Raw genomic sequence first — 44,519 nt, forward strand, 5'->3', positions numbered from 1 at the left:
AAGAACCATTTACACAAAATTATTGACGCTCCCCTCTAGTGCCCTTCGTATAATAATTATCATATTAGAATAAATACGTTTATTTATTTTAATAATCATCACTATTCACGTCAAAACAGAAAAAAATAAAAAGGAGGGGAAAAATGACGACCACAGGGAAGAAGCTGAAAGTTGTTTTTGTGCTGATATTATTGAGTTTATCGAACATTCTGCCTGTAACTGCAACAGCAGAAGCTACAGATAATCCAACGATGTTAGAAATCATTTCAGCTGAAATCACTTCAGATCAATCTGGGAAAAAAGCACTGAACGTCAAACTAAATGCGAATAACAACAGTACAGAAAAGGTAGAGAAAGAAATTGGTCTAGTTGAGAATTACTTAAGAGATGTGGAAAGAAAGGAAGGAGATGGCTATGCTTATCAGGTAAAAAGCGGGAAAACCACGCTGGAAATCTCTCCAAACACTAAACAAACGATCAATCTAAGTCTTCCAATCGATCCAACACTTTATCACAGCCAGACAAATAAGCTGATCGTCGATAATAAAGAGTATGACATTACTGATGCGACAGAACACAAGAAAGAGACAGAAGTGTCAACACCAAATACAGACGAAACAAAAGAAGGAATATCAGAAGAAAATGAAAATTCTGTCAGTCCCTTTACATTGCCTACATTGTCTTTGCCAGCTATGACTGTTTCAGCTAACCAGACGATTCCTACAGAGTATACGACGGATGATCAAGGCACTTATCCTAAAGCCAATTGGCAACCTACAGGAAATACAAATGTTCTTGATCACCAAGGTAATAAAAATGGATCAAATCAATGGGATGGGATAAATTCTTGGGATGGAGATCCTAATGATCGGACTCATTCGTATATCGAATACGGGGGAACAGGCAATCAAGCAGACTATGCGATACGTAAGTTTGCAAAGGAGACAACTACACCTGGATTGTTTGATGTTTATTTGAATGCCCGTGGAAATGTACAAAAAGATATCACGCCTCTTGATCTCGTATTGGTCGTAGACTGGTCAGGAAGTATGAACGACAATGATCGGATCGGTGAAGTAAAAATCGGTGTCGATCGTTTTGTCGATACTTTAGCAGATAGCGGTATCACAGACAAAATCAATATGGGATATGTCGGCTACTCCAGCGAAGGCCATCTGTACAGTAACGGTACTGTGCAGATGGGTTCATTTGATTCAGTAAAAATCAAGTAAAATCCATCACACCTTCATGGACAAATGGCGGTACTTTTACACAAAAAGGACTAAGAGATGCAGGAGACATGCTATCCGTTCCAAATGGACATAAAAAAGTGATCGTCTTGCTGACGGATGGTGTACCGACATTTTCTTATAAAGTACAGCGAGTACACGCACAATCAAGCAACGATTATTACGGTACCCAGTTTTCCAATACTCAAGATCAGCCGGGAAATACTTCTCGAATTGCAAGAAGCTATTATGCACCTGACCAAAACAACCAATCCAGAAGAATAGACAGCACATTTATCGCAACTATAGGAGAAGCGATGGCGCTCAAAGAACGAGGAATCGAGATACATGGTCTTGGTATCCAACTTCAAAGCGATCCAGCAGCTGGTCTATCCAAAGCAGAAGTAGAGTCTCGTATGCGGCAAATGGTTTCAGCAGATGAAAAAGGTGACCTTTATTATGAATCAGCCGATCATGCAACAGATATCTCTGAATATCTGGCTAAAAAAGCTGTACAGATCTCTGCAACTGTAAGTAATGGACAAATAAATGATCCAATCGCAGAACCATTTATTTATCAACCTGGTACACTTTCAGTCAAAAGCGTGGGAACAAACCCTACAACAGTTACTCCAACTATTTCTATAGATGGAAATACGATCAAGAGCAATCAGATTTATTTAGGAAAAGACCAAGAAATCCAAATCCATTACCAAGTGAGGATCCAGACAGAAAACGAGGACTTCCACCCGAATTTCTGGTATCAAATGAACGGTAGGACGACTTTCCAACCAAGTATTGACACTGACGAATTAGCTGAATTCGGTATACCATCTGCTAAAGCTCCCGGAATCAATCTTCACATCAAAAAATTATGGGAAGAATTTGACAATAATCCAGCTAATCGTCCAGATCAAGTCACTTTTGAAATCCAACGGAACCATACAACAGATGCTGCAGCTTGGAAAAACGGATATATCCGCATCACTAAACCAGCTAAAGATACTGCAAATTCGTGGGAACGTGCAGACGTCGACAAATTATCTGCAAATAGCGGAGAAAGTTATCAAGAGATATTATCACTGCCTCAATATAATAATCAAGGTCAAGCATTCAGTTACCAAACAATCAAAGAACTACCTGTACCAGGATATGATTCTCAACAAATAGATGCACTGACATGGAAGAATACTAAACAATTCACACCGTTAGACTTAAAAATAACGAAAAATTCCTCTACAGGAGAAAAGAAACTCATTGGCGCTGTTTTCAAATTAACAGGAGATTCTATTGATACTTTACTAACTGATAATGGTGATGGGACCTATTCTCTTCCGGAAAATGTCAAATTGCAAAAAGAAATGACTTATACACTGACAGAAACAAAAGCTCCAGAAGGGCATGAATTAAGCAAAAAGACTACTTGGGAAATCAAGATTGCTTCTGATGGTACGGTAACCATTGATGGAAAAACAGTCACTACTTCCGATGATACGATCCAGTTGACCATTGAAAATCCTTTTGTTGAAATTCCTATAGCAGTACGTAAGTATACGATGCAAAGGACGGGCAAAGAGATGAATCTTAAAGGTGCAGCTTTTTCCCTACAGAAAAAAGAAGCAAACGGTGCTTATCAGCCAATGGACAGCCAAACAACGAATGAAAAAGGCCTTGCCATTTTTGATTCACTCACACCTGGAGAATACCGAGTCGTTGAAACAGCTGGTCCTGTCGGATATGATACTTCGCCGGGAAATTATGAATTCCAAATCGACAAATATGGAAAGATTATTTACACGGGGAAAAACACCGAGACAACGAATGGCATGTGGACGCTCACTCATCAAAATCGATTAAAAGCGTTTGACCTGACAGTACACAAAAAGGAAGACAACGGACAGGCATTAAAAGGAGCCAAATTCAGACTGCAAGGACCAGAAATGGACTTAGAATTGCCAAAAGATGGACAAGAAACGGACACCTTTCTATTCGAAAATTTAAAACCTGGAACTTATAAGCTGACCGAAACCTTTACACCAGAAGGATACCAAGGACTAAAAGATCCAGTTACTATCATCATAAAAGAAGATGGATCGATTCAAGTGGATGGACAAGAGTATGAGTCTGTTCTTTCACCAGGAGCCAAAAACAACCAGATTTCTTTAGACATCACGAATCAGGCAAAAGTACCATTACCTGATACGGGAGGAATTGGCCGCTTAGGAATCTATCTAGTAGGGATGATTGGTTGTACATTTTCTATTTGGTATCTTTTTTTCAAAAAAGAAAGAGGGGGCAGCTAATATGAAAAAACTTGGTTGGCTTAGTATGTGTCTCTTCTTATTACTGTTTAAACCTGCTTTTACTCAGGCAGTAACAGCAACAGAACCAGATATGGTCCAGATCACTTTGCACAAATTACTGTTTCCAAATGGCCAACTACCGGAAAACCAGCCAAGTGACGGACAAGAAAAAGAGTTATTGCAAACGTATCGGGGATTGAATGGAGTCACATTTCAAGTTTACGATGTCACAGAATCTTTTTACCATTTACGAGAAAAGGGGAAAACAGTAGAGGAAGCACAAACAGAGATTGCAAAAAACGGTAAGTCTTCTGGCACGTTTATCGCAGAAGCAACAACCGCAACTCTGAACAACGAAGATGGTATTGCTTCTTTTTCTCTACCTGCCAAAGATCATAAAAAAAGAGAGAAAGCGTATCTTTTTATTGAATCCAAAGCACCAGAAGTCGTCAAAGAAAAAGCAGAGAACATGGTAGTTGTTCTACCTGTATATGGACAAAACGATCAAGAACTTTCATCTATCCATTTGTATCCTAAAAATGAAGAAAATAACTACCCTGATCCTCCTTTTGAAAAGGTATTAGAAGAAACGAGGAATAATTTTACGATTGGTGACAAAGTCACTTATTCCTTGCACACGACGATCCCTATGAATATCTTAGACTATCAAAAATTCGTATTATCAGATAGTGCGGATGGAGCATTAACGTTTTTACCTAATAGTCTAACGATGTCATCGAATGGACAAAAGCTATCCGAAGGATTTGTCATACACACGAAACCACACGGATTTGAAATTGCATTTTCGATTCCTTCGCTAGAAAAATATGCTGGAAAAAACCTGACCATTTCTTATCAGATGCAGCTAAACAGTACAGCTCAGGCGAACAAGGAAATCAATAACAACGGAACACTAGATTTTGGTTTTGGTATCAGCACAAAGAAAGTCTCTGTATATACAGGGAGTAAGCAATTTGTCAAAATCGAGACAAATAAACCAGATAAACGATTAGCTGGCGCAGTATTCCTTATTAAAAACAAAGCAGGAAATTACCTCCAGCAAACAGCCAACGGATACAAGTGGACAAAGAACGAATCAAATGCGCTTCACCTGATTTCCGATAAAAATGGCGCTTTTTCAATTTCCGGGTTGAAAACAGGAAGTTATCGATTAAAAGAGATCGAAGCACCTTCTGGTTATATTTTAAGTGAAACAGAAATTCCGTTTACCATTTCAACTTTTCTTTCTGAGGATAAAGAGGCGGACAGTATATTGAAAGTAGTCAATAAAAAAGAAAATAGCCGTCCATTTCTTCCAAAAACAAACGAAACGAAAAATACACTTTTAGGCGTTGTTGGTATGGTATTCGCAAGCTTTACAATCTGGTTGTTTATCAAAAAAAGAACAGGAGTGAAAAAATGAAAAATCATAAAAAAATAAACGTTATGTTAGGAGTACTTTTTCTTATTTTACCATTAATCACAAGTAGCTTCGGCGCAAAAAGAGTGTTTGCGGAGGATACAGCAGCTCAAGTCATTCTCCATAAAAAGAAAATGACTGATTTACCCGATCCTTTGATTCAAAACAGTGGGAAAGAAATGAGTGAATTCGATCAATACCAAGGATTAGCCGATATTTCATTTTCCGTTTATAACGTCACTCCAGAATTTTATGCGCAACGGGAGAAAGGAGCATCGGTGGATGCAGCAAAACAAGCAGTCCAGTCTTTGACTCCTGGTACACCAGTTGCTTCAGGAACGACAGATGCTGATGGAAATGTCACTTTATCTTTACCTAAAAAACAAAATGGGAAAGATGCAGTCTACACGATCAAAGAAGAACCAAAAGACGGAGTGTCAGCTGCCGCAAACATGGTTTTAGCTTTCCCTGTATATGAGATGATCAAACAAGCAGATGGCTCTTATAAATACGGGACAGAAGAACTAGATACTATCCATCTCTACCCTAAAAATACAGTCGGTAATGATGGAACGTTGAAAGTTACAAAAATCGGTACTGCCGAAAACGAAGCACTAAATGGAGCAGAATTTATTATTTCTAAAGAAGAAGGAACACCAAGCGTCAAAAAATACATCCAAAGTGTCACAGATGGATTGTACACTTGGACAACGGATCAAACGAAAGCCAAACATTTCATTACTGGTCATTCTTATGATATCAGCAACAATGACTTTGCCGAGGCAACGATTGAAAAAGGTCAGTTGATCGTCAATCATTTAGAGGTTGGAAAATATAATTTAGAAGAAGTAAAAGCTCCTGATAATGCAGAAATGATTGATAATCAAACAATCACGCCTTTTGAGATCCTGGCAAATAGCCAAACACCAGTAGAAAAGACCATCAAAAATGATACGTCTAAAGTTGATAAAACAACACCTCAATTGAATGGAAAAGATGTCGCAATCGGTGAAAAAATTCAATATGAGATTTCTGTCAATATCCCATTAGGTATCGCTGATAAAGAAGGAACGCAAAACAAGTACACAACATTCAAACTTATCGATACTCATGACGCTGCTTTAACATTTGATAATGATTCTTCAGGAACGTATGTTTATGCCTTATATGATGGAAATAAAGAAATCGACCCAGTAAATTATTCTGTCACTGAGCAAACAAACGGATTCACGGTTTCAGTTGATCCGAATTATATTCCTTCATTAACTCCTGGTGGTACGCTGAAATTCGTTTACTATATGCATTTGAACGAAAAAGCAGATCCAACCAAAGGATTTTCTAACCAAGCAAATGTCGATAACGGGCATACAAATGATCAAACACCACCGTCAGTCGATGTCGTTACTGGGGGCAAACGATTTGTTAAAGTAGATGGTGACGTTACATCAGACCAAACACTTGCTGGAGCAGAATTCGTCGTTCGTGATCAAGATAGTGACACAGCGAAATATTTATCGATCGACCCATCCACAAAAGCCGTCAGCTGGGTATCGGCGAAAGAATCAGCAACGGTTTTTACAACCACAAGTAACGGTTTAATCGATGTGACAGGTCTAAAATATGGCACGTACTATCTGGAAGAAACGAAAGCACCAGAAAATTATGTTCCATTGGCAAACCGCATAGCATTTACTGTCGATGAACAATCTTACGCAACAGCAGGACAGTTGATTTCTCCTGAAAAAATACCAAATAAACACAAAGGTACACTTCCTTCAACAGGTGGTAAGGGAATCTATCTTTATATTGGTGCAGGTGTGATCCTTCTATTGATTGCTGGATTGTACTTTGCTAGACGCAAGCATAGTCAGATTTAATCTTTGTACATGAATTGGAAAGAGGAGCAGCGGATTACGCAAATGCTCCTTTTTCTTTTATTATCAAACAGTCATCACAAGGAGAACACAAATGAAACCAAAGAAAAGGAAACTTCTAGATCTGCTGATGCTTTTCTTGCTTCTCTCAGGAATAGGGATACTAGCTTATCCATTTGTTAGCGACGCGCTGAATAATTATCTGGATCAGCAGATCATCTCTCATTATCAGCAACAAGCGGTCAAAGAAAATGAAGCAGTCATGGCCAAAATCCAAAAAGACATGACAAAGAAAAACCAGCAATTAGCAAAAAAAGGAGGAAATCCCGGTGTTGATCCCTTTACTAAGAAAAAGGAACCAGTGAAAACAGACAAAACCTATTTTGAAAAACATACGATCGGCGTTCTGACGATTCCTGAAATCAATGTCCATTTACCGATTTTTGACGAAACAAATACCGTGCTGCTAGAAAAAGGCGCTTCGTTATTGGAAGGGACATCTTATCCTACTGGGGGAGAAAGTACGCATGCCGTTATTTCCAGTCATCGGGGACTGCCTCAAGCAAAGTTGTTCACTGACTTGCCAAAACTGACTTTAGGTGATTCTTTCTATATCGAGATCAACGGACAGACACTTGCTTATCAAGTCGATCAGATAAAGACGGTAGAACCAACTGATACAAAAGACCTGAGAATCGAAAAAGGGAAGGATTTCGTGACACTACTGACTTGTACACCTTATATGATCAACAGTCATCGCTTACTTGTCAGAGGGCATCGCGTTCCTTATCATGCAAAAAAAGTACAGAAAGAAGTACAGAAAGTATCTGAGAACAAACGTTTCTTCCTGTATGGATTGATAGCTATAAGTATACTGATTTTTCTGTTTCTTATTTATCTTTTTCGGCAAACATTTAAAATAAGAAACAGAAGGTAACTGTGTCTCTTTTCTATGATAGATGTATTCAAAGCAATGCGTAAACAAATAAACTGGCTGAAGTTTGAAAAAGAAAACTTCAGCCAGTCTATATTTATAACGATATCAAAGAAAGCTTGTCTCAATTTTTCCGATATTCTTTAAGAAGGCCTTTTTGCATCAATTCTTGTTTGTTTTTCAAATTGCGGATATTCTCTTCAAAATTTTGAGAATATATCACTGAGAATAACGTATTTAATACGTAATCGAAGGCAATTTGAGAGGAGAAAGTCGCTACTTTAGCAAAATCATATTCCTCCTGCGATATAACAAGACACATATCAGCCTGTTTGGCCATTTCTGAATGCTGATTTCCGGTAATCAATAATGTTGGAGCTCCTACATGCTTTAGATAGGTCATTATCCGTTCATAATGATGGATACGACCGCTGTAGCTAATAAAAACTGCGCAATCTTCGCTAGTCAAATTGGCTGCATTCCAAGAAGAATCGCTATATTCTTCGGCCAAGATCAAAAATTTATTCAACTTGACCATTTTATTCTGGAACTTCCTTGCCGTGATTTGGGAATCGCCTTTTGCAAAAAGAAAAATTCGCTGTGCGTTGTTCAATACTTTACTGATGTGATCCAAATCTTGATGCTCGATCTGCAATTGCGCTTTTTTTATTGACTGGATTGACAAATCTGCCATTTTCTTTGCAATTTGCTGTGTGTTATCTTCACTTGAAAAAGGAAAATTAGGATCGACCGTTTGATTAAACTGGGCAATCAATTGATGAACTTCCCGTCCTAGTTCGAAACGAAATTCTTTAAATCCGCTGAAGCCCATTTTTTTGCATAAACGAATGATAGCTGAATGGGAAGTATACGTAGCTTTTGCTAATTCTTCAATCGTCATGTAGACTGCGGCTTCGATATTCCTCCGAATATAATCAGCGATCCGTTTCTCTGTCGTGGTAAACAACTCTTGTTTGGTTAATTTTTCTTCAATAAGCATGATCTGACCTCCAAATTCTATCTTACTGATAAATGCTTGGTTCCGCCACTCTCTTTTTGATTTTTTACCTTACTTTGAACATAAATTTCACCAAACCAAATGATAACAAATGTTTTTCTGAACTTTTTTGCCAGAATGGCTATTATAGACACTTTCTATATTTTTCTAAGATATACTGAAAACAACAATAAAAGGAGGCACAAATCATGCTTACAATCGCTTATCTCGGCAATGGAAAGAGTACAAATCGCTATCATTTGCCATTTTCAAGAAAACTTACGGACAAAATCAATATCAAAAAAATTTTTTCCCCATCTAAACCAGTGTGGGAAACATTTGAAGACATCGAATATACCGATCAGCTGTCTGATCTTTGGAATGATCCTGAGATCCAATTAGTTGTCATTACTACGCCAAGTCAATTTCATTATGAATATGGAAAAATGGCACTCGAACATGGAAAGAATGTATTGGTAGAAAAACCTTTTGCAGAAACGTCAAAGGAAGCAGAAGAGTTATTTGCATTAGCAAAAGAAAAAGGGCTATTTATCCAATGTTACCAAAACAGACGGTTCGATTCTGACTTCTTGACAGTCCAAAAAGTAATCGAAAGCGGAAAATTAGGGGATATTTTAGAAGTAGAAATGCATTACGATTATTTCAGACCGGAAGTACCAGAAAATACGCATGAATTTTCTACTGCAAACAGCTATTTATATGGACATGCTTGTCATACAGTAGACCAAGTTCTTTCTTATTTCGGCGAACCAGATGATATCCGTTATGATGTTCGTCAACTATTAGGGAAAGGACGAATGAATGATTACTTCGATTTGGACTTTTTCTACGGAAACATGAAAATTTCGATAAAATCCAGCTATTTCCGTATCAAAGAACGTCCAAGTTTCGTCGTTTATGGAAAAAAAGGGATGTTCGTGAAACAAACGAAAGATCGGCAAGAAGAACATCTTAAAATGTTTTATATGCCTGATCATGAAGACTTTGGGATCGACTTGCCCGAACACTACGGTGTATTGACTTATATAGATGAACAAGGGGATTATCATGAAGAAAAAGTGATTTCCGAGGTCGGTGATTATAGTCGCGTCTACAAAGGCATTTACGAGACATTAGTCAATGGCGCTGAAAAAGTCATTAAAGATGAAGAAACAATCTTACAGATGAAAATTTTGGAAGAAGGAATCAAAGGCATTCAAGAATCAGAAAATAAAAGATGAAAACATGACATATTTGTAAGAATCGGGTTTGTTTTTGACGCACAAACTGTCTTATTGTACGATGAAAAAGTATAGAATTACTAGGAGGAACCAATATGACAAATTATGATGGTGAAAAACACAAACGATTAAGAGGTTCAATGGCCCCTAAAACGGAAGATGAAGTAGCTTTAGCAGGTACTAATTCTGGTGAAACAGAAGATAAAGAAGAATCATTAGCTGGTACAAACTCCGGTGAAACAGAAAACAAAGAAACAGCTTTATCCGGTTCAAATTCTGTAGAAGAAGAATCAGAGCCTAACGAACCTAATCACTTTGAAAAAGATATCGAAAAAGCGGTTGAAGAGGTCAAAGAAAAATTTGCAGAACTGACTTCAAAAAAGAAACACGATCATCATTAATTCATAAAAGCAGGGAGCCATTTGGTCACCTGCTTTTTTTATGTATCCCGATAGAGGTCGTTTGGTACAGTCGTAAAAAAATCTAACTGTAAGTTGTACCAAACAACCCTCGATTTAAAAGCGGTATCATACTAGAATACAAATAGGAGGTGAACAGCGCTGTGAACTACAAAATTAGTTATCTCCTGAAAACACCCAGAGAAATCAGTCTAGAAAGAGCAGCCGAGATCATCGAAGTAAATATAGACGAGGCAATTAACCAACTAACTCCCTTTGCCGAATATATGGATGAGACCCATATCCATCTGAAAAAATTTCGAGCGATCGACTGGGCAGAAAAATACGTGAATATCACTCGCTTTGAAGCGGTGTACACCGAACAAGAGCGTAGAGATCTTCTTTATTTGATGGTCTATTCGAATAGCATACCTATTTCTGTATTTCATTTTCAAGATTTTCTTCAGGTTTCTAAAGGAACAGTCCTATCGGATATCAAAAAAGTAAGAAAGGAATTAGAAGGGGAAGAATGTCAGCTGACATATACTAGAAAAGCAGGCTTTAGGCTACTGGGGGCAGAAGTAATATTGAGAAAGGAAGCAAAAAATCGCACCGCTCGTTTAATGCAATCGCTCGCTGGAAGATTTGGTCTCACGTATTTAACCGCAATGCTTTCTCTTGATTGTTATGCAAAAGCTAGAGATTTGTTAGATAACACAATCTCTCTATCAGATCTACGCTTTGCACCCAATCGAATGGATGAGTTAGCGTATTATTTAAGTTTGACCACTAATCGAATGGGGAAAATATCTGTAGAAAAGGTAAAAGATGCTGAACTTTTAGCTTCTCTTGCGATCAATGACATCAGCCGACAAATATTGACTGGCTTAGGCTATTCCGAACATCTAGAGTCAGAGATTCTATTTCTCTCTCTTTGCTTAGCCTCCATTGTTGAAGGAGATATCCAGGAGCCTGCACTTGATTTTTTGCTGGAATGTTCTTCAGAAGTCATCCATCGCATGGAATTCCTGATGGCCGTAGAATTTGATTCATTTCGTGAATTATTGATGAATGTCTTTTATCACTTGGTACCTGCCTATTTTCGTATCTCTTATTCTTTTTACTTGCCAAATGTGATGATTGATCAAATCAAACATCAATATGCTTCCATCTATGAAATGACAAGAAAAGCATTGCGTCCGTTAGAAAAACGGATAGGGAAGAGCATCCCTGAAGAAGAGGTTGGTTTTTTCACTATACTATTCGGCGGAGAAATAAGAAAAGTAGATGAAGAAGAAAGAAACAGAAAAATAAGAGCCGTGATCGTCTGTCCAAGTGGCATTAGCTCTTCATTGATCTTGAAAAGCGAACTTCAGCAATTATTCCCGATGATCCTTTTTACAGAGACCAATTCAGCTGATCGCTTGCACGAGGTTGATGAAACTTCTTACGATATCGTTTTTTCTACTGTGCCTCTCACGCTTACGAATAAGAAAAAGTCGCTGTATGTCCTACAACCAATCATGACTGACTTGGAAAAAAACCAGCTGATCAATCAAGTACAAAGAGATTGGCTGATACCAGGATTCTCCATGCCTTCTGCTCAAGAATTGCTAGCTGCGCTACTTCCATATATCGAATTAAAAGAAGGTGTAGATGAAGAAAAGCTCTATCAAGTCTTAAATCGTAAAATGAACAAACTTTTAGAAAAGAAGGAGGATCAACGTCCTATGCTATCTGAATTATTAACAGAAGAAATGATCCAATTATCCGATCAACCAAAAAACTGGCAAGAAGCAATCACACTTGCCGCACAACCACTATTATTAAAGAATAAAATAGAGGAGAGTTATATCAAAGCGATGATTGAACGTGTGGAGCAGTATGGTGCGTTTATCCACATCGGCGACCACATCGCACTGCCGCATGCTCGTCCGGAAGACGGTGTAAACGAAGTAGGGATGTCTTTGCTGAAACTTCAACAACCAGTTGATCTAATCGATGATCCTGCTCATCCCATCAGCTTATTTATCTGTTTAGCCGCTATCGATAACGAGGCACATCTTCGGGCGTTGGCAAATTTAACCAAGCTACTTTCTAATAAACAAAATCTTCAAGAACTATTACAAGCCTCAACAAAAGAAGAAATACTAGCAATCATAAAAAAGGGAGACGAATAACATGAAAATTTTTGCAGTGTGTCAAAGTGGATTAGGAACAAGTTTTATGGTAGAGATGAACATCAAACAAGCTCTTGCAGATCTTGGAGCAGATGTGGACGATTTCGAAGTAAGTCATACGGATGTTGGGAGTGTATCTAGCGATATGGCGGATTATTTCTTCATTGAACATTCTTTGAAAGATACACTTACTTCTATACCGGATGAAAAACTCGTGCCGTTGCAATCGATCATCGATAGTGATGAAGTAAAAGAAAAAGTAGGACAGATCTTGTCAAAAGAATAAAAATGATTCAAGGGAGGAAATATCAATGGATAAATTGTTGAATTTGTTTGTTTCAATCGTCAGTCAGCCCTCCATCCTCGTTTCTCTGATTGCACTGCTTGGGCTTGTTCTGCAAAAAAAGAAATTTTCAGAAGTGATCCAAGGAACCATCAAAACATTTGTCGGATTCTTAGTATTGATTGGCGGCGCTGGACTGATCAGTAATTCATTAACCCCTTTCGCTTCGATGTTCCAAACGGCTCTGCATACCCAAGGTGTAGTTCCAAGTAATGAAGCAGTAGTGGCGATTGCTTTACAACAATTCGGGACACCTACTGCCTTGATCATGCTAGTAGGGATGATCGTGAATATTCTACTTGCTCGATTCACAAGATATAAATTTATTTTTCTTACAGGTCAAGCGATGCTTTATGTTTCTTGTCTGACAGCAGTCATTTTAGTAAGCGCTGGATTTACTGCAAACGTGTGGATGATCTTATTAGGAGGGATTTTTGAAGGAACACTATTAACTATTACGCCCGCTCTTTGTCAACCATTCATGAAGAACATTACTGGGAACAACCAAGTTGCGCTGGGGCATACCGGCAATATCGGTTATGCGTCTAGCGGGTGGATCGGTAAGTTCTTTGGAAATAAAGACCGCTCTACAGAGGACATAAAGATTCCTAAAAGTTTCAGTTTTTTGCGAGATTCTACTGTATCGATCATGCTCTTGATGTCAATCGTATATGTCGCACTTGCCTTATTAGCAGGTCCTGGATTTGTTGAAAGAGAATTAAGCAATGGAGATAATGCTGTAATCTTTGCATTGATCCAAGCTGGAACATTTACAGCAGGGTTTGTTATCGTCCTTCAAGGGGTTCGGATGGTGTTGGCAGAAATCGTTCCAGCATTCCAAGGAATCGCTAAAAAGCTTGTACCTGATTCTAAACCAGCGTTAGATGTCCCTATCGTTTTTCCATATGCACCTAATGCTGTATTGATTGGCTTTTTTGTCAGCTTCTTTGTAGGAACGCTATCGATGTTTGCCATGATAGGCTTGCAGACTACAGTCATCATCCCTGGAGTAGTTGGCCATTTCTTTTGCGGAGCTGCTTCTGGTGTTTTCGGCAACTCGACTGGCGGTAGAAGAGGGGCGGTATTAGGTTCTGCTTTCAATAGCTTATTGATTAGTTGGTTGCCATTATTTATCCTTCCGGTATTAGGAGATCTTAAAATCGCTTCTTCTACATTTGCCGATACTGATTATCTAGTACCAGGACTTGTACTTGGGAAACTAGGAGAATACGGTCAAATGGCATTGACAGTCGGAATCATCGCTTTCTTTTTACTTGTCGTATTATCTAGCTTTCTTTTTGCCGGAAAAAGAACAAACATTGTTTCTAAAGAACAGAATTAAGCAAGCTTCAAAATAAAAACTGCTTGGACAATATCAGAAGACGATCGAATGTTTTCTGATAGGTCGCAAGCAGTTTTTTGTTTTATGCATTTATTTTTGAATGGCTTGTTAAGGCAAGTGGCTGTTTTGCTAGAAGAGGATAACTTTTACCATTCATTTTCACTGTTCCGCCTGTTCTATCAGAAGTAATCACGATCTTATCTTCTTTTTTTTCCAGCGAAATCATTCCATCTTTGATAGGTAGCGTACAATTCAGTGTTTCAAATGAATCTAGATTAGGTTGTATCATAAATTCCTCATAACCTGGCTTTGTTGGATACAAACCGATAAAATAGCGTCCTAAAAGATAGATTGGGCTTGCTCCCCATGCATGGCATAAGCTTTTTCCATAAGGATCTCCATACATACTGTACTTTTCATTTCCTGTTTGAGTAGGGTCGTATTCTTCCCAGAAAGTTACCGCATCATGTGATAACATCCCTCCCCAATAATCAAGAATCGTTTGGTAGACGATTTCCGTCTGTCCTAGTTTGCATAAGGCATCTTGTTCATAGAATTTAAAATAGGGGGTAGTGATCTGTGTGATCGAGTCATTCAACAAGACATTCTTTAAAATCGATTGCTGTTGTTCTTTGTTAGCAAAATCGAATAAAACAGCGAAAATATTCGCATGACGCGTCACATTTCTTCTCCCAGATTCATAGCAATCGATAAAAGCGCCAAGTTCTTCATCCCAAAAGTAGTCAAATAGGTTTTGTTTCAATACCTGATATTTTTCTTGATAGAGATCAGTAGGATAAATTTCAGCCTCTCCATATGTTTCAGCTAAGATATTTCCGCAAGTGATCATAGAGTGGTAGGCTTTCAGTAATAGGACTTGTTCTGCAGCAAGCGTTCCTTCTTTATCCATTTCAGACCAATCAATAAAGATCCAATCTTTTGCTCTTCCATAAATAAACCCTAATTCATTCGTTTGTTCCATCAAGTACCTCATCAATGATTGCATCTTAGGATAGACAATACGTAAAAATTCGCAGTCTTTCGTCATCATATAGTGGTTTTCGATGCCAATCAGCCATAAGATCGAATAGTCGACAATCGTATTCATATGTTGCTTGATTTCATTTTGTCCTCTTAATGCGAATATCGTTCGCTTATTGATTTCCTCGTCAAAGAAAAGATATTGATTGATCATAAATGATTGATACGCATCTCCAGACCAAATCCAGCGGTCTCGTTTGATACCGTCGATAAAAAACAAATCACTACATAACTTGAAAGTTTCTTCTGATACTAACCAGATCTGATTCAATAAAGAAGAATCGCTTAAAAAAGTAGCTTGTTTCGAAAGAGATAAAAATTCATGAAAAACTTGAAGTTGAACCATTCCAGTAGAAACCTCCGGTATAAACAAATAGCGAAAAGCGCGTTTACGAGCTTTCATTTTTCTTGTCATTCCAATTTGTTTATAGTAACAATACTCGATATCCATAGCTTCTACATCGGACTCTCCATAACATAGAGTGATGGATTCGATAGGATCGTCCAGAGATATTAGTTCTACACAGCCATTCACTGCTCGTCCAAAATCGAATAAGACTCCTCCATTAACCTCCGTTTCAGTAACTGGATGGACACATTCTTTTTGATAATAGATTTGATTTGGATCTTTAGCGATATCGACATAGAGTGGACTCCAGCCAGCTGGGTATTCTTCAATAAAGTTGCTTGCTGTCCAGCCGATATCTGATTTTATTTCATCTCCCTCGATAAACATCGCTGGTAGCCCAGATGTATGTCCAACGAAGATCCGGATTTTTACTTTACCAGCCGGACAAGTCAGCCATTTTCCACATGGATGCTTTTGCCCATTAATTTCTACGTACCCAACTCCTTGGATCGTCACTTTGAACATGGAAGGATGATCAAGAAAGTAATATCTCTTAAACTTGACATTCCGATGACAATCATCCATGTACCAGTACGCCGGCCAGTCGAAACCTCGTTCTTCTCGTTGGAAATTTTGTAGCAGTCCATGGCGGATCTCAAAGTCTCCAGGATACCAAAGCCATCTATTTTGTGATTTTTCATTTGTCATTTTGCGCGACCTCCATCAAAATTATTTTGTTGTCAATTGTTCTTTTATTTCTTCATCTACTCTTATCACTGTCTTTCTATTCGTCCTGTATACCACTAGAACGCTAACAAGCGCGCTAATCAACAGCAAGATACTGCCATTAACGAAAACAGCAAGTGTCTTACTTCCAAGAGAAACAAAAGAGAGAAAAAGCAAACCATATGGTGCAATGAAAGTGCCTAAATTAGCGCCAACTAGTAAGATCGAAGTATTGAAACTCTCCGCATGCTTAGGCGCTTGGATGCTCACTTGGTTGAATAAATAAGGAATGAATAACGAAAAAGAAATCCCAGTTAAAATCGCGCCAAATCCAATCACATACAGATTCATGGCACTGGCAATCAATACAAAGCCAATACCCATCAGTAGTAAAGAAAGAGTAAGCATATAACGATGTGCTTTTGCCTGAAGCCAGCCAAAACAAACTCCGGCGGCCATACTTGCCAACTGCATGATGGTCAAGATATTCGCTGCATTGGTTTCGTCTCCTAGAGAATAGGTCGTCAAGACTGTGGCTAATTTGATTGAGACAGCATTATATACCACGATGATCAGTAAGAGAAAAATACCATAATTAATCATTTTGGGATTTGTTTTGATTACTTGTCTTGCTGAAGCTGTGCCTTGTACTTGAATCTCAGTTGTTTCAGGTCTAGGAACAAACAAAACAAACAAGATTAAAATAGGCAAGCTGATGGCGTAGACTAAAAAAGTATATTGCCAGCCGAACTGTACTAGTTGTCCTGCAACAAATGTCATTAGAGCTGCACCAAATCCCTGAAATGCACTTTGAAAACCAATCATAGATGCACGTTCATCTCCGTGATAAAAGGCAGCAATCATGCTGACTGCCAAAGAATTGATCAATCCGAAGCCAATGCCTAGCCCAGCTCGTGAAGCTAAGACGATACTGTAACTTTGCGAGAAGAGGGGAGACACCACAAATCGATGCAATCACTAACCCGATGATCACAGTCTGTTTTTGTCCGATTCTCCTAGCAATAAAACTACTAAACAAAACGAAAATAGTGACCATAAAAGATGGAGCAGTCGTTAATAATTCAACAGCAGATAAAGAACGCGAGGCATAAGTAGCTGACATACTGGGAATCGCTGATGTGACCGCACCAGCAGAAGTCAAAATAAGAGAGACTGACAGTAGAGAAAATTTCATCATTTTTTTATTCATACACATATTCCTTTCACTTTTTTGTAAGCGCTTATCAAAAATATAGTATGAAGTAGCTCTTCACTCAATAGCGGAACCACAGGAAATTCATGTCCTAACCATAGAAAGTCTTTGTGAAAACCAAAATAGCTTTGCATATAATTGCAGTACAGCGTAAACTAATAAGCGAAAGAAACTGCTTACAAGAAGGAGGAAGTCAATTGGAACTAGCTGAATTAGACACTTTTTTGCGTAATGAAGAATCAATCGAAACTCTGCAGCGTGAACAAGGAAAGAATGTCAATGACTTAAACTTAGCTTATCATCTTCAGACACCACCAAAAATCCACCGAGGAGATTTATTTCAAAACGGAAATATTCATATCAGTAAACACCGTCGATATGCGGAAGTTCCTGAGCATACACATGATTTTGTTGAAATCAATTATATGTATAGCGGAAGATGTTCACAGGTCATCAATGGAGAAAGAGTGGATATGGAAGAAAGTGACGTGGTAATCATTGATAAAGAAGCTACTCAAAGAATTGAATACACAGGTCAAGAGGATATTTTAATCAACATCTTATTAAAGGAAGAGACCTTATCTACAGAAATATTGAACCATTTGGCAAGCACCAATAATCTGCTTTCTTCTTTTTTAATCAATGCGGCAAAAGAAAAGGGAGAACATACGCAATTCATTCATTTTCATGGCGGAAAAGCGAGTCGTTTGACGCATTTGATTGAAAATATGCTGTTGATTTATTTTGATACATACAGTCATAAAATCCGTTCACTAAACCTATATATATCACTACTACTAATCGAATTGACTCATTTATTAGAACAGCAAACCTTTTCGTCAGCAGATGGATACGCAGAAAACGAGATGCTTGGTATATTGGATTATATCGATAAGCATTTTACTTCTTGTACGTTAAAAGAAACAGCGGCTCATTTTGGCTACAATCCGGTCTACCTTAGTAATAAATTGAAAATGTATTTTGATGCTTCTTTTCAAGAATTGGTTCTACAAAAAAAATTTGACTTTGCATTGGAATTGATTCAAGAAACGAGTTTTTCGTTGGAAGAGATTGCTAATCGCATCGGATATAAACAAACCACTTCTTTATTCAAATTATTCAAAAAGTATTCAACATGTACACCCAATGAATGGAGAAACACCCGATAAGAAGAACAGTCTGACATGCAAAAAACAGGTAAGACTATTCAAAGTCTTAACCGCGTATTAACTAAACTCAATCAAGAGAAGAAGGAAAAAGTTGATGGCACCATATAGGAGATAAGTTGCTATAAATAGATGTTTTAGTAGTGGCTGTTTCCACTTTTGCCTTCTCTTCATTTGATAAATACTCACTAGTAAGCATACAGTGATGATAGATACGCTGATCTTTCTAACTTGGAAGATTAGCGTCCATAGATGGGAATCCATTGTTAATTGGACACGTGGCAGAAAAAAATAGAGGACACTCAAAAAGACATACTTTATCTAAGATGAACCATTGGACTTATTCTTCATAATATTCACTCATTTCAATAGGTTAGTCAGACAGATAGACTTTTGTTTGGTACATATCATAAGGTATATCCGATACTAGTGTACTCATTTCTTATCTTCCAATAAACATATAGAAGGAACAGTTTTTTCATAAACAAGAAAAAGCAGTTCCTTTTTTAAACTTCTTTTATTGTATCCTTTAGATAATGTGATTGAAGAAGGGAGGAGGAGATGAAAATGGTAAAGGCTTGGTTAAGTGGTTTAGCTGCTTACAGCGTTGTTGGACAAACTGATTTATTTTCTGCGTTCGCTATGTACTTGTCTAAGTATCGTTTTGTGTTATTAGGTGCTCTTTTTTTCGTGATTCTATTAACTGTTCTGTTGAGCAAAAAGATGTCCGCAAGTTCAAGTACGAAGAGTAACGCACCTGGTAATAAGGGTTTTCAGAAGCAGCAGCAATATAAAAACTATCGTAAGTGATGTTTTCTATCTCTTTAAAGAAATCAAAGGATGATACGGCAACTATTTACTATTTACAATGAGGTGAAGCATGGGAAATTTTGCATTTATCATAACTTTTTTAAGCGAATTTGCTGTCTTAGCACAAAATGAAGGAACTGGTATTTTTGCCACCTTCGTTGCTATGTATCTCATCCGATACGGATTGTCCCCGTTTTTTGCCGTCTATCTGTTCATTTTTATCGTCAAACAGTTCTATGAATATCTAAAAGGCACCAGTATACGAAAAAACAAACGCCGATTTAAAAGACAGTTAGCTGCATCCTATAAAATACAAAAGAAAACGATCCAAGAAAATTACGAAAAAGGATTGACTGATACGGACAAAGTAAAGAAAAACGTTTATAACAAAACAAAACTTTAGATGGGACAATGAGGGAGCAGAGCAAATGGATATAGGAATTTCAATCGTAAATGAAGGGATATTGATTTTAGGTGCGATTGGCTTTTTATTATGGTTAATTATTTTTGGCTTGGTTTTATTTTCAGTTCTAAAGCGTACAAGGAAAAAGTATAGCTTTGATGAAGGTGGAGCTAAAGTAGCTCCATTAGTGATAGCGTTAGTACTTTTAGTTGTGTTGGCAGGGTACATGGGTGTAATCGTTTATCAGTTATCTGTTGTACGTATTTAGGAATTCGTTTCCATCAAAAATTATAATAACAGCTATTATAATTAACATATTGATAAAATGAATAAACAAGACTATAATTTCCATGAAAGTAACAAATAGTTATGAAAAAGGAGCTGTTTATTCATGAAAAAAACAAGTCGTAAAGTAGTAATCGTCGGTACAGGTTTTGTTGGAACAAGTATCGCTTATGCAATGATCAACCAAGGAATCTCTAATGAATTAGTCTTGATCGATGTGAACCAAGAAAAAGCAGAAGGGGAAGCACTGGATCTTTTAGATGGTATGGCTTGGGGCGATGAAAACGTTGCTGTATGGTCAGGCGGTTATGAAGAATGTAAAGATTCAGATATCGTTGTTATCACAGCTGGTATCAACCAAAAACCTGGCCAATCTCGTTTAGATTTAGTTAAGACAAATGCGTCAATCATGCGCCAAATCGTCAAAGAAATCATGGGATCAGGATTCGACGGAATTATCGTTGTTGCTTCAAATCCAGTGGATATTTTGACATATATCGCTTGGAACGAGTCAGGCCTGCCAACATCACGTGTTATCGGTACTGGTACAACATTGGATACAACTCGTTTCCGTAAAGAAATCGCATTGAAATTAAAAGTAGACCCACGTAGCGTTCACGGCTATATCTTAGGTGAACATGGTGATTCAGAAGTTGCTGCATGGTCACATACAACTGTTGGTGGTAAACCAGTTTTTGAAATTGTAGAAAAAGATCATCGTATCGCAAAAGACGAATTAGATGTAATTGCTGATAAAGTTCGTAATGCTGCTTATGAGATCATTGATCGTAAAAAAGCAACTTATTATGGTATTGGTATGAGTACTGCACGTATCGTAAAAGCTATCTTGAATAACGAACAAGCTGTATTGCCTGTATCTGCTTACTTAACTGGTGAATACAACGAAAAAGATATCTTTACAGGTGTGCCATCAATCGTTGACGAAAATGGTGTTCGTGAAGTTGTTGAATTGTCCATCAACGAAGAAGAAAAAGCAATGTTCAGCAAATCAACAAGTGCTTTAAGAGAAGTATTGAACACTGTATTATAAGAAATAATGAGTAAGAACTAAAAAATCAAAACCTGCTTAACAGATATTTCAGCTGTTAAGCAGGTTTTTTATTGATATCTATAGGTAAGCAAATAAACGGAATGATTATAATCGATTCGGTCGAAAATGATCCATACGTATGAAATGTAATTTGCTGATTAAATAATCGAATCGATATCAATGACAACTAAAACTTAAGTAAATGATTTATCTATGTGATTAAAAATCCTTCAGTGATGGCAAACATAAATACAGTGAGTCGTAATCTGATTAACTGTATAAAGAAAATGGTTTTTATCATTTAATTAAACGCTGAAAAAGTAAGAAAAACTGCAAAATTTTTTTATAATTTTGCACAAGTAGATTTTGATGGAAAAATGACGATTTTTGATAAAAAACCGTTCGAGAGAGGCTTATTATTTTTTAAATCTACTTTGTATAATATATATTATGTAAACTAAAATATATAAAAAATCAATCCACTAGTTCTAAACCACTATTTCCTACTATTCACTCTTTTGTATTCCTTTTAAATCAATTATTTCAAAATTAATCCATATATTTATGAAAAAACTTTTTTGTATGAACAACCATACAAAAAATCAGCATATTTTTTAATGACATGCTGATCTAATTGAGAAATAAAGTTTTTAATTTGTTCATTTTATTGCGGTTTGTCGTAAATAATTGGTTATCTTGGACTTCAGTGAATCGAAATCCAACGAACTAGTGGTAATCATTATGATAAAATCAACAGCTTCTTGACGAGAAAAAGCAACTGAACAATTATTCAATTGAAGAAACAACAGCATGGCAACAAGAGCAGTTCGTTTATTACCATTATGAAAAGGATGTTTTTTAGCTAAATTAATTGCTAGAATTGCCGCTTTTTCATAGACTTCGGGATAGAGTTCTTGATTAAATACTGCTTGTGAAGGCTGTTTAACAGCCATATCTAATGCATTGGCATCTTTTACACCAATCATTTCGCCTGGTGAGTAACGTAAAATAACTTTTGCGTTGATTTTGATAATTTCTTTAGTCGAAAGATACCTCATAAATCAACCAAATCTTTTAACGCGTCTTCATATTGATTCATGATCGAATCAACTAATGAATCAATATCAGGTTCTTCTTGTGCTTTGATCATTCGTACAGAACCATCAGATTGAAAAACATAACTGATTGCGTCACCTGTCTGCACACCCATGAATTCTTTTACTTCTGGTGGGATAGTTGTTACATCGCTATTGCCGGATTTTCTAATTTTATACTTTTTCATTTTTTTCATATTTCGCCACCCTCTATACCATTCTATAGTAAGTACATTATATCTAAGTATATACATTTAATCAATGTATATACTATTGATTTGCTTTTTCTTACGAAAAAACGACAAAGAAAAAGTAAAAAAAGTTTGTGACATGACTTTTGTCACAAACTCTCGTATTCTTAACCAAAATATTGATGGAATACTTGCGTAATAACTGGTAGGAAATAAATAATGATCATAGCCCCTACCACCATCAATAATTGTTTACGCTGTTTCTTTCGCTTCAGCATGCTTGTCGTTTTATGAAAAAAATAAGTAGCGCTTTTAGCTCCTGCAGTCAAAGTCGATAAAATCAACGTTGGTGAATATGCTGTTTGATTGTGCGTCAATGACAACAACTTCGTCCCGTAATCAGGATACTTTAGAAATGCTTGGTACACAGCCACAATCGTGATTGCTCCCATAAGATAATTTAAAAATGAATGCACTTTTTTCAAATAAAAAAACTCCTTGCTATCTATATAAAATCAGCCTACCCCAACATTTTTGCTTGATTGACTGATATTTTTTGGTTTTATTGGTATTTATATTCTCACTTTTCGGAATAAATATTCTGCTATTTCATTGTTTTCATTTACTCTACTTCGTTTTCATTATTTTTTCTTGATGTTTCTTTGTTTCCATCAACTGCTTTTGTTCCGCTGTTTTCGATCCATGGAAAAGAAAAACCGATCGTCATATCTTCTTTTAATACTAAAACTGCATCGAATTTCCCTTTTTTACCAGTAAAACCTTTGACAACTTTACTTGTCTTTCCTTTTGAAAGCAAATCTCTGAGATTTGTTTTAGTCAGCTTCTTTTTAGCTACTGTTGGCCACAATTTGAAGTCACATTCTGGGTTCAAGCATGTAGCGATTTTAGGATAAAGCATGACTATCCCTTTTTTACATTTTGGACATCTTCCTAATTGATCGTTTTTCTTCTCCATCGCTTTTATCTGGCGTGTTCCGCTGATCTCATCTGAGAAATCTACCTTATCGATTTGATTAGGTACTTCTGCCAATAAATGTAAGATGAATTTTTTGATGTTTTCTAAAAAAACAGATGGCGTCCCTTCTTGGTTACCAATTTTTCTCAAGTATCCTTCCCAGCGTGCAGTCATTTCTGCACTTGTCAGCAATGGTTCATTAGCTACTGCCTTACAAAGAGTGATTCCTTTTGGCGTAACGATTATTTCGTTTTTATTGACTTCGATGTAATGTTTCTGCTTAAGATTTTCAATGATATTGGCCCGCGTAGCTTCGGTCCCTATTCCTTCTACTTCTTTGAGGATTTCTTGCGCTTCATCATTATCCAGCGTTTTTCCCGCAGTTTTCATTGCTGTGATTAAGGTTCCTTCGGTATAGGGTTTCGGAGGTTGTGTTTCTTTCTCCATACTTTTCAGCTCTACTTCTGCTTCTTCATTTTCTACGATAGGAGGAAGAGTCTGAGCTTCTTTCTTTTTTGACTTGATGCGCAAGATTTCCTGCCACCCTTGTTGTAATGGGATCTTTCCGATACTTTTTAGCTTTAATTGCTGTACACCGGTCATTACAGTCGTCTCTTCATAAATATAATCTGCGGCAAACATAGCCACAGTGGTACGTAAGACTTGCAAATAGATTGCTTGCTGTAATTTAGATAGCTTCGCAAAGCGTGCAGGAGTCGGAATCGTCTTTGTCGGAATGATTGCGTGATGTTCTTGAACTTTTTTCGCATCGACATACCGTTTCTTTGCTCTGATCTCAGTTGTCTGTACTTCTTCTATTCCTAAAAACTTTTTATAGTTTTGCAGATGTTTAACCAGATACTGATGCTCGTTTTCTGTGATGTAAAAGGAATCCGTTCTTGGATAGCTTAGAAATTTGCTTTCATACAATCCTTGAGCAGCATCAAGTGTGGCTTTAGCACTTGCTTTCATTAGCTGATTCATCTTTGTCTGCAAACTAGATAGCGAAAATAAACGTGGGCTATGCAACCTCTTTTCCTTTTTCGTAACTTCAAGAATCCTTCCGTTTTGCTTACCTAAATGTGCTCCGAATTTCTCTATTTCCTTCGTTAACTCTTCTTGTGTTTTAAATGCTTTTTTTGGTACGATTTTTCCTGAAAACTGTCCTTTGTTTGTCGTAATTAAACCTTCTCCTTCAAAGTACGTTTCTTTTTTGAAGTGTTTGATTTCTTCTTGCAGCTGATAAATCATGTAGAGTGTCGGCGTTTGTACACGACCAAGAGAAAAACTGCCATCAATCCCTTTTCGTTGAAGCAGTAAGCTATATAATGGGCTTCCGTTCATTCCAATCAGCCAATCAGCATTCTGCCTTGCTTGCGCTTCTTTATATTTTGGAAAATAGTTCTTTCCAGGTTGGAGATTCTTAAAACCTTCATATATTGCTTCTTTTTCAAGAGAATTGATCCATAAACGTAAATAGTTCTTTTCCTTAGAAAATGCGTTTGCTTGTCGAATAATCGACCACGCGATGGCTTCACCTTCTCGATCACCATCTGTTGCAATAATAATGGTATCGGCTGACTGTAACTCTCGCTTTACGATCGAAAATTGCGCACGTTTGTCCCTTGGAACTTCGTAACGGAAGGTTTCTGGGAAAATAGGCAAATTTTCTAACGACCATTTTGCCCAACGCTCTTCATAAGCTCCTGGAGCAACCATATCTACCAAATGTCCAAAACCATAAGTGATGGTTACTTCACCAGCAAACAATGGATCGCTGATTTCATAATACCCTTCATGCCGCTTTCGCTGTTGGAAGGTTTCGGCATAGGCTTTTGCTTGTGAAGGTTTTTCAGCTAGTATCACCGTCTTCATCTTCTGACCTCCGTTACTTGATTTTTTGCGGACTTCTCTATTATGGAACATATTTTCGCATCTGGCAATAAAAAAAAGATACCGTATAGTCGAAACAGGCACAAAAAACATCAAGCAAACAAACGATGTTCCGTTTGCTGCTTGATGTTTCTAGAAAATATTCATCTTTAGCTGTCACTCTTGGTTAATCTGCCAGTTGATGCCAAATCGATCAGTTACCATCCCATACAATTGAGCCCACGGAACACTATCCAGCGGCATCTCAATCTTACCACCCTCAGCTAAGCTTTCAAATAGACGCTTCGTTTCTTCTTCATTTCTTGTTTGGATGACTAAAGAAACATTATTTCCAACAATCAATTCAGGACCGATTCCTTCTGGCGTATCTGCAAACATAACTAATGTATCATAAATGTTCAACCGTGCATTCGTGATTAGATTTTTTGCTTCTTCTGGCAAGTTCATTTGTTCTATTCCAGGCATTTCACCGTATGTGGTGATACCTGATGCTTCAGTCTCAAAAACTTTTTCATAAAAAGCGATGGCTTCACGAGACTCATTTTTGAAGTTCAGATAGATATCCAATGAAAACAGCTCCTTTCTTGGTTATAATCTACCATAAGAAAGCGTTTTTTACGAGTGAATCGTTTGATTGATTCATGACAAAAGCCTTGTCTTCTTGATCTTTTTTATGATCATTTATTCAAAAAATCTGTAATAGCAGCTTGATTCATTTGATTATCAATTTCAAGAATACTGCCAGCATAATCACTTTGCCCATAATTCCACGAACCGTCTACTGGCACACTTATTCGATCAATGCCACCAGCTCCTCGTGCAATCGAAAAGAGATTTTTCGTCAAGAACCAAGCAGTGACATCTGTGGATGTATACCCTAAAGCTTTACCAGCTGCATAAGGTGCACGGATCAGATTCAATGGATTCTTCAATTGGCTGAAAATAGCGTTCATTACTTGCTGTTGGCGTCTGACACGGCCAAAGTCTCCTTCTTCATCCATTCGGAAACGTGCATATTGCAAAAGAACATGTCCATCCATCTTCTGGACCCCTTTTTTAATATCTACACCATCCAGATTCAGATCTTTTTCTGCATCGATCTTCACTCCGTTCATGAACAAGGCATCGATCACTTTTTCAAACGACTTGAAATCGACTTTCGCATAGTATTGACAATTGATTCCAAAATTTTCTACTAAAGTCTGACGCACTAAATCGGCTCCTCCGTATGCATAAGCTGAATTGATCTTATTTTGTCCTACCCCTGGGATCGTAACGAAGCTGTCGCGCATAAAAGAAATCAGTTTCGGCTTATGGGAAGGACCATCCAACTGTAAGACCATGATCGTATCGGCTCGCCCGGCATCTTCTCCGCGTGTATCACTCCCAAGGATCAAAATATTATGCGCACCATTCGTCGCTTTTTGCCCATGAAAGGTTTCTGAAGTCGCTGCCTCTAAGCTTGTGTCATGTTCAGCTACATATTTACCAATAAAAAATGAGATACCTGAATAAAGGATCAAAACAAGCAAAATCGATAGAATGATTTTTTTCCACGATCGCTTTCTTCGAGGTTTCAACGGTTTGTTCTTCTTTTGCCGATTGAAAAATTTTTTATTTTTTTGTTGTTCTTCTGCTCTTGGTACATCTCTATATATCTGTTGTTCGTGTTGGTTCAAATCTTCAAATGAATGCTGCTCTCTTTCATAAATACGGGTAGCATCTTCCTCATTTTCCACACGCGTTCGTTTTCGTTCTCTTCTAGCAAAAATACTCCCCGTATCCCGCTTCAGAGGTTTCGCCTTCTTATGGATGTCCTTATAGCGATCCATCCGACTCATTGTGGTTCCTCCTCGTTTCTTACTGATAAATAAAGGATACGATAACCAATCGACAAAAGCCTATCATTTTTTGATAATTTAATAAAAAATAACGAAATAAATGCTTCGATACATAAAGAATTACTTTTCTTGAGACCGTTTATGCGAGAATAAAAAATCTTTATCTATTATCCTTTTTTAATCAAACAGCTTTTCAATCACATGGATCGGCATCTTTTCCTTTGTCCATAATTCAAATGCGATTGCTCCTTGGTAGATCAACATGCCAAGTCCATTGTATCCTTTTGCTCCTACTTTTTTTGCTTCTTTTAATAAACGTGTTTCTCTAGGTGCATAAATCAAATCAAAAACCGCTAGATTCTCATGCATCATGCTTATATCTAAGAGCGGTGACTGATCGATTTTCTTGCCCATCCCGATATCTGTTGCATTGACTAGAAGGCAGCTTTCTTTCAAGTCTTTTCTTAATTGATCTGTATCGGCAAAATTACGAACTTTTATCTCACAAGAAGTTCGATAGCTGAGTTGTTCGAATGTTTCTTTTACTTGAGCGAATGTTTGGTTGTTTCGTTTATAAACTACGATTTCCTTAGCGCCGTCTAACGCCGCTTGAACAGTGACTGCCTTTGCTGCACCTCCAGCGCCCAGTAGAGTCATTTTTTTCTTTTTGACCGAAATCCCAGCTTCTTGCACAGATTGCATGAAGCCCGCACCATCAGTATTATAGCCAATCAAACGACCCTTTTCGTGCACGATCGTATTTACTGCTCCGATCAATTGTGCTTCCTGGCTTACCTCATCCAGATAAGGAATAACCGCTGTTTTATTCGGCATTGAAAGGTTTACACCTAACATATCAAAAGTTCGAATACTTTCGACTGCTTGCTTTAAATTCATTGGGTTTACTTTGAAAGCTAAATATACCGCATCGATGTTGTTTGCTTCAAAAGCAGTATTGTGCATCAATGGAGATAAACTGTGAGAAGCCGGATCAGCAAAGAGCCCAGCTAATTTGGTTTTTCCAGAAATCATCTTATTCCTCCTTTGTTCTTGCTTCAATAAAAAAAGCCACTTAGCGTTTGATACGAAAAAGTACGAAACGTCTAGGTGGAAAGTAGCAAATTCTTTTCTCATCGTTTACTTGTCAGAGCAAAGAATATTCTATTTAATTGTTAAAATCATTGACTACGTGATCCTACAAAACACCCAAATATGTTCAATTGCTTATTGTTTTAAGTATAGGATGAATCAAAGGAAGATGTCAATGAGTTTTCAAGTTCTTCTACTGAAAGGGATTTTTCTGTCGAGATCAATCCACTACTTCTTCAAAGAATTGCAAAAGGTCGCCCATTGTCAAATGTTGCTTTTCTTTTTCAGAAAGATCCTGAACGATTTTTCCTTTTTGGAGTACGATCAGACGATTTCCGTATTTCAAGGCGTCTTCCATTCGATGCGTGATCATGAGACAAGTCAATTTTTGTTCATTGATCCGCTGATTTGTTAACTGCATTAATGCTTTAGCTGTTTTAGGATCTAAAGCGGCAGTATGTTCATCTAATAACAGTAGTTCAGGAGCCGTGATCGTCGCCATCAGCAAACTTAATGCTTGCCGTTGACCGCCAGATAATTCCCCTGCTGGAGTATCCAAATGTTGTTCTAGGCCATTACCGACTTCTTGACATAGTCTGAAAAAATCTTCTTTTTGATTTTTCAAGTTACGTAAACGGAATTTCCGCTTTTGTCCTCTTTTTTGTGCAAGCAGCAGATTTTCTGCTACAGTCATTCGGGGAGCCGTTCCCATCTTAGGGTCTTGGAAAACCCGAGAAAGAAATCGTGCTCTTTTTTCTTCTGAATCTTTTGTGATCAGCTGATCTTTAAAAGAGATCGATCCTTGACTGAGTTGAAGCGTACCAGCAATCGTATTGAACAATGTGCTTTTTCCAGCACCATTCCCTCCAAGGACAGTGATGAAGTCCCCTTCTCTGATTGTAAGGTTGATTTCATCCAATAGCACTTTCTCTTCATTCATTCCATTGTTTACGACTTTTCTGCCGTTTTTGATTGTCAATATATCTGTCATTACTAGGCCTCCTTCTCAAAACCCGTTTTTAAGTTCAGTGCTTTCTTCAATTGCGGGATCATCAGACAAATAGCTAAGATGATAGCGGAGAACAACTTCAGATAAGTCGTGTCAAACCCTAGTTTGATTACTACTAAGATCAATAGCTGATAAATGATACTGCCGACAACAATAGCAATCAATCTTTCTGCTAGCGTCAATTCTTGGAAAATCACTTCACCGATGATGATGGAAGCAAGACCGATGACGATCACGCCAATCCCTTTATTTACATCTGCATATCCGTCATTCTGGGCAATCAGCGCACCGGATAACGCAATGACACCGTTAGACAAAGTCAAACCTAAAATTTTCATACGATCGGTTTTTATCCCTAACGACCGAGCCATCGTTTCGTTGTCTCCTGTCGCAATATAGCCTTGACCTAAATCTGTATTGAAGAAGAATAGCAGTACAGCAATCAAGATGCCCAAAGAGATGAAGCCAAGAAGGACTGTGTCAAAGTAATCCGGTAACCCAAAGCGATGGAAGCTGTCTTGTAGAATCGGATGATTCAATAAAGAAAGATTTGGTGTTCGCATCACAAACAAAATAACTGAGTTCAATCCTGACATCACTAAAATCCCTGCTAGAATAACCGGTATCTTTCCTTTTGTATAAAGTAACCCTGTAATGAGTCCTGCTACCATACCAGCGCCTACGCCCAATAACGTAGCTAAAATCGGCGCTACCCCATGAGTAATAGCTGTCACACAGACAGCAGCACCTAATGGGAAGGACCCTTCTGTCGTCATATCAGGAAAATCTAAGATCCGATAGGTCATGAAAATCCCTAATCCTAATATTGCCCAAAGCATGCCCTGTGAAATAGCTGATACGATCATTTGTCATCCTCCTTAGATGTTTCTTGTTGCGAGTCATCTGTAATGATTTTGGCTTTTTCTTTCATCGTTTGGGGAATCGTGATTCCTAAGCGATCAGCCTGAGATTGATTGATCACTGTATCCCCTTGATCAAACGTATAAACAGGCGTCGTTTCCGGTTTTTCTTTTCCGCTCGCAAGTTCTGCCGCCATCTTACCGCTTTGAAGCCCTAATTGATATTGATTGATCCCGATTGTTGCTAGTCCGCCTTGTTCTACCATTGTATCAACAGAAGGAATGACGGGGATATTTGCTTTATTCGCTTCTTTCACCACTGTCTGCATAGCATTGGCAATCGTATTGTCTAATGGAACATAGATAAAATCGACTTGTCGGCTCATCACTTGAACCGTTTGTGCAATCTCATTAGTGGAAGGCACCGCATATTTTACTGCTTCTAACCCTTCTTTTTTTGCAGCTTCTTCCGCTTGTGCTACTTGGTACTTTGAATTATCTTCCGAAGAAGCATACAAGATTCCGGCTTTTTTTGCATTTGGCAGCAAATCAGAAGCAAGCTTGATTTGTGAAGCAACAGGCGGCTGATCAGAAACACCTGTCACATTTCCACCAGGTTTCTCTAAAGAAGCAACTAATCCAGCCCCCACAGGATCCGTTACAGCACCTAATACAACGGGGATGGACGAAGTCGTGTTTGCTAATGATTGAGCAGCAGGCGTTGCGATTCCGATCAAAACATCAGGATCGGATTGTACTAGTTGTTGACTCATTGTGGCTAGCTTGCTCTGATCGGCTTGTCCATTTTGAAATTTGATTTCAAGATTTTCTCCTTCTTTTAATCCTTCTTCTTTCAGGCCATCTTTGATCCCTCGATAAATCTCATCTAATGCCGGATGGCTCACATATTGCAATACCCCGACAACTGTTGTTTTTTTTGTCTGGTTCGTCGAAGTACTTTCTTTTTCGCCTGAGGCTTTTCCATAAATAAATGCGCCTGCTAAATAAACTAAAATAATTACTACAACTGTTATTAAACGTTTGTTTTTCATTTTTTTCCTCCTGCAAAGTCAATCTTTTTATTTATTATAATCAGGCAAGTATCCAGTCTACAAAAAAAGACAATGGCCAAAACGGTCATTGTCTTTACACAAAAAACCGCATAGATAGGATCTATGCGGCAGTCAATGTTCATGTCTAGCATAGATACAAGCTTTAGAAATGCACTCTAAAAAGTTGTATCTATGGGAAAGTTTCACCATTAATACAACTTATCTACGCCAGCTGCGCCAATTTTTTTTGTTCTCTGCTGAAATACGTTTTGATAAGTTCATTACAGGTCACCCTTTCCTTAAGAATTGATTTAAGTCTAATCGAATTTTTGAATTTCGTCAACTATATTTTTCATTTTTTTCATTTGTTATTTTGAAGATCAAACATCACTTGTTCTGATAATTAAAAATAGCACTATATAGAGCCACCATTTCATCACGCTAACGACTCAATTAGCAGTCTCGGCATTTGGGGAAGCTGTTCCTGTTCTATCCATTTCTTCTTCTAATTGTTTGATATTGGCTAACGGTAGTCGATTCAGCTCAGGGATCAACTCCTTATCAAAATCAGTTATTCCTCCCTTACCCGCAGTTATCCGATTTGCTTCTTTTCCTCCATCAAAGAAAATAAATGTCACTTCATCCGTTCGTATGTTATATTTTTGTTCCAGTTCATGTACATCATAAACGATCGGATAATAAAAGATCGGTCGATTCAATTCTTCCATAAGCTCAGGATCATTAAAGACATCCAGCACATCCTGATAGGTTTTCCCGTTCGGTTTGCTGAACATCACCGATATCGCTCGGCTTTGTTTGATTTTCTGATCCGCTTGGCTGTAAGCAAAAGGTTTTAATTTACTGGTTGGTATGGATGAATAAACGAGACTATTTACTTGCTCTTCTCGGATTTTTTCCGGCAACAAAAACATCGCAATTGTTAGCAGCAATGATAAGATGAGCAGAAACACAAGACGTCGAAAATACTTACTTGGATTTTCTGCGAATGACACTGAGAAATGATCATTCATTTCTTGTACTCTCGATTTAACTGCTTCCCAAATAACAAACACCTTCTTTTCTACTTTTTCTCCTATTTTTTATTATACCTAAAAATTTGGATTTCAACGATAGAAACACTGTTTTTTATGTAATTAGTCCAAGTTTTTTCTAGACTTTTGCTTCACTATTCGGACAAATTGGTTTTTCTTCTTTTTTTCGTTATAATGAACATACTTATGAAAAGAAATGAGGAATGAGCCATGTCCTTTGATGGTGTATTTACCCATGCGATGGTCAACGAATTGCGTGAAACGTTACTATCTGGTCGGATCTCGAAAATCCATCAGCCTTATGAAAATGAAATCGTGCTGGTGATTCGTTCACGCGGCAAAAACCATCGATTATTATTATCTGCGCACCCTAGTTATGCTCGTGTACAGATTACCCAAATCGATTATCAGAATCCTGATAATCCGCCTAACTTCGTGATGATGCTTCGAAAGTATTTGGATGGTGCTATTTTAGAAAACATCGAACAAATCGAAAACGATCGAGTGATCCATTTTCACTTTGCTAAGCGCAACGAGTTGGGCGATCTACAGAATATCATATTGATCGTTGAATTAATGGGACGTCATAGCACGATCGTCTTAGTTAATCAAGAAACTGGGAAAATATTGGACGCGATCAAACACATCGGAAGCTCTCAAAACACTTATCGTTCTTTGCTTCCCGGCGTAGAATACATTGCTCCGCCAAAACAAGAGGTCTTGAATCCATTTAGCTCCGATAAAGAAAAAATCTTTCAGCGACTTTCTCAAACTGAACTAGAACCAAAAGCAATCCAACATCAGTTTCAGGGAATCGGTTTCGATACTGCTCAAGAGCTGACCAAGAGATTGCTTGAACGTCCTAATGAAAAAATGGTTGTTTGGGAAGAATTTTTCTCGTCGATCATCAATCACCCTATTCCTACTTTTTACGAAACGACAAATAAAGATTTTTTTACGCCGATTGTTTATCAGGTATTTTCCGAACAAGCATCTGCTGTGACAACTTATCCAACACTCAGTCAATTATTAGATAGCTATTATCACGAAAAAGCGGAGAAAGATTGGGCAAAACAACAAGGCGGAGAACTGATCCGAAAAATCGAAAATGAACTAAAACGAAATAAAAATAAATTGAAAAAACGTGAACAAACACTCAAAGAATCCGAAAACGCTGAGAATTACCGTAGAGATGGCGAACTACTTACTACCTTTCTGACACAAGTACCACGTGGCGCAAAAGAAGTTGTTTTACCTAATTATTATGAAGAAGATCGGCCAATCAAAATAGCATTAGATCCGGCGCTGACGCCAAATCAAAATGCACAGAAATATTTCCATCGATACCAAAAGCTGAAGAACGCCGTTAAGTTGATCGGCGAACAAATCCAAGAAGCCAAAGATGAAATCCAATATCTTGAATCTGTCTTATCTCAACTGGAAATTGCCGGTCCGATGGATATCGAAGCAATCAAAGAAGAATTGACTGCTGAGGGCTATTTGAAAAAGAAGACACAGAAAAAACAAAAGAAAAAGAAACCATCTCAGCCTGATCAATACTTTTCTTCTGACGGAACGCTCATTCTTGTCGGTAAAAACAATCTTCAAAATGACCAGCTGACAATGAAAACAGCTAAGAAAACCGACTATTGGCTTCATGCAAAAAATATCCCTGGTTCGCACGTCATCATCAAAAGTGATCAGCCTTCAGATGAAACAATTACCGAAGCTGCCGAGTTAGCTGCCTATTTTTCAAAATACCGATACTCTGCCCAAGTACCAGTTGATCTTGTACAAGTGAAGCATATCCGCAAGCCAAATGGTGCCAAACCTGGTTACGTCATTTATGAAAATCAGAAAACAGTCATCGTGACACCAGAAGAAGAGAAAATTACAGCTATGAAACAAAACGGGTAATGAATGTATTTTCTTAGAATCATATTTTCGTACTTTTTCATAAAAGCAATCAGTTATAGATTGCTTTCTATAAAAAGAGGGGTTGTGACAAAATTCGTGTCACAACCCCTTATTTCGAATAAACTGTTTTGTTTGGCTGTTCTTTCTACTTAATATCAGTCAGATGTTCCGTCTACTTTTCTTAATTCTGTTGGTCCAGTAACCGAGTAAGCTCTTTGATAAATCTTTGAGCGATTTCACTGAGTGGGCGCTTTGCCGAATAAATGATATAAAATTCATTTAGTTCGCCTTCTGCTAAAGGGATTAACCGCAAGTGCTCACGAATTCCTCCAATCACAATACCAGACCCTGAAGCGTACGCATCAGTTTCAAGAACGATATTCATCAAAGTCCCTCGATCACTGGTATAGACCACTGTTTCTTGATCAGGAATCTCGATAAGGTCTTCATAAAAATACGGAAAATTATTTCCATCCTGTGTAAAACGAACTTGAGGATAAGATAACAATTCTTCTTTTGTGATCTCTGCGTGTGTAGCTAGCGGATGTCCATGCCTTAAAAAAATGTGTGTTTTAAATTTTCCAATGCTGCGGCCACTTAGTTCTCCTTGTTGCAAATATCTTCTGATACCAGCTTGATTATGCTCGTTCATATAAATAATGCCGATTTCACTATGCTGCTCTTTGACTTCTTCGATCACTCTCGCCGTCGTCGTCTCCATGATCCGAAATTGTTTGATTTCATCTTTGAATTCCTCGAGTAGCTGTGCGGTCAAAGGACCTAAGAAATCATAATGCTGGGCAGCGATTGAAAAATTGTCTCTCTTTTCACTCGTTAGATAGTGACTTTCTAATGTATCAAGCTGAACCAAGATTTTTTCGGCACGATTTAAGAAGTCTTGTCCTTCTTCTGTTAAATATGCACCTCGATTCGTTCGAGTAAACAGCGTAATTCCTAACTCAGTCTCTAATTCTTTGATACCAGCTGAAAGACTTGGCTGCGAAACAAACATTTTCTTTGCTGCTTCTCTGAAACTACCATTGTTTGCCACAGCGACCACATATTTCATTTGTTGAATATTCATTCCTCAAACTCCTCGAAATAATAAATTTCTCTTCCATTCAAGGGTTGAATTGGTCGGTTGTTCGGCTGTGCATACTGCCCTTTGAAGGGTAGAAGAAACTCTTGGTTCAATTTTCCTACATGATCCATCACAAACCATTGGATTGGCCCGCTGGTAGGTGGAGTTGTCAATGAACCTACATAATGAAAATGGCTTTTTTTCTCTGGAAAGAAGACATCCGGATTTACCCAGTGTTCATGTTTTTCTAAATTCCATCTCTCTCCGTTTTCTTGATCATAAAACCAACCTTCCTGTTCCATTAACTGATACATGACTCCCACGACAAGATTCTCTTTTTTGCTGTTCATATGAACAAAATGAAATTCAATATCTTCCTGGTTCCCGTCGATGATATGTTCAGATGGTAAGTGGAAATGAATATCTGTCAAATAATAGCGTTCTTTCTTGAACTCTACATAACTGAGTTGATCAAAAGGTACTAAATGAATCGTATTTTTGAATTCCTTGTCAGTAAAGCGTTGCTTTTGATAATGAAACGAAAGTGTATCTCCTTTCATTTTTATTTCTTCACCTTTTGTTAAATGAATAGGTGACTGCAACGGAAATTCTGCACCTCTCGCAAACCAATCACATAAATTCGCCCAATTTTCCGGACCTCTGTCTCCAGAATAGCCCCATTCGACATCCATATTCTTTTTCAACTATACTTCCCCCTGCATCTCATATCGTTTTTATTTTTCTTCTTTCTTTACAATCGTTGAGACGGTTTCTAAAAACGCCTCTTTTCCATAAAATTCCTGGTTCAATAGTTCCGGAAATATTTCTTTAAAGAAATACTGAACAGAAGGCCGATGTTCAAAGCTTTTGATAGTAGTCACTGCCTCAATGAACATCTCCTTGTAAACTTTTTCTGGATTATTTTTGATGATTTCATCAAAAGACTCATAAAGAAGGTCAACCTTATCTGAAATGGCTAATAGTTCTCCTTCTACGGTTTCATCTTTTCCTTCGAACAACCGACGGCGATAAACTTCTTGGAACTCAGCTGGAATCTCTTGGTTGATGAATTCGTCCGTCATCTTTTCTTCAACTGTTTGCAGCATCCCTCTTAATTCTTTGCTTGCATATTTCACTGGTGTTTTGATATCACCAATAAAACGTTCTGTGTAGTCATGATTCAGTGATTTTTCATAGAGCAGTTTCCAATCGATTGGCTGCCCATTTGCTTCTTCAATATCTCCCAGAACTTGCGCAATGGACGCGACACGATACGAATGTGCTGCAACTGTATGCTCCGTATATTTAAAAAAACCAGGTGCCCTTGTGATCGTCTCTAAATTGTTCAATCCTAAAATAAATTCATTCAATCCCATAAAAGTTACCTCCCTTTGAGATTTCTTTTTCCGAATATCATATCATTAAATAACTGACATTCGCAACATTTCCGCTCTTTTCCATTTTCGCAACAGCTCGCTTACCAAAAAATAGAGAAAATCTCGATAGAATAGAGTGCAGAGAAGAGATTATTCTCTTCTCTCTGCTAACCAGTCTTAGCAAAATAAATTTTGCAAAAATCAAAAACTGATTACGATAGAAATTTCTTTTCATACCTGATGAAAAGATGCTTCCCGCAATCAGTTTTTGGATTGTTTTTATATCGATTGATAGCCATTTTTTCTCACAATCAATTAATTATATGCTTAAGATTCTTGTTCAAAAATTTCACGAAATTTCGGAGCATTTAAATCTTTTTCGGAGAGTTGAATCAATCTATATCGTAAGTTTCGATTATTTGGATGATATCATTCAACTCATCAATCACGATATCTGCTTGTGCCTGATCAAGGGGCAGATCTTGCTTTAATGCAATCGTATATAAATTAGCTGCTTTTGCTGATGCAATACCAACAGGAGAATCTTCTACTGCGATGCAATGTCTACCATCCAATGCATTTACTGCGATTTGATAAATTTCTGGATGTGGTTTGCTTTTAGATAGCTTTTCCCCTGAAATGACAAAATCGAAGTATGGTGCTAAAGCATTCTGTGTCAGCATTTTGTCGATTTCTCTTTGCGGAGAAGAAGAAGCAAGAGCAATTTTGATACTTTTCTTTTTTAAATAATCCAAGATGTCTTCCGCACCCTTTCGCAATGCTATTTTAAAGTCAATAGGATGTTTTTCCCGGTATGCAAGGTATTCTTTTTTAAGATTAGCTCGTTGGTCTTTTTCTGAGACCAATACTTCCCAAATCCCATTTTCTGTCAGTCCAACGAAATCCAACTTATTCGTCGAACCTGGTAGGATGTTTTTTTCTTTGAAAAATTGCATACGTCGATCAAAATAAAAGTTTTCTGAGTCAATTAAGACACCATCCATATCAAAAATCATGCCTAAATTCACAAACCTTCCTCCTATCCATAAATAATTTCATGAATCAATCGTAACTCCAACGTGGAAATCTTGATAGTATACTCACTCTCTATCTCGAAAAAGGCACGATGAATCTGTTCCATTTCTGCCCCTGCTTGAGTCGTATATTCCTCTATATCTTCTTGTTCATCCACACTTTCTTTCCTTAAAATTCGTTCAATCATACAGCAGCAATGTAGGTATAGTAAAAACAACTTACTATTAGATAGAGTGATCTCTAAGGTTTCCTCAGCTACGGATACAGCACTTTGCACTAAACGCAACAGTTTGGTTGCGTCCAAAATCGTTAAATTCTCGATGATTTTATTAATTGAAAAACTGAACATCAGCTGTTCTTTTAAATCTTTATCACGTATGTCAAAATAATCTTGTAGAATTGAAATGAACTTCTCAACATCTTCACCGTTAATTAAATGATCAAGACCAATATAAGGAACCTGTTCGATTTTGGGATCTTCTGTTCCTACAATCATCAATACTTCATATATCTGGAAAGGATCCTCATACATTTTATTTTTTTGCAATTTTTTGTAATCATACGGAATAATCGTCAATTCTTTGCAATGATTTTCTAAACAAGATTCCAAAATCTCTTGTATTTGAGTAGCTGAACCTATTCCGGTGTAACAGCAAGTTAAGATTGCCTGTGTTTTTTCTTTTTTTGGTAGTATTAGTTGTTTTTTTACTTTGTTTTCTATATCGATTTTTTGGCTGATTTCTGCGATAGACATTTGTCTTTGAATCAACTGCCCAATCTCCAATACAAGAGGCGTAGAGACATAATCGATAATCAGCAGTGGACCACGTATTTTATCTGCTAGCTTTTTTCCGATTTCGTTCAACGACCCCATATCTACTAATAAAATCAACCCGGCGTCCGTTTGATGATCATTGATAAAGCGAATGACTTGTTCTTCGACTTTAGCTAACGTGATATTGATTGGCATATCATAAGCTTGAAAGATATTCTGCTTCAGCATCCGATTGCCTACGTTCGCCATACTGCTAGCAGTAGAATAACCATGAGCTAAAATGATACTCTTGATTTTCTTTTCTCCTAGCGTGATCTGCAGCCCATGAAAATAAAAGGAAATAAAAATCAAATCTTCCTCTTTAAAATCTTGATCTAATTGTCGAGAAATATGTCCTAGTACTTTTTTAGCATACCAATAAGAAGTATCTATGGAACTCGAAACCAATTCTAACAACTTGTCTTTGACACTTTGCCATTCATGGTTTTCTGCAATCATATCTGTGTTGTTTTTATGGTAGAGATACTGTGCCAGGGCAATCACACGATTACCATCTTGTTCCAATCCGTAGTTTTCATGCATCCAATCAAAAGTTTCTCGTATCTGATAGGTTAGTACAGAATAAAATGATTCTTCTTTCGAATAACTATCTTTAAAAATAAACTCGTCCATCAAATGATTGATTCGATTTACCGTATGATCAATAAAATCTTTAATCATTAATTCTTGCTTTTCAACTTTTTGATACATTTGCACTATTTTTTCAAATAACTGCCTGATTTGCCTGACTTCTGAAGATTCTAAAAAGACTTGATTAGCTGTATGCGGCAAATATTGGCGGTCTGGTAAAGCTTTAATCGTTTTTTTCAGCTGCTCTTTTAGCTGCATGGTATTTTCAGTTGGAAGATCCTTCAAACGAACTCGAATAGACAGACTATTTTGATTTTTGGCGTACGCACTACCGCAGACATATTTCACGATGTTCTTTATCTTCCCTACATTGCCTTCTAGGTCACTATTAAGCAAAAAGTCCACTAGTTGATAACTTACATCGATGCGTTTTGACAAAATATTCGCTTCATTAATAAAAAATGTGTCTATCAGTTGCATACGCTCTGATTGCGGACGACGTTCATAATTCGGTAACATGACAATCACTGGCAAACGGCGAATAAATGTCGGCAAAAATGTTTGATAGACATTCTCAGTTGTTGCAAATATCATACGGACGTTTGCTTTATGTCTGATTGCATTGTCCCCCATCGGTGAAATTTCTCCTGTATCCATAAATGTAAAAAGCTTTTCTTGCCCTTCATCACTTAAGCGGTGTACCTCATCCAAAAATAATACGCCATTATCAGCTTTTTCTATCAATCCAATATGTTCTTTTTCCGCTCCAGTAAATGCTCCTTTGACATGTCCAAACAAAGCAGAAGACAAGAGTTCAGGATTGTTGAAATATTGGGCACAATTATAAGAGATAAACGGAGCATCTTTTGGGATGACCTTTTCTGCTACAGCATATTCATAGATTTTTTCTGCTAAAAATGTTTTCCCTGAACCGCTATTGCCTGATAAAAGAATAGGCAACCCATTCCCAGGATAAAGTACTGCTGTCTTTATTTGATCAACTACTTCTCTTAAGCTGCCATTTGCTCCAATCACCGTTTCTAATGCATTGGCTTTTTCTGCTGCAAATAAGTCTTCCCAAGTTTCATATTCAGATTCTCTGTGGAAAATGCCAAGTTCAGCTAAAGTTTCAACATGTAAAAAAGAGACGGGGTAACTCTTGACCTTGACCAATATTCCTTCTTTCATTCCTTGATTTAAGTAGAAGCTTGTTGTACTTCGATTCAAACCGACATTTTCGCTAATTGATAAAGCTGAAAAATCTTCTGCATGATGCTCACTGTAATTTTTTGTCAGCTCTTTTAAATATTTTTCTACTTTTTTGTTCATGATCAACACCACCCAATTTACTCTTGCTCAATCAATTGTACGAGAATAAGAAACCCTTTTCAATGCATGGGAAGAAAAGCCGAGGCACTTGGCCTCAGCTCTAGTTTAATACTCTAATTTCCACATATAACGACGCTTTGTCAGCGGATGCTGGCGTACTTCAGCTAATTCTTCTGCATAGACGCGGAATACTGCTGTGATGACGAATGGATTGAAGTAATCAAGAACCTCTTTCGCAATGTGGGCAGACAGTCCCCAATCCAGTGCATCTACGATTTCTATTTTTGCATCGAAACGATTCAAAAAGGTCAGTGCTCGGGCATCCATTTGACGCGTACGACCATCATTCATCAATAAGATAAATGGTACGTCTTTGTCCGTGATTTCAAATGGACCATGGAAAAATTCACCAGAATGGAAAGTACCAGAGTGAATCCATTGCATCTCCATCATTAAACAAATAGAAGTGGAATACGCAACTTCATGAGTCGCTCCTGAACTCATAACATATATCACCTTTTCATTTTTGAAACGTTCGGCGAATTTTTTTGCTTGTAGACGTGCTCCCTTTGCACTTTCTTGCGACAAATCATAAATTTTGTCGAAACCATCCATCATCTTATCGTAGTCTTTATACCCTTCGATCTGATTTAGTAGTTCAACTGCAAGTTCTAAGCAGTAACCTGTTTTTTCTAGTTTTGCTGCGTAATCTTCTGTGAAACGATGATAAATCACATAGTCTGCGTCTTTCGTTAACGGAGAATCTACGCTATGTGTTAAACTAACAACTGTGGCACCTTGTTCTTTCGCTACTGCGTTAGCTTGAACAGTTTCAGGAGTCGTACCTCCCAATGAAGCTGAAATAACTACAGTATGATCGTTGATCGAGCGAGGTGTCGCATAATTGAATTCATTTGCCGTAAAGTGGCTGATACGTAATTTGTTTGCGTTTTGTTCTAAAAAATATTTTGCTGGATATAGATCTGCTTTCGATGCACCACAGCCGACAAATACGATGGACTCCACCTCTTTGTTCGCGATGATTTCTTTGACGATATCTTTTGGACTTAATGTTGAATTCATGTTTGAATTCCTCCTCATACTATTTATTTTTAACCTAAATTAGGTTGGTCCCTTAATTAAAAATCCCGCATAAACTTAGTAAAACACCACCAGCGATACAAATAGTGAGCATCAAACCGGTCCGAACTTTCTTTTGCAACAACCAATACATAAAAAATGTCAGCCCTAAAGGAATCAACTGGGGCATGATATTATCTAAAACATCCTGTAAAACAAACGCCTTGCCGAATCTTAGCGGCGTGGTGATTCCAATCATGCTAGCAATCATAGCTCCAATGACCATCAAACCGATAATCGTACAAACATACATCACTTTATCCATCAGCCCTTCTTGATACAGTTTCGCTAAATATTTATTCCCAGTATTATAACCAATTTTTCCGCCATAATATGTAACGAAAAAGGACGGAATGAAGGAGATGATAATGGCCAAGATAGGGCCTAAGATACTACCTTGCTGAGCGAGATTGATTCCAAAGCCAAAGGCTAAAACACGTATGGTTCCTTGGAAGAAAGAGTCTCCGATTCCTGACAAAGGGCCCATAAGCGAAGTCTTCAAAGCACTGATGGTTTCCGGATTAAAATTCTCTTGATCTTCGGCATATTGTTCTTCCATAGATGCCGCTAGTCCTAAAACGAATGAACTTGTTTGCGGCGTACAATTGTAGTAAGCCATGTGCCGCTCATAAGCATCGATTTTCTTTTGTTTGTCTTCTGGCTTGTCATAGATTTTATCAATGATTGGTGCGATCCCATACATAAACCCCATATTCATTTGTCGTTCGTAATTCCATGAAGCTTGTATTGCCCACGAACGCCAGAAAAATTGCCAATACTTCCAACTATTTTGATCTTTCTTAGTCATAAAAAAACTCCTTTCTATAAATCATCTAAAGGATCAGGTTCGCTTACAGCTGTCCTATTATCTTTACCATTGAATTTGACTTGTGCCATCACAAAGGCCACAATGCAAGCAAAAGCTGCGATACCTGTGATGCTTAATCCGGAGTAAGCTGTGATTAGAAAACCAAGTAATAAAAACGGGATCATTTTTTTCGTCAACATCGTTTGTAACAACAAAGCAAAACCATATGCTGGTAAAATTTTGCTTGCTAAAGTCAGACCATTTGTCAACCATACTGGGATACTGCTCACGATATTTTTCACTAAATCTGTTCCAAAGTAAACAGCTAAAAAGATAGGGATAAAATACATCAGTGAATATAAGACCGTACCATAGATTATGTGGATCCGTCGTGCTCTGCTGAACTTTCCTTCATTGATTAAATTATCTGCCCAATGTGTCAGATTTGAGAGTACCGTCCGCATCAATATTCCAAGCATTTGTCCTAACACAGAGATTGGAATGGCAATAGTCAGAGCAGTTTCAGCATTGGAGCCAGATAGAATAGCAAAAGCTGTAGCAATAATGGACGCCATATTCATATCCGGTGGCGCTGCTGCTCCGATATTTACCAGACCAAGCGACATCAATTCCAGAGAAGCACCAACCAATAAACCTTTTTCCAAGTCACCTAATACTAACCCAACTAACGTACTCACGATTAAAGGCCGTTCAAAATTCATCCTCCCTAGTAGTCTAGAGTCCAAGATGCACATGATTCCGACCAGACCTAAGGCAATCGATTGAAACAACATAACGTAAACTCCTTTCTTTTTAAATCATTGTATTCAAATCCTCTTTTTTTGAGGTTGGAACCTGTTGCATGAACTGTTTGATGCCCATTGATTTTAGTACTTTCGCATCTTCTATCTCATTTTCAGTCAAGAAGATAGCATTACTGAATTGTTTTGATCCTTCTTTTTTTATGATGCCTCCGTAATTGATTTCCTTAACGTTTGAGTAACTTTCGCAAAACTGACGAACATCCTTGGTATTTCCAAAGATCATCATGATGTTTTCGCTCAATGTTTCTATTTTAGATATTTTTGTCAATGTATTTTCAACGGTAAATATATTGAGTTTGATTCCTTGAGGTTTTGATAGTTCTAAAGACATTTTTTTAAATTCATCATTGGCTGCTTCATCATTCACCACCAGAATTCGGTTGATTTGCAAAGATTTACTCCAAGAAAACACCACTTGTCCATGCAACAATCGGTGATCGATACGAATGAACTTGATCATAGATCATCTCCTCCTTCGTTTGATTTTTTTAGTAATCGATTGCAATCAATCAATGACTGCCGACTTTCTTCGATAATCAGTTCTAAATCTGCAGCAGCAATTGGGTTAACTTGCGTGGCGATTGAAATCACTAAGGGTAGATTCATTCCTGTGATCAAGCGTATTGCTGGCTCTTTCTTTAACAGTCCTATCATTTCATTATTGACACTTCCTCCTAAGATATCTGTGAGAATAAATAGATTTTCTTTTCCTAATTTTGAAACTATACTTTGTATTTGTTGTTCTATCGGCTCATCTTCATCTCGATAAGCTGATAATGCATAAATATTAGTGGCAGGCCCCAAGATCATTTCAGCTGTTTGTTTTAGACCTTGAGATAATGCGCCGTGACTAGCTAGAATAATCGTATTCATTTTTATTTCCTCCTCGCTGACAGTTTTATATAAAGCAAATATCGTGCCAACTTCTGTTAAGCCTGTAAAATCAATAGTTACAACTATTTCCCAACACTTTTATCATTTACTGAGAAGTGTTCAATCGATTTTGTAAAAGTGTTGAACTGCTTTTCTACATATATAAAACAAAAACAGCCCCTCGACTGTGTTTCTATCACACAGTCAAGGGGCTGTTTTTGACTCGTTGAAGTCGTTCATACTTTGTGTAATCAATGCTATTGAAGATAAGGCATATGTATCTTATGGATATATTTCCTCATCCAAATCATCCATGCAGGATTATGAAAAAAAATGAGCGTGAGACAAAAGTAAAGAACACTTTTGTCT

Annotated in this window: 38 protein-coding genes and 2 pseudogenes; 15 read left to right on the forward strand and 25 right to left on the reverse strand. The window is 37.5% G+C overall.

Features of this window, described 5'->3' with window-relative positions; all coding sequences use genetic code 11:
• Positions 1-143: 143 nt before the first annotated feature.
• From HMPREF2961_RS06720 to HMPREF2961_RS06735, 4 genes and pseudogenes are all read left to right on the forward strand, one after another.
• Positions 144-3,532 (forward strand): annotated as a pseudogene (locus HMPREF2961_RS06720) (SpaA isopeptide-forming pilin-related protein).
• A gap of 1 nt (position 3,533) precedes the next feature.
• Entirely contained in the window at positions 3,534-4,955 is a 1,422-nt protein-coding gene (locus HMPREF2961_RS06725) for a SpaH/EbpB family LPXTG-anchored major pilin (protein WP_070704381.1), read from the forward strand.
• Entirely contained in the window at positions 4,952-6,829 is a 1,878-nt protein-coding gene (locus tag HMPREF2961_RS06730) for a SpaH/EbpB family LPXTG-anchored major pilin (RefSeq protein WP_070704384.1), read from the forward strand. The genes HMPREF2961_RS06725 and HMPREF2961_RS06730 overlap by 4 nt, the downstream gene beginning before the upstream one ends.
• 91 nt (positions 6,830-6,920) lie before the next feature.
• Positions 6,921-7,763 (forward strand): class C sortase, encoded by an 843-nt coding sequence (locus HMPREF2961_RS06735; protein ID WP_002315026.1) that lies wholly within the window; start codon positions 6,921-6,923, stop codon positions 7,761-7,763.
• 121 nt (positions 7,764-7,884) lie between these two features.
• Here HMPREF2961_RS06735 and HMPREF2961_RS06740 read toward each other — a convergent pair whose 3' ends face one another.
• Positions 7,885-8,760, reverse strand: coding sequence for a MurR/RpiR family transcriptional regulator (locus HMPREF2961_RS06740; RefSeq protein WP_002315027.1), 876 nt, complete (start codon positions 8,758-8,760; stop codon positions 7,885-7,887).
• 206 nt (positions 8,761-8,966) lie between these two features.
• Here HMPREF2961_RS06740 and HMPREF2961_RS06745 point away from each other — a divergent pair, with 206 nt between their 5' ends.
• The 5 genes from HMPREF2961_RS06745 to HMPREF2961_RS06765 all read left to right on the forward strand — a co-directional run bounded on the left by HMPREF2961_RS06745 (position 8,967) and on the right by HMPREF2961_RS06765 (position 14,261).
• Positions 8,967-9,998: a Gfo/Idh/MocA family oxidoreductase gene (locus tag HMPREF2961_RS06745; protein WP_002315028.1), complete on the forward strand. Its 1,032-nt coding sequence runs from the start codon at positions 8,967-8,969 to the stop codon at positions 9,996-9,998.
• Positions 9,999-10,093: 95 nt separating this feature from the next.
• A complete protein-coding gene (locus HMPREF2961_RS06750; RefSeq protein ID WP_002315029.1) occupies positions 10,094-10,399 on the forward strand; it encodes a hypothetical protein in 306 nt (101 codons plus the stop codon).
• Positions 10,400-10,560: 161 nt separating this feature from the next.
• Positions 10,561-12,576 (forward strand): BglG family transcription antiterminator, encoded by a 2,016-nt coding sequence (locus tag HMPREF2961_RS06755; protein ID WP_002315030.1) that lies wholly within the window; start codon positions 10,561-10,563, stop codon positions 12,574-12,576.
• Position 12,577: 1 nt separating this feature from the next.
• Entirely contained in the window at positions 12,578-12,862 is a 285-nt protein-coding gene (locus tag HMPREF2961_RS06760; RefSeq protein ID WP_002315031.1) for a PTS sugar transporter subunit IIB, read from the forward strand.
• A 25-nt stretch (positions 12,863-12,887) separates the two neighbouring features.
• Positions 12,888-14,261, forward strand: a complete 1,374-nt coding sequence (locus tag HMPREF2961_RS06765; RefSeq protein WP_002313768.1) for a PTS ascorbate transporter subunit IIC — start codon at positions 12,888-12,890, stop codon at positions 14,259-14,261.
• An 82-nt stretch (positions 14,262-14,343) separates the two neighbouring features.
• On the opposite strand, the gene HMPREF2961_RS06770 is transcribed toward HMPREF2961_RS06765, so the two are convergent.
• Positions 14,344-16,359, reverse strand: coding sequence for an alpha-L-rhamnosidase-related protein (locus HMPREF2961_RS06770; protein ID WP_002315032.1), 2,016 nt, complete (start codon positions 16,357-16,359; stop codon positions 14,344-14,346).
• A 21-nt stretch (positions 16,360-16,380) separates the two neighbouring features.
• A pseudogene (locus HMPREF2961_RS06775) lies at positions 16,381-17,593 on the reverse strand (MFS transporter).
• Between the two features lie 221 nt (positions 17,594-17,814).
• On the opposite strand from HMPREF2961_RS06775, the gene HMPREF2961_RS06780 reads away from it, so the two are divergent.
• The 5 genes from HMPREF2961_RS06780 to HMPREF2961_RS06800 all read left to right on the forward strand — a co-directional run bounded on the left by HMPREF2961_RS06780 (position 17,815) and on the right by HMPREF2961_RS06800 (position 21,305).
• Positions 17,815-18,759, forward strand: a complete 945-nt coding sequence (locus tag HMPREF2961_RS06780) for an AraC family transcriptional regulator (protein ID WP_024635189.1) — start codon at positions 17,815-17,817, stop codon at positions 18,757-18,759.
• Between the two features lie 564 nt (positions 18,760-19,323).
• The gene (locus HMPREF2961_RS06785) at positions 19,324-19,566 is read left to right on the forward strand and encodes a hypothetical protein (RefSeq protein WP_002339290.1); all 243 of its coding nucleotides are present in this window, start codon (positions 19,324-19,326) and stop codon (positions 19,564-19,566) included.
• Between the two features lie 70 nt (positions 19,567-19,636).
• Entirely contained in the window at positions 19,637-19,969 is a 333-nt protein-coding gene (locus tag HMPREF2961_RS06790; RefSeq protein ID WP_002315036.1) for a hypothetical protein, read from the forward strand.
• Between the two features lie 25 nt (positions 19,970-19,994).
• Positions 19,995-20,237 carry a hypothetical protein gene (locus tag HMPREF2961_RS06795; protein WP_002315037.1) on the forward strand — a complete coding sequence of 81 codons (243 nt, stop codon included), beginning with the start codon at positions 19,995-19,997 and terminating at the stop codon, positions 20,235-20,237.
• 123 nt (positions 20,238-20,360) lie between these two features.
• Positions 20,361-21,305, forward strand: coding sequence for an L-lactate dehydrogenase (locus tag HMPREF2961_RS06800; protein WP_002315038.1), 945 nt, complete (start codon positions 20,361-20,363; stop codon positions 21,303-21,305).
• 659 nt (positions 21,306-21,964) lie between these two features.
• Here HMPREF2961_RS06800 and HMPREF2961_RS06805 read toward each other — a convergent pair.
• The 11 genes from HMPREF2961_RS06805 to HMPREF2961_RS06855 all read right to left on the reverse strand — a co-directional run bounded on the left by HMPREF2961_RS06805 (position 21,965) and on the right by HMPREF2961_RS06855 (position 32,383).
• Positions 21,965-22,363: a type II toxin-antitoxin system death-on-curing family toxin gene (locus tag HMPREF2961_RS06805; protein ID WP_002315039.1), complete on the reverse strand. Its 399-nt coding sequence runs from the start codon at positions 22,361-22,363 to the stop codon at positions 21,965-21,967.
• Positions 22,360-22,596 (reverse strand): AbrB/MazE/SpoVT family DNA-binding domain-containing protein, encoded by a 237-nt coding sequence (locus tag HMPREF2961_RS06810; RefSeq protein WP_002289715.1) that lies wholly within the window; start codon positions 22,594-22,596, stop codon positions 22,360-22,362. The genes HMPREF2961_RS06805 and HMPREF2961_RS06810 overlap by 4 nt, the downstream gene beginning before the upstream one ends.
• Positions 22,597-22,757: 161 nt before the next feature.
• A complete protein-coding gene (locus HMPREF2961_RS06815) occupies positions 22,758-23,042 on the reverse strand; it encodes a hypothetical protein (RefSeq protein WP_002313773.1) in 285 nt (94 codons plus the stop codon).
• 170 nt (positions 23,043-23,212) lie between these two features.
• Positions 23,213-25,441: a type IA DNA topoisomerase gene (gene topB, locus HMPREF2961_RS06820; RefSeq protein WP_024636303.1), complete on the reverse strand. Its 2,229-nt coding sequence runs from the start codon at positions 25,439-25,441 to the stop codon at positions 23,213-23,215.
• 174 nt (positions 25,442-25,615) lie between these two features.
• Positions 25,616-26,026 (reverse strand): VOC family protein, encoded by a 411-nt coding sequence (locus HMPREF2961_RS06825; RefSeq protein WP_002315041.1) that lies wholly within the window; start codon positions 26,024-26,026, stop codon positions 25,616-25,618.
• Between the two features lie 110 nt (positions 26,027-26,136).
• Complete coding sequence (locus HMPREF2961_RS06830) at positions 26,137-27,300, reverse strand: LCP family protein (RefSeq protein ID WP_002315042.1); 1,164 nt, start codon at positions 27,298-27,300, stop codon at positions 26,137-26,139.
• 177 nt (positions 27,301-27,477) lie between these two features.
• Positions 27,478-28,332, reverse strand: a complete 855-nt coding sequence (gene aroE / locus HMPREF2961_RS06835; RefSeq protein WP_070704387.1) for a shikimate dehydrogenase — start codon at positions 28,330-28,332, stop codon at positions 27,478-27,480.
• A gap of 277 nt (positions 28,333-28,609) precedes the next feature.
• The gene (locus HMPREF2961_RS06840; RefSeq protein WP_002309294.1) at positions 28,610-29,380 is read right to left on the reverse strand and encodes an ABC transporter ATP-binding protein; all 771 of its coding nucleotides are present in this window, start codon (positions 29,378-29,380) and stop codon (positions 28,610-28,612) included.
• Positions 29,381-29,382: 2 nt separating this feature from the next.
• Complete coding sequence (locus HMPREF2961_RS06845) at positions 29,383-30,264, reverse strand: ABC transporter permease (RefSeq protein ID WP_002309295.1); 882 nt, start codon at positions 30,262-30,264, stop codon at positions 29,383-29,385.
• Positions 30,261-31,310, reverse strand: a complete 1,050-nt coding sequence (trpX, locus tag HMPREF2961_RS06850) for a tryptophan ABC transporter substrate-binding protein (protein ID WP_070704391.1) — start codon at positions 31,308-31,310, stop codon at positions 30,261-30,263. Before trpX ends, HMPREF2961_RS06845 begins: the two co-directional genes overlap by 4 nt.
• Before the next feature lie 449 nt (positions 31,311-31,759).
• Complete coding sequence (locus tag HMPREF2961_RS06855) at positions 31,760-32,383, reverse strand: hypothetical protein (RefSeq protein ID WP_002315045.1); 624 nt, start codon at positions 32,381-32,383, stop codon at positions 31,760-31,762.
• Between the two features lie 189 nt (positions 32,384-32,572).
• Here HMPREF2961_RS06855 and efbA point away from each other — a divergent pair, with 189 nt between their 5' ends.
• Positions 32,573-34,279 (forward strand): fibronectin-binding protein EfbA, encoded by a 1,707-nt coding sequence (gene efbA, locus HMPREF2961_RS06860; RefSeq protein ID WP_002315046.1) that lies wholly within the window; start codon positions 32,573-32,575, stop codon positions 34,277-34,279.
• A 181-nt stretch (positions 34,280-34,460) separates the two neighbouring features.
• On the opposite strand, the gene HMPREF2961_RS06865 is transcribed toward efbA, so the two are convergent.
• The 11 genes from HMPREF2961_RS06865 to HMPREF2961_RS06910 all read right to left on the reverse strand — a co-directional run bounded on the left by HMPREF2961_RS06865 (position 34,461) and on the right by HMPREF2961_RS06910 (position 44,150).
• Complete coding sequence (locus HMPREF2961_RS06865; RefSeq protein ID WP_002315047.1) at positions 34,461-35,363, reverse strand: LysR family transcriptional regulator; 903 nt, start codon at positions 35,361-35,363, stop codon at positions 34,461-34,463.
• Complete coding sequence (locus tag HMPREF2961_RS06870; RefSeq protein WP_029743305.1) at positions 35,360-36,052, reverse strand: carbonic anhydrase family protein; 693 nt, start codon at positions 36,050-36,052, stop codon at positions 35,360-35,362. The genes HMPREF2961_RS06865 and HMPREF2961_RS06870 overlap by 4 nt, the downstream gene beginning before the upstream one ends.
• Before the next feature lie 42 nt (positions 36,053-36,094).
• The gene (locus HMPREF2961_RS06875; protein ID WP_002288886.1) at positions 36,095-36,736 is read right to left on the reverse strand and encodes a YfbR-like 5'-deoxynucleotidase; all 642 of its coding nucleotides are present in this window, start codon (positions 36,734-36,736) and stop codon (positions 36,095-36,097) included.
• Between the two features lie 37 nt (positions 36,737-36,773).
• Positions 36,774-37,052, reverse strand: a complete 279-nt coding sequence (locus tag HMPREF2961_RS15910) for a hypothetical protein (RefSeq protein ID WP_073441419.1) — start codon at positions 37,050-37,052, stop codon at positions 36,774-36,776.
• A gap of 76 nt (positions 37,053-37,128) precedes the next feature.
• Positions 37,129-37,764 (reverse strand): HAD family hydrolase, encoded by a 636-nt coding sequence (locus HMPREF2961_RS06880; protein ID WP_002315050.1) that lies wholly within the window; start codon positions 37,762-37,764, stop codon positions 37,129-37,131.
• An 11-nt stretch (positions 37,765-37,775) separates the two neighbouring features.
• Complete coding sequence (locus HMPREF2961_RS06885; protein WP_024635178.1) at positions 37,776-40,505, reverse strand: sigma 54-interacting transcriptional regulator; 2,730 nt, start codon at positions 40,503-40,505, stop codon at positions 37,776-37,778.
• A 105-nt stretch (positions 40,506-40,610) separates the two neighbouring features.
• Complete coding sequence (locus tag HMPREF2961_RS06890; RefSeq protein WP_070704394.1) at positions 40,611-41,588, reverse strand: SIS domain-containing protein; 978 nt, start codon at positions 41,586-41,588, stop codon at positions 40,611-40,613.
• 52 nt (positions 41,589-41,640) lie between these two features.
• Positions 41,641-42,453 (reverse strand): PTS system mannose/fructose/sorbose family transporter subunit IID, encoded by an 813-nt coding sequence (locus tag HMPREF2961_RS06895; protein WP_002335700.1) that lies wholly within the window; start codon positions 42,451-42,453, stop codon positions 41,641-41,643.
• Positions 42,454-42,467: 14 nt separating this feature from the next.
• Complete coding sequence (locus HMPREF2961_RS06900) at positions 42,468-43,247, reverse strand: PTS mannose/fructose/sorbose/N-acetylgalactosamine transporter subunit IIC (protein ID WP_002313784.1); 780 nt, start codon at positions 43,245-43,247, stop codon at positions 42,468-42,470.
• A gap of 19 nt (positions 43,248-43,266) precedes the next feature.
• Positions 43,267-43,737, reverse strand: coding sequence for a PTS sugar transporter subunit IIB (locus tag HMPREF2961_RS06905; RefSeq protein ID WP_002315055.1), 471 nt, complete (start codon positions 43,735-43,737; stop codon positions 43,267-43,269).
• Positions 43,734-44,150, reverse strand: coding sequence for a PTS sugar transporter subunit IIA (locus HMPREF2961_RS06910; protein ID WP_002309312.1), 417 nt, complete (start codon positions 44,148-44,150; stop codon positions 43,734-43,736). The genes HMPREF2961_RS06905 and HMPREF2961_RS06910 overlap by 4 nt, the downstream gene beginning before the upstream one ends.
• Positions 44,151-44,519: the final 369 nt, after the last annotated feature.

It is taken from the genome of Enterococcus sp. HMSC076E04, assembly GCF_001814285.1.
Classification (GTDB): Bacteria; Bacillota; Bacilli; order Lactobacillales; family Enterococcaceae; genus Enterococcus_B; species Enterococcus_B lactis.

Coding starts and splice junctions, on each gene's coding strand:
- HMPREF2961_RS06900 (WP_002313784.1), bottom strand. CDS start 43,247: ATGTTGTTTCAATCGATTGCCTTAGGTCTGGTCGGAATCATGTGCATC.
- HMPREF2961_RS06845 (WP_002309295.1), bottom strand. CDS start 30,264: ATGATCGTATCAGCTATTTCACAGGGCATGCTTTGGGCAATATTAGGA.
- HMPREF2961_RS06750 (WP_002315029.1), top strand. CDS start 10,094: ATGACAAATTATGATGGTGAAAAACACAAACGATTAAGAGGTTCAATG.
- HMPREF2961_RS06790 (WP_002315036.1), top strand. CDS start 19,637: ATGGGAAATTTTGCATTTATCATAACTTTTTTAAGCGAATTTGCTGTC.
- HMPREF2961_RS06895 (WP_002335700.1), bottom strand. CDS start 42,453: ATGACTAAGAAAGATCAAAATAGTTGGAAGTATTGGCAATTTTTCTGG.
- HMPREF2961_RS06770 (WP_002315032.1), bottom strand. CDS start 16,359: ATGACAAATGAAAAATCACAAAATAGATGGCTTTGGTATCCTGGAGAC.
- topB (WP_024636303.1), bottom strand. CDS start 25,441: ATGAAGACGGTGATACTAGCTGAAAAACCTTCACAAGCAAAAGCCTAT.
- HMPREF2961_RS06730 (WP_070704384.1), top strand. CDS start 4,952: ATGAAAAATCATAAAAAAATAAACGTTATGTTAGGAGTACTTTTTCTT.
- HMPREF2961_RS06785 (WP_002339290.1), top strand. CDS start 19,324: ATGGTAAAGGCTTGGTTAAGTGGTTTAGCTGCTTACAGCGTTGTTGGA.
- HMPREF2961_RS06800 (WP_002315038.1), top strand. CDS start 20,361: ATGAAAAAAACAAGTCGTAAAGTAGTAATCGTCGGTACAGGTTTTGTT.
- trpX (WP_070704391.1), bottom strand. CDS start 31,310: ATGAAAAACAAACGTTTAATAACAGTTGTAGTAATTATTTTAGTTTAT.
- HMPREF2961_RS06725 (WP_070704381.1), top strand. CDS start 3,534: ATGAAAAAACTTGGTTGGCTTAGTATGTGTCTCTTCTTATTACTGTTT.
- HMPREF2961_RS06735 (WP_002315026.1), top strand. CDS start 6,921: ATGAAACCAAAGAAAAGGAAACTTCTAGATCTGCTGATGCTTTTCTTG.
- HMPREF2961_RS06740 (WP_002315027.1), bottom strand. CDS start 8,760: ATGCTTATTGAAGAAAAATTAACCAAACAAGAGTTGTTTACCACGACA.
- HMPREF2961_RS06875 (WP_002288886.1), bottom strand. CDS start 36,736: ATGGGATTGAATGAATTTATTTTAGGATTGAACAATTTAGAGACGATC.
- HMPREF2961_RS06795 (WP_002315037.1), top strand. CDS start 19,995: ATGGATATAGGAATTTCAATCGTAAATGAAGGGATATTGATTTTAGGT.
- HMPREF2961_RS06830 (WP_002315042.1), bottom strand. CDS start 27,300: ATGAGTCGGATGGATCGCTATAAGGACATCCATAAGAAGGCGAAACCT.
- aroE (WP_070704387.1), bottom strand. CDS start 28,332: ATGATTTCTGGAAAAACCAAATTAGCTGGGCTCTTTGCTGATCCGGCT.
- HMPREF2961_RS06815 (WP_002313773.1), bottom strand. CDS start 23,042: ATGGGAGCAATCACGATTGTGGCTGTGTACCAAGCATTTCTAAAGTAT.
- HMPREF2961_RS06745 (WP_002315028.1), top strand. CDS start 8,967: ATGCTTACAATCGCTTATCTCGGCAATGGAAAGAGTACAAATCGCTAT.
- HMPREF2961_RS06910 (WP_002309312.1), bottom strand. CDS start 44,150: ATGAATACGATTATTCTAGCTAGTCACGGCGCATTATCTCAAGGTCTA.
- HMPREF2961_RS06890 (WP_070704394.1), bottom strand. CDS start 41,588: ATGAATTCAACATTAAGTCCAAAAGATATCGTCAAAGAAATCATCGCG.
- efbA (WP_002315046.1), top strand. CDS start 32,573: ATGTCCTTTGATGGTGTATTTACCCATGCGATGGTCAACGAATTGCGT.
- HMPREF2961_RS06885 (WP_024635178.1), bottom strand. CDS start 40,505: ATGAACAAAAAAGTAGAAAAATATTTAAAAGAGCTGACAAAAAATTAC.
- HMPREF2961_RS06760 (WP_002315031.1), top strand. CDS start 12,578: ATGAAAATTTTTGCAGTGTGTCAAAGTGGATTAGGAACAAGTTTTATG.
- HMPREF2961_RS06870 (WP_029743305.1), bottom strand. CDS start 36,052: ATGGATGTCGAATGGGGCTATTCTGGAGACAGAGGTCCGGAAAATTGG.
- HMPREF2961_RS06905 (WP_002315055.1), bottom strand. CDS start 43,737: ATGATCAAGTTCATTCGTATCGATCACCGATTGTTGCATGGACAAGTG.
- HMPREF2961_RS06765 (WP_002313768.1), top strand. CDS start 12,888: ATGGATAAATTGTTGAATTTGTTTGTTTCAATCGTCAGTCAGCCCTCC.
- HMPREF2961_RS06810 (WP_002289715.1), bottom strand. CDS start 22,596: ATGAAAAAAATGAAAAAGTATAAAATTAGAAAATCCGGCAATAGCGAT.
- HMPREF2961_RS06865 (WP_002315047.1), bottom strand. CDS start 35,363: ATGAATATTCAACAAATGAAATATGTGGTCGCTGTGGCAAACAATGGT.
- HMPREF2961_RS06805 (WP_002315039.1), bottom strand. CDS start 22,363: ATGAGGTATCTTTCGACTAAAGAAATTATCAAAATCAACGCAAAAGTT.
- HMPREF2961_RS06840 (WP_002309294.1), bottom strand. CDS start 29,380: ATGACAGATATATTGACAATCAAAAACGGCAGAAAAGTCGTAAACAAT.